This window comes from uncultured Neptuniibacter sp. (assembly GCF_947498015.1).
Classification (GTDB): Bacteria; Pseudomonadota; Gammaproteobacteria; order Pseudomonadales; family Balneatricaceae; genus Neptuniibacter.
The window spans coordinates 57,672-115,342 of the sequence record NZ_CANMIR010000009.1 but is presented as its reverse complement, the minus strand read 5'-3'; the positions used below and the strand labels follow the sequence as shown (position 1 = coordinate 115,342).

48 protein-coding genes and 1 riboswitch (2 of these 49 cut by a window edge) are annotated in these 57,671 nt (G+C 49.5%); of the genes, 20 read left to right on the top strand and 28 right to left on the bottom strand.

Annotated features, from left to right (window positions below; genetic code table 11):
• Both Q0882_RS12335 and Q0882_RS12330 read left to right on the top strand, forming a co-directional pair.
• On the top strand, positions 1-103 hold the 3' end of the coding sequence (locus Q0882_RS12335) for a heme biosynthesis HemY N-terminal domain-containing protein (RefSeq protein WP_299182137.1). Its footprint begins 1,151 nt before the window's first position; only the last 103 of its 1,254 coding nucleotides appear in the window; its start codon lies beyond the left edge, outside the window; it ends in the stop codon at positions 101-103.
• A 176-nt stretch (positions 104-279) separates the two neighbouring features.
• A complete protein-coding gene (locus tag Q0882_RS12330) occupies positions 280-822 on the top strand; it encodes a hypothetical protein (protein WP_299182135.1) in 543 nt (180 codons plus the stop codon).
• A 46-nt stretch (positions 823-868) separates the two neighbouring features.
• Here the strand turns inward: Q0882_RS12330 and Q0882_RS12325 are convergent, their stop codons facing one another.
• The 4 genes from Q0882_RS12325 to trxA all read right to left on the bottom strand — a co-directional run bounded on the left by Q0882_RS12325 (position 869) and on the right by trxA (position 5,267).
• A complete protein-coding gene (locus Q0882_RS12325; protein ID WP_299182133.1) occupies positions 869-1,906 on the bottom strand; it encodes a 2Fe-2S iron-sulfur cluster-binding protein in 1,038 nt (345 codons plus the stop codon).
• A 5-nt stretch (positions 1,907-1,911) separates the two neighbouring features.
• Positions 1,912-3,390 (bottom strand): 4-hydroxy-3-polyprenylbenzoate decarboxylase, encoded by a 1,479-nt coding sequence (gene ubiD, locus Q0882_RS12320; RefSeq protein WP_299182131.1) that lies wholly within the window; start codon positions 3,388-3,390, stop codon positions 1,912-1,914.
• A 63-nt stretch (positions 3,391-3,453) separates the two neighbouring features.
• On the bottom strand, positions 3,454-4,713 hold the full coding sequence (gene rho, locus Q0882_RS12315) for a transcription termination factor Rho (RefSeq protein ID WP_299182129.1): 1,260 nt from the start codon (positions 4,711-4,713) through the stop codon (positions 3,454-3,456).
• Between the two features lie 227 nt (positions 4,714-4,940).
• Positions 4,941-5,267, bottom strand: coding sequence for a thioredoxin TrxA (gene trxA, locus Q0882_RS12310; protein WP_292956973.1), 327 nt, complete (start codon positions 5,265-5,267; stop codon positions 4,941-4,943).
• 256 nt (positions 5,268-5,523) lie between these two features.
• Here trxA and ppx point away from each other — a divergent pair, with 256 nt between their 5' ends.
• From ppx to Q0882_RS12295, 3 genes are all read left to right on the top strand, one after another.
• Positions 5,524-7,038: an exopolyphosphatase gene (ppx, locus tag Q0882_RS12305; protein ID WP_299182126.1), complete on the top strand. Its 1,515-nt coding sequence runs from the start codon at positions 5,524-5,526 to the stop codon at positions 7,036-7,038.
• A gap of 272 nt (positions 7,039-7,310) precedes the next feature.
• On the top strand, positions 7,311-8,339 hold the full coding sequence (locus Q0882_RS12300; RefSeq protein WP_299182124.1) for a substrate-binding domain-containing protein: 1,029 nt from the start codon (positions 7,311-7,313) through the stop codon (positions 8,337-8,339).
• Positions 8,336-11,377, top strand: a complete 3,042-nt coding sequence (locus Q0882_RS12295; protein ID WP_299182122.1) for an EAL domain-containing protein — start codon at positions 8,336-8,338, stop codon at positions 11,375-11,377. The genes Q0882_RS12300 and Q0882_RS12295 overlap by 4 nt, the downstream gene beginning before the upstream one ends.
• A 121-nt stretch (positions 11,378-11,498) precedes the next feature.
• Here Q0882_RS12295 and Q0882_RS12290 read toward each other — a convergent pair whose 3' ends face one another.
• Both Q0882_RS12290 and hslO read right to left on the bottom strand, forming a co-directional pair.
• Positions 11,499-13,046, bottom strand: a complete 1,548-nt coding sequence (locus tag Q0882_RS12290; RefSeq protein WP_299182119.1) for a phosphoenolpyruvate carboxykinase — start codon at positions 13,044-13,046, stop codon at positions 11,499-11,501.
• Positions 13,047-13,212: 166 nt separating this feature from the next.
• Positions 13,213-14,085 carry an Hsp33 family molecular chaperone HslO gene (hslO, locus tag Q0882_RS12285; protein WP_299182116.1) on the bottom strand — a complete coding sequence of 291 codons (873 nt, stop codon included), beginning with the start codon at positions 14,083-14,085 and terminating at the stop codon, positions 13,213-13,215.
• Between the two features lie 109 nt (positions 14,086-14,194).
• Here hslO and Q0882_RS12280 point away from each other — a divergent pair, with 109 nt between their 5' ends.
• Entirely contained in the window at positions 14,195-14,977 is a 783-nt protein-coding gene (locus tag Q0882_RS12280) for a phosphatase PAP2 family protein (protein WP_299182113.1), read from the top strand.
• A 62-nt stretch (positions 14,978-15,039) separates the two neighbouring features.
• Here the strand turns inward: Q0882_RS12280 and hslR are convergent, their stop codons facing one another.
• Positions 15,040-15,450 (bottom strand): ribosome-associated heat shock protein Hsp15, encoded by a 411-nt coding sequence (gene hslR, locus Q0882_RS12275; RefSeq protein ID WP_299182111.1) that lies wholly within the window; start codon positions 15,448-15,450, stop codon positions 15,040-15,042.
• Positions 15,450-16,103, bottom strand: a complete 654-nt coding sequence (yrfG, locus tag Q0882_RS12270; protein ID WP_299182109.1) for a GMP/IMP nucleotidase — start codon at positions 16,101-16,103, stop codon at positions 15,450-15,452. The genes hslR and yrfG overlap by 1 nt, the downstream gene beginning before the upstream one ends.
• A 31-nt stretch (positions 16,104-16,134) precedes the next feature.
• Here yrfG and nudE point away from each other — a divergent pair, with 31 nt between their 5' ends.
• Together nudE and cysQ are read left to right on the top strand one after the other, a co-directional pair.
• Positions 16,135-16,695, top strand: coding sequence for an ADP compounds hydrolase NudE (gene nudE / locus Q0882_RS12265; protein WP_299182106.1), 561 nt, complete (start codon positions 16,135-16,137; stop codon positions 16,693-16,695).
• 51 nt (positions 16,696-16,746) lie between these two features.
• The gene (gene cysQ, locus Q0882_RS12260; protein ID WP_299182103.1) at positions 16,747-17,559 is read left to right on the top strand and encodes a 3'(2'),5'-bisphosphate nucleotidase CysQ; all 813 of its coding nucleotides are present in this window, start codon (positions 16,747-16,749) and stop codon (positions 17,557-17,559) included.
• 54 nt (positions 17,560-17,613) lie between these two features.
• Here the strand turns inward: cysQ and Q0882_RS12255 are convergent, their stop codons facing one another.
• Positions 17,614-17,898 (bottom strand): hypothetical protein, encoded by a 285-nt coding sequence (locus Q0882_RS12255; RefSeq protein ID WP_299182101.1) that lies wholly within the window; start codon positions 17,896-17,898, stop codon positions 17,614-17,616.
• Between the two features lie 289 nt (positions 17,899-18,187).
• On the opposite strand from Q0882_RS12255, the gene Q0882_RS12250 reads away from it, so the two are divergent.
• Entirely contained in the window at positions 18,188-18,769 is a 582-nt protein-coding gene (locus Q0882_RS12250) for a Fe-Mn family superoxide dismutase (protein WP_299182098.1), read from the top strand.
• A gap of 57 nt (positions 18,770-18,826) precedes the next feature.
• Here the strand turns inward: Q0882_RS12250 and Q0882_RS12245 are convergent, their stop codons facing one another.
• Positions 18,827-19,423 (bottom strand): arylesterase, encoded by a 597-nt coding sequence (locus Q0882_RS12245; RefSeq protein WP_299182095.1) that lies wholly within the window; start codon positions 19,421-19,423, stop codon positions 18,827-18,829.
• A gap of 11 nt (positions 19,424-19,434) precedes the next feature.
• Here Q0882_RS12245 and Q0882_RS12240 point away from each other — a divergent pair, with 11 nt between their 5' ends.
• Together Q0882_RS12240 and Q0882_RS12235 are read left to right on the top strand one after the other, a co-directional pair.
• Entirely contained in the window at positions 19,435-20,124 is a 690-nt protein-coding gene (locus Q0882_RS12240) for an ABC transporter ATP-binding protein (RefSeq protein WP_299182092.1), read from the top strand.
• Positions 20,121-22,583, top strand: coding sequence for an FtsX-like permease family protein (locus Q0882_RS12235; RefSeq protein WP_299182089.1), 2,463 nt, complete (start codon positions 20,121-20,123; stop codon positions 22,581-22,583). Before Q0882_RS12240 ends, Q0882_RS12235 begins: the two co-directional genes overlap by 4 nt.
• A gap of 12 nt (positions 22,584-22,595) precedes the next feature.
• Here Q0882_RS12235 and Q0882_RS12230 read toward each other — a convergent pair whose 3' ends face one another.
• From Q0882_RS12230 to Q0882_RS12220, 3 genes are all read right to left on the bottom strand, one after another.
• Positions 22,596-22,844, bottom strand: a complete 249-nt coding sequence (locus tag Q0882_RS12230; RefSeq protein WP_299182086.1) for a hypothetical protein — start codon at positions 22,842-22,844, stop codon at positions 22,596-22,598.
• A 98-nt stretch (positions 22,845-22,942) separates the two neighbouring features.
• A riboswitch (cyclic di-GMP riboswitch) is annotated at positions 22,943-23,017 on the bottom strand.
• 139 nt (positions 23,018-23,156) lie between these two features.
• The gene (locus Q0882_RS12225) at positions 23,157-26,153 is read right to left on the bottom strand and encodes an EAL domain-containing protein (RefSeq protein WP_299182083.1); all 2,997 of its coding nucleotides are present in this window, start codon (positions 26,151-26,153) and stop codon (positions 23,157-23,159) included.
• Between the two features lie 236 nt (positions 26,154-26,389).
• Positions 26,390-28,966 (bottom strand): DUF748 domain-containing protein, encoded by a 2,577-nt coding sequence (locus Q0882_RS12220; protein WP_299182079.1) that lies wholly within the window; start codon positions 28,964-28,966, stop codon positions 26,390-26,392.
• Between the two features lie 620 nt (positions 28,967-29,586).
• Here Q0882_RS12220 and Q0882_RS12215 point away from each other — a divergent pair.
• Positions 29,587-29,985, top strand: a complete 399-nt coding sequence (locus Q0882_RS12215) for a heavy metal-responsive transcriptional regulator (RefSeq protein WP_299182075.1) — start codon at positions 29,587-29,589, stop codon at positions 29,983-29,985.
• An 83-nt stretch (positions 29,986-30,068) separates the two neighbouring features.
• Here Q0882_RS12215 and rpiA read toward each other — a convergent pair whose 3' ends face one another.
• Positions 30,069-30,740 carry a ribose-5-phosphate isomerase RpiA gene (gene rpiA, locus Q0882_RS12210; protein WP_299182072.1) on the bottom strand — a complete coding sequence of 224 codons (672 nt, stop codon included), beginning with the start codon at positions 30,738-30,740 and terminating at the stop codon, positions 30,069-30,071.
• A gap of 169 nt (positions 30,741-30,909) precedes the next feature.
• Between rpiA and ilvA the strand changes: the two genes are divergently transcribed.
• On the top strand, positions 30,910-32,427 hold the full coding sequence (gene ilvA / locus Q0882_RS12205) for a threonine ammonia-lyase, biosynthetic (RefSeq protein ID WP_299182069.1): 1,518 nt from the start codon (positions 30,910-30,912) through the stop codon (positions 32,425-32,427).
• Here ilvA and Q0882_RS12200 read toward each other — a convergent pair.
• The 5 genes from Q0882_RS12200 to Q0882_RS12180 all read right to left on the bottom strand — a co-directional run bounded on the left by Q0882_RS12200 (position 32,413) and on the right by Q0882_RS12180 (position 37,245).
• Complete coding sequence (locus Q0882_RS12200; protein ID WP_299182066.1) at positions 32,413-33,363, bottom strand: RluA family pseudouridine synthase; 951 nt, start codon at positions 33,361-33,363, stop codon at positions 32,413-32,415. The genes ilvA and Q0882_RS12200 overlap by 15 nt on opposite strands.
• A 43-nt stretch (positions 33,364-33,406) precedes the next feature.
• Positions 33,407-33,907 carry a hypothetical protein gene (locus tag Q0882_RS12195; protein ID WP_299182063.1) on the bottom strand — a complete coding sequence of 167 codons (501 nt, stop codon included), beginning with the start codon at positions 33,905-33,907 and terminating at the stop codon, positions 33,407-33,409.
• A gap of 178 nt (positions 33,908-34,085) precedes the next feature.
• Entirely contained in the window at positions 34,086-35,483 is a 1,398-nt protein-coding gene (locus Q0882_RS12190) for a TRAP transporter large permease (RefSeq protein WP_299182060.1), read from the bottom strand.
• The gene (locus Q0882_RS12185; RefSeq protein WP_299182057.1) at positions 35,483-36,082 is read right to left on the bottom strand and encodes a TRAP transporter small permease; all 600 of its coding nucleotides are present in this window, start codon (positions 36,080-36,082) and stop codon (positions 35,483-35,485) included. The genes Q0882_RS12190 and Q0882_RS12185 overlap by 1 nt, the downstream gene beginning before the upstream one ends.
• A 179-nt stretch (positions 36,083-36,261) precedes the next feature.
• A complete protein-coding gene (locus Q0882_RS12180; protein WP_299182054.1) occupies positions 36,262-37,245 on the bottom strand; it encodes a TRAP transporter substrate-binding protein in 984 nt (327 codons plus the stop codon).
• A 427-nt stretch (positions 37,246-37,672) separates the two neighbouring features.
• On the opposite strand from Q0882_RS12180, the gene Q0882_RS12175 reads away from it, so the two are divergent.
• Positions 37,673-39,283 (top strand): methyl-accepting chemotaxis protein, encoded by a 1,611-nt coding sequence (locus Q0882_RS12175; RefSeq protein ID WP_299182051.1) that lies wholly within the window; start codon positions 37,673-37,675, stop codon positions 39,281-39,283.
• 52 nt (positions 39,284-39,335) lie between these two features.
• On the opposite strand, the gene Q0882_RS12170 is transcribed toward Q0882_RS12175, so the two are convergent.
• Both Q0882_RS12170 and Q0882_RS12165 read right to left on the bottom strand, forming a co-directional pair.
• Positions 39,336-40,700 carry a sigma-54 dependent transcriptional regulator gene (locus tag Q0882_RS12170; RefSeq protein WP_299182048.1) on the bottom strand — a complete coding sequence of 455 codons (1,365 nt, stop codon included), beginning with the start codon at positions 40,698-40,700 and terminating at the stop codon, positions 39,336-39,338.
• Positions 40,701-40,718: 18 nt separating this feature from the next.
• The gene (locus Q0882_RS12165) at positions 40,719-42,989 is read right to left on the bottom strand and encodes an ATP-binding protein (protein WP_299182045.1); all 2,271 of its coding nucleotides are present in this window, start codon (positions 42,987-42,989) and stop codon (positions 40,719-40,721) included.
• Positions 42,990-43,131: 142 nt separating this feature from the next.
• Between Q0882_RS12165 and pyk the strand changes: the two genes are divergently transcribed.
• Positions 43,132-44,568, top strand: coding sequence for a pyruvate kinase (pyk, locus tag Q0882_RS12160; protein WP_299182042.1), 1,437 nt, complete (start codon positions 43,132-43,134; stop codon positions 44,566-44,568).
• Positions 44,569-44,724: 156 nt separating this feature from the next.
• Entirely contained in the window at positions 44,725-46,290 is a 1,566-nt protein-coding gene (gshA, locus tag Q0882_RS12155; protein WP_299182039.1) for a glutamate--cysteine ligase, read from the top strand.
• 60 nt (positions 46,291-46,350) lie between these two features.
• Here the strand turns inward: gshA and Q0882_RS12150 are convergent, their stop codons facing one another.
• Positions 46,351-46,755, bottom strand: a complete 405-nt coding sequence (locus tag Q0882_RS12150; protein WP_299182036.1) for a flagellar basal body-associated FliL family protein — start codon at positions 46,753-46,755, stop codon at positions 46,351-46,353.
• Between the two features lie 230 nt (positions 46,756-46,985).
• Between Q0882_RS12150 and rsd the strand changes: the two genes are divergently transcribed.
• Positions 46,986-47,456 (top strand): sigma D regulator, encoded by a 471-nt coding sequence (rsd, locus tag Q0882_RS12145; RefSeq protein ID WP_299182033.1) that lies wholly within the window; start codon positions 46,986-46,988, stop codon positions 47,454-47,456.
• 6 nt (positions 47,457-47,462) lie between these two features.
• Positions 47,463-48,440, top strand: coding sequence for a hypothetical protein (locus tag Q0882_RS12140; RefSeq protein ID WP_299182031.1), 978 nt, complete (start codon positions 47,463-47,465; stop codon positions 48,438-48,440).
• A 65-nt stretch (positions 48,441-48,505) separates the two neighbouring features.
• Here Q0882_RS12140 and Q0882_RS12135 read toward each other — a convergent pair whose 3' ends face one another.
• Both Q0882_RS12135 and Q0882_RS12130 read right to left on the bottom strand, forming a co-directional pair.
• Positions 48,506-49,219, bottom strand: a complete 714-nt coding sequence (locus Q0882_RS12135; RefSeq protein WP_299182028.1) for an FKBP-type peptidyl-prolyl cis-trans isomerase — start codon at positions 49,217-49,219, stop codon at positions 48,506-48,508.
• Positions 49,220-49,332: 113 nt separating this feature from the next.
• Positions 49,333-49,860, bottom strand: coding sequence for a TIGR02444 family protein (locus tag Q0882_RS12130; RefSeq protein WP_299182025.1), 528 nt, complete (start codon positions 49,858-49,860; stop codon positions 49,333-49,335).
• On the opposite strand from Q0882_RS12130, the gene Q0882_RS12125 reads away from it, so the two are divergent.
• Positions 49,859-51,793, top strand: coding sequence for an ATP-binding cassette domain-containing protein (locus Q0882_RS12125; RefSeq protein WP_299182022.1), 1,935 nt, complete (start codon positions 49,859-49,861; stop codon positions 51,791-51,793). The two genes, Q0882_RS12130 and Q0882_RS12125, sit on opposite strands and share 2 nt — an antisense overlap.
• A 53-nt stretch (positions 51,794-51,846) precedes the next feature.
• Here the strand turns inward: Q0882_RS12125 and Q0882_RS12120 are convergent, their stop codons facing one another.
• On the bottom strand, positions 51,847-53,157 hold the full coding sequence (locus Q0882_RS12120) for an HDOD domain-containing protein (RefSeq protein WP_299182020.1): 1,311 nt from the start codon (positions 53,155-53,157) through the stop codon (positions 51,847-51,849).
• A gap of 75 nt (positions 53,158-53,232) precedes the next feature.
• Here Q0882_RS12120 and ggt point away from each other — a divergent pair, with 75 nt between their 5' ends.
• Positions 53,233-55,029 (top strand): gamma-glutamyltransferase, encoded by a 1,797-nt coding sequence (gene ggt, locus Q0882_RS12115; RefSeq protein WP_299182018.1) that lies wholly within the window; start codon positions 53,233-53,235, stop codon positions 55,027-55,029.
• Between the two features lie 17 nt (positions 55,030-55,046).
• Here the strand turns inward: ggt and spoT are convergent, their stop codons facing one another.
• The 3 genes from spoT to gmk all read right to left on the bottom strand — a co-directional run.
• Positions 55,047-57,179, bottom strand: coding sequence for a bifunctional GTP diphosphokinase/guanosine-3',5'-bis pyrophosphate 3'-pyrophosphohydrolase (gene spoT, locus Q0882_RS12110; RefSeq protein WP_299182015.1), 2,133 nt, complete (start codon positions 57,177-57,179; stop codon positions 55,047-55,049).
• 157 nt (positions 57,180-57,336) lie between these two features.
• Positions 57,337-57,549 carry a DNA-directed RNA polymerase subunit omega gene (gene rpoZ, locus Q0882_RS12105; RefSeq protein ID WP_299182013.1) on the bottom strand — a complete coding sequence of 71 codons (213 nt, stop codon included), beginning with the start codon at positions 57,547-57,549 and terminating at the stop codon, positions 57,337-57,339.
• Between the two features lie 60 nt (positions 57,550-57,609).
• Positions 57,610-57,671 carry the final stretch of a guanylate kinase gene (gmk, locus tag Q0882_RS12100; RefSeq protein WP_299182011.1) on the bottom strand. The gene runs 553 nt beyond the window's last position, so the window shows 62 of its 615 coding nt (coding positions 554-615); its start codon lies beyond the right edge, outside the window; it ends in the stop codon at positions 57,610-57,612.

Below are 57,671 nucleotides of genomic sequence, written 5' to 3'. Positions count from 1 at the left end.
TGATGATGAACGTGCCCAGCAACTTCTGCAACAGAACCTGAACCTGGTGTCCTCAGGCCTCCCTGAGTTACCGATGCCACAAAGCGAAAAAGAGATCGCGTAGATCCAGCAAGATCTGACCAGGGGTGATTCTTTCACCCCTTTTTTATCTCCTCGCCAGTATTTATGAACTTTCACTCCATAATCTGAGTCATTAGGTTTATAGCGCCCAGTCAATTAATGCTTATTAAAGTGGGTGTAGCGGTATAAGCACCACGCTTAAGGGCAAGGAGCTTTATCATGAAATTCAAATCAATGACTGCATTGGTCGCCTCTGCAGCGATATCCTGCGCAGTTTATGCTGAACCCATGCCATTTGGAGACCCCGAGTCACTGTCTTATGCAAAAGATCTATGGTCATTTATGGAGCGCAAGCGTCTGGTCGGCATCGATCCAATCATCACCCGTCCCTACAAAGGTATGGCTCCTCACGGTATGATCCTGGAGCTTCTGGAGCTACCGGTAACATTCAAAGGCTCAACCGGAAACCTGGTCGTGAAACGCAACTATGGCGGCGAAGGCCTTACTATTGATGATGTTATTAACAGTCCAGATCAATATCTAAAAGCCGTTACCATCATGTTCCAGAGAGACTCGGGATATGATGAGGAGAACAATAACTGGTACTACGTGAAATATGCCGCCAACGGCACAGTACTCAGTAATCCCAAAGGGGTGAAACTGGCGGGTAGAGTGGCTAAAGGGATGCCAACCGGTTGTATCTCATGCCATGCGGCAGCTGAGGGTGGCGATTATATATTCAACCATGACAGGTATAAATAAGAGCTACTCAGACTCAGAGGAGATACTCCCTCTGAGTCTGAATCCGTTACTTCTTAGGCCGGGGAGCATATGAGAAAACATCGGAATGCATCTTCTCTTCCTTGAAACCTCGCGTTTCACACGCATCTAACAGTGCATACACCATGGCAGGCGATCCGCTGGTGAAGATCTCAACATCATCAAAATCGCTAAAATCCTCAAGAATAGCATCAGGTAACAATCCAGTCCGTCCCTGCCAACCCGGGCTTTTCTCCGGTTCACTCACGACCGGTTCAAAGTGAATATTGGGGTGCTCATTCGCCCACTGCTCAGGCAATTTTTCCAGATACATATCAGCTTCCACTCTCGCCCCCCAGTAGATATGGATCTGATTACCGAACTGATTCGCCAGCAGGTGCTCAATCACACTCTTTATCTGAGCAAAACCTGTACTCGCTGCAGCCATAATTAAGCGGGTATCCGAATCAATCGTATGCGCTTGCAGATAGCATTCGCCCTTTGGCAGCTCGATCTCAACCGCCTCCTGTTTTTTCAAATGCTCAAGTATCGCTGTGGATAACTCACTCTCGGAGATATGCCGAATATGTAACTCAATATCACGCCCACTATCAGGGGGTGAGCCGATTGAAAAAGACGCCTTGGCACCATCCGGAAGATACATATCAAGATATTGCCCTGCATAGAACTCCGCAGACATCGAAGCGGTTGCAGGCATTTTCAAGCGAACACGATAAACATCATGATTGAGTTTTTCGATTGCTGTTACATCACAAAGCAGTTTTTTCACTAATAACTCTCCAGGGCACCTTAGCCCCTCTATACTTACCCGGATATCACTGTCAGGAATGGTGGTACAAGCTAAGACCGTTGCAGCAGGCTGGTTCTCATCGATCGCCAGAATCAGTTCCGGATACCTCTGAACCACTTCACCCTGAATAAGTTTGACCTCACAAATCTCGCAGACACCATTTCGGCAACCCACCCGAAGTCGATAGCCCTGCCTCTGCAGGCATCCGAGAATCGTTTCACCTGCAGCACAGTCGATAACACGCTGCAGGTTAACAATCTCAATACGATATCCCATTTCAATCAGTCCAAAATACCTAACTCATCCCAGATATCATCTACTTTTTTCTGAACATCCGGATCCATCACGATAGGCTCGCCCCACTCCCTGTCTGTCTCACCTTCCCACTTGTTAGTCGCATCCATACCCATCTTAGATCCAAGCCCCGAAACCGGGGAGGCAAAATCCAGATAGTCGATCGGGGTATTATCGATCATGACAGTATCCCGTTGTGGATCCATACGAGTCGTAATTGCCCAGATCACGTCATTCCAGTCACGCGCATTGACGTCGTCATCACAGACAATGACAAACTTGGTGTACATAAACTGCCGCAGAAAAGACCACACCCCTAACATGATCCGCTTCGCATGACCGGGGTACTGTTTCTTCATGGTCACAACAGCCATCCGGTATGAACACCCCTCAGGAGGGAGGTAGAAATCCACGATTTCCGGGAACTGCTTCTGCAGGATCGGTACAAACACCTCATTCAGAGCCACACCTAAGATTGCAGGCTCATCCGGCGGTCTACCTGTATATGTGCTGTGATAGATAGGGTTGCTGCGGTGAGTAATACGCTCCACTGTGAAAACAGGGAAACGATCAACCTCATTGTAGTAACCGGTATGATCCCCGAACGGGCCCTCATCGGCCATCTCGTCAGGATCAATATACCCTTCCAGAATAAACTCGGCACTGGCAGGCACTTGAAGATCACTGCCGATACATTGCGCGACTTCAGTTTTTCCACCACGAAGCAAACCAGCAAATGCATATTCTGAAAGTGTATCCGGTACGGGCGTGACCGCCCCCAGAATAGTGGCCGGATCAGCTCCCAGCGCCACGGCAACAGGAAACATTTCGCCCGGATGCTGCTCTTTCCACTCTCTGAAATCAAGCGCGCCACCACGATGTGCCAACCAGCGCATGATCAGTTTATTACGCCCAATCAGTTGCTGCCGGTAGATCCCCAGGTTTTGCCGCTCTTTATTGGGTCCGCGTGTAATAACCAGTGGCCAGGTTACCAAAGGCCCCGCATCACCAGGCCAGCAGGTCTGAATCGGTAGGGTGTTGAGATCTACCTGATCACCTTCAATGACATGCTTCTGACACGCCGGGGACTTCACAAGTTTCGGCCCCATATGGAGCACCTGTTTGAAGATCGGCAACTTATCCCAGGCGTCCTTCATCCCTTTCGGGGGCTCCGGCTCTTTTAATTGAGAGAGTAAGGTACCCACATCCCTTAACGCCTCAACACTCTCCTCACCCATACCCATCGCAACGCGTTCTGGCGTACCAAACAGGTTCGCCAGCACCGGATAGCTGTAACCCTTAGGATTTTCAAACAGTAGCGCAGGACCACCCGCTTTCAGAGTACGATCACTAATCTCTGTCATCTCCAGATTAGGATCGATCTCCTGTTTGATCCGCTTAAGCTCTCCACGTGCTTCAAGCATCTGTATAAAATCACGCAGATCTTTGTATTTTGGTGTCGCCATCTATCTACCATCCAGATACAAAAAAGGGCAAGCAGATGCTCACCCTTTCATACAAGAAACCCACTACTTCCGTTTCATTGAAAGGAAGAACTCATCGTTGGTTTTAAAATCCTTCAACTTATCAATAACAAACTCTGTCGCAGCGGTATCTTCCATTGGATCCAGAAGCTTACGCAGGATCCACATACGCTGAAGTTCCTCTTCGGAAGTCAGAAGATCTTCACGGCGAGTACCAGAGCGGCGAATATTGATCGCAGGGAATACACGCTTTTCAGCTACTTTACGATCCAGATGCACTTCAGAGTTACCCGTACCTTTGAACTCCTCAAAGATAACTTCGTCCATTTTGGAACCGGTATCGACCAGTGCAGTCGCAATAATTGTCAGGCTTCCACCCTCTTCAATATTACGTGCAGCACCGAAGAAACGTTTAGGGCGTTCCAACGCATGGGCATCAACACCACCAGTCAGTACCTTACCGGAGGATGGAATAACCGTGTTATAAGCCCTGGCCAGTCGAGTGATCGAATCCAGAAGAATCACAACATCCTTCTTATGTTCGGTCAGGCGCTTAGCCTTTTCGATAACCATCTCTGCAACCTGTACATGACGCGCTGGCGGTTCATCGAATGTGGACGCAACGACTTCTCCGCGAACGGTACGCTGCATCTCGGTGACCTCCTCAGGACGCTCATCGATTAGCAGAACAATCAGGTGTGTTTCCGGGTTATTACGCGTAATGCTGTTTGCAATGTTCTGCAGCATCAGGGTCTTACCCGCTTTTGGCGGAGACACAACCAGCGCACGCTGACCTTTACCCATTGGACAAACCAGATCGATAACACGGGCTGTCAGATCTTCTGTACTGCCATTACCGATCTCCATTCGCAGGCGATCCTGAGCGAATAGCGGAGTCAGGTTTTCGAAAAGAATTTTGTTTTTGGCGTTATCTGGCTTGTCGTAGTTAATCTCATTAACTTTTAACAGCGCAAAGTAACGCTCTCCATCCTTAGGCGGACGAATCTTACCGGCAATCGTATCACCGGTACGTAAGTTAAAACGACGGATCTGGCTGGGCGATACATAGATATCATCAGGTCCAGCCAGGTAGGAGGAGTCAGCAGAACGCAGGAAACCAAAGCCATCCTGCAGGATCTCCAGTACACCATTACCATAAATATCTTCACCACTTTTAGCATGGCGTTTCAGGATGGCAAAAATAACATCTTGTTTACGGGAACGGGCCAGATTATCCATTCCCATGCCTTTGGCAATCTCTAAGAGTTCAGGAACGCTTTTTGTTTTCAGTTCGGTAAGATTCATAGTTTGGAGGAAATAAGCACTAGGCTAATTTTTATATATTTGGATGGAATTCGGGAGAATAATGAACGTTGGCAAACAGCTCACGCGCTAACGGTAAAAAGAAGGACAAAGTATTAGCGGGAGGGCCAAACAGGAGACACTATAAAAGGAAGGCAACTCTCTGTCTATAGGCTAAAGGTAAGAAAGTGCAATGTTTTCATCGACACTGCACTAACTTATACACAATCTTACAGATTAGCTTCGATAAACGCTGCTAACTGGGATTTAGATAGTGCACCGACCTTAGTCGCTTCAACATTTCCGCCTTTGAAAAGCATCAAAGTAGGAATGCCACGAATACCAAATTTCGGTGGTGTTTCGCTGTTTTCATCGATGTTCAGTTTACAGATCTTCAACTGGTCACCGTACTCTTTTGCGATCTCTTCCAGAACAGGCGCGATCATTTTACAAGGACCGCACCATTCAGCCCAGTAATCAACCAGCACTGCACTTTCAGCTTTGAGAACATCTTCCTCAAAGGAAGCATCTGTAACATTTACAATGTTTTCACTCATGGGAACTCTTCTCCGCTGCGCCCATTATTTTCAAATAAGACCGCCGATCATAACATTCCCAACATCAGTTGTGTAACTTCTCTATGTTAAAAGAGCTCAGGAATTAAACGATTAATTCGCTATATACTTAAAACCGGATCAGGCACAGCTTTAGTCGAGGGTCGGGAAATATGGCTGAAAAGCACCTGCAGCTAGCGTATTCTTTTGGTAACCTAGCCTCGCCCTTCTAACTACAAGGCCACAGGATTATTTCAGAATGACAGAGCAGTCATCTGCCCCAGAGAACCAAGACGAACAACTACTCGCCGCGATCGATCTGGGCTCCAACAGCTTTCATATTGTCGTCGCTCAACTTGATCAGGGAGAACTTCGAACCATTGATGTTTTATCTGACAAGGTGCAGTTGGCTGCAGGCATTGATGCCAAACGTCATCTGACCGATGAAGCCAAACAGCGTGGTCTCGATTGCCTAAGCCGCTTTGCCCAGCGCGTTAAAGACCTGCCAAGAGATGCGGTTCGCGTTGTCGGAACCAATGCGCTACGGGAAGCGAAAAACAGCAGAGAGTTTATTGAAGAAGCGGAAAAAATTCTGGGCACTCCGTTAGAGATCATTGCCGGCCGTGAAGAAGCACGCCTGATCTATCTTGGGGTTGCCCATACCTTAGCAGATGATCAGGGGTCTCGACTGGTGATCGACATCGGCGGTGGTAGCACTGAGTTTATTATCGGTGAGCGGTTTGAGCCAAAAGTGATGGAAAGCCTGCATATGGGCTGCGTCAGTTTCAGCAAACGATTTTTCAGTGATGGGACACTCTCACATAAAAACTTTAAGCGCGCTCAAACGGCTGCTTTACAGGAACTCCAGTCACTCCGTTCACACTATCTGGAGTTGGGCTGGAGTAGTGCAGTGGGTGCTTCCGGCACGATAAAAGCGGTTAGAAATGCCTGCCACAGTTGTGGTTATAGCAGTGATCGCATCACCCTGAGCGCACTGCATAAATTACGTGATAAAGTGCTCAGTTTTGAACACAGTGATCAGATCGATATCGAGGGGATCAAACCCGAACGTAAGAAAGTACTGCCCGCAGGAATCGCTATTTTGTGCGCCATCTTTGAAGCGCTGGAAATAGATGAGATGAGTTTTTCTGAAGGTGCGTTACGTGAGGGTGTTCTGTATGACATGACCGGTCGCCTCCGTCATGAAGATGTACGTGATCGCACGATCAATGCCCTGATGCAGCGCCATCATGTCGATCAGGAACAAGCTGATCGTGTTGAGCAGACAGCCCTTCTGGCCTGGGCGCAGGTTAAAGAGAGCTGGCAGCTTTCAAGAAAACATTACGATATGTTGAGCTGGGCTGCCCGCACACATGAAATCGGCTTAACCATCGCTCATAGCCAGTTTCATAAACATAGCGCCTACCTATTAACACACTCAGATCTGCCAGGGTTTACCACCCATGAACAGCGTCAATTGGCGGCTCTGGTACGTGGCCACCGCCGCAAGTTCCCTAAAGATGAGTTTAAAGCCCTACCGAAACGTTTACAGGAGCCTTACCGCCGCCTCTGTGTCCTCTTACGGTTAGCGGTTGTTCTGCATCGAAGCCGATCTAAAGATCGTCTTCCTGCGATCAGCTTCGCTACTGAGAATAAAAAACTGCTGGTTGAATTTCCTGAGAACTGGCTTGCTCATCACCCTCTCACACTGGCAGATCTGGAGCAGGAAGCGGAATACCTAGGCCATGCCGACATCAAACTCCGTTTTCAATAATTGCCGGTCAGCCAGCAGCACATGCTGCTGGCGTCCTTAAACCCAATTAATTTTGCCTCAAGCCAAACCCTTACTAATCAAAGTGGTATTGTTCTGATATGATCAGACATCATCGCTAAGAATTTCTTGAAGGACCAAGCATCTTAGAGAAATAACAATGCATTGTCTGAGTCGTAAATATGCATCTGCCATGGCTAAGCTGCTTTTCAGTCTGTCTGCTGGTTTTATTTATATCGCTTCTACCCTCGCATTCCATTGCAGAGAGTAGGTATGTGCGTATCAGTGAGTTCACTCACCTCTTCCCAAAACAGCTCCCTGTCATGGAAAGGTTTGCAGAGACGGTACGCTCTGTGGCCCACCCCATCTCCAAAAAGCAACAGCACCCAGCACGCATCGCCATAATCTATCCGGGTGTACAGAATTCAGATTACTGGCGTCGCAGCCTTAAAGCATTAACCGGACGCCTCAATGATCTCAATATCCGCTATGAGACAAATATATTCCTTTCCAGACCTAGCATTGATAAGGAGCTGCAGGCAGAGCAACTGGCAGAGGCCCTCGCCTGGCAACCTGACTATCTGATTTTCAATTCGGATGCGCTAAGCCACCGCAATACCATCCAAAGAATTCTGTTACAACGTAAACCCAAGCTGATCCTGCAGAACATTACCACTCCGGTCCGTACCTGGCTGAAATATCCGCCGTTCATCTACACAGGCTTTGATCATGCATATGGCACCAATCTTCTTGCAGAGAGGATGATTGCCTCAGGAGCTCATAAATACGGTTTGCTCTACTTTTCTCCCGGTTATGTCTCACAGATGCGTGGAGATACGTTTGCCGCTGCCGCTCAAAACACACCCTCCCTGAGTCAGGCCGCCAGTTTTTATACCGGAGGAAACCGTGGTAAAGCGCGTGCAGCGACAGAGAAACTACTTCGTGATAACCCCGATCTGGATATGATTTTTGCCTGCTCCACTGATATCGCACTGGGAGCCATCGAAGCACTGGATCAGGCCGGTAGACATGAAAAAATCACAGTGAATGGCTGGGGCGGAGGAGCCGCTGAGCTCAACGCCCTATCTAGAGGGAAACTGGATCTGACAGTGATGCGGATGAATGACGATGCGAGCGTAGCCATTGCAGAAGCGATCAAGCTGGATATCGAAGGCCGTTCATCACAAGTGCCTAAGGTCTACTCAGGGGATATTATCCTGATCGATCGTAATACTACTGAGGAAGAGATAACTCAGATCAAACAGAGAGCGTTTCGCTACAGCGGGCAGGAGCAGCTTCATTGAGACAGTTTTCTTACTCATCCGCTATCCTTACCGTTGTATTTACAGCCTTGATCAGTGCTGCAGGGATTCTCCTTTTCCTGGCTCATCAGGGGTCACAAATGGCTCTGCAGGAAGAGATTCGGCTTACCCATAGTAAGGATGCGCACTTACTACAAAGAATGGTAATCGAATACCAATCTGGTATCGAGCGCATCTCCCATGAGATCGCCAGCCGTAATGATATCCGATCCAGCCTTCTAGCAGCTGATTTCATGACTGCAGGCATGGTGCTTGGCGAAAGCCTTCTCTCCAATACAGGGCAGCAGATAGATGCCATGGTGCTTACCACAGCAGAGCATGCGCCCTTACTGATAAAGGGTGCCGCTCTACATAGCCTTGAGCTGCCACTGGATCAAAAGATTGATAACAGCCCCACTCAGCATGGCTGGACAACGGTGGCCGTTAACCATCAGGGTCAAACCTATCACTTCCTGCGGTTAAAGAACCCGGTTATAAGCCCAAATCTGGGCGAGGTGATCGGCTTTATCTACGCGTTTGTATTACTCAATGATAACTTTTGGCTGCTGTCAGAATCACTGGAGATCAGCGGGGCAACCGCTGTCGCGATTATGAGTGATACCCAGCGTATTGGAGCCATAATCCCAACTCAGCTTGATACAGAACAGCTAACAGGCACAGACCTCAGCAATCCCATCGCCCCGATCGCTAACGGCACCCGGCAGATACATCAGATACAGATCGGCGATCAGCTCTTCAATATCCATCTGTTTAAACCGGGAAATTCCAATCAACTGCTCGCGGATACATATAATCAGAACTTATGGCAGGGTGCGCTAATCGTCTCAATTATTGCAATTGCAGCTATGTTGTTGATCAGGGCCATGACCAACCGCTCGCTGGGGCGCCTGACACACTATGCAGAGCAAGCACCGCACGCGCCATCTACCCCCCAATACCCCCAAGATTGTTTTCTGGAGTTTAATCGCCTGGGGAATCAGATCGAGAGCATGCTGCTTGATATTCGGGCACATGAAAAACAGATAGACGCGATCTTCAACCACACCCCCAGCGCCATGTTCCTAAAAACACTAGGCCTGCGTTATGCGATGGTTAATGAAAGATTCAGTGAAATATTCCGACATGGCGAAACAGTGATCGGGAAGGATGATTTCGAAGTATTCCCTGAAGAGGAGGCTCAATTCATTCGCGAAACAGATCGCTATATAATCAGCAGCCGCAGCGCTGAGCAATCCCAATACACACTCACAACCCGACAGGGAAAGCGGACTTTTCTGAGTTCTAAGTTTCCGCTAATTAACGATCAGGGAGAGCTCTACGGCATCGGTGGTATAACCACCGATATCACCGATAAAGTACAAGCCGAACAGGAAGCCCAGATCACCCAAATGGTGTTTGAAGCCGCCGCTGAGGCGATAGTGATCATGCACCCTGAAGGTGAGGTCATCACCAATTCTTCCTTTACGCGCATCACTGGGTATGATGCGCACACGGCCAGGTCATTCGCGTTCTCGCTGCTATCGGATCACCCTGACATTGAGCATGCCCTTAAAAGCAAAGGCTTCTGGCAGGGGGAGCGTATTAAACGCCGAGCCAATGGTGAACCGCTGCCTATCTGGCTCTCCGTCAGTATGATTCAGGAAGACAGTGGATCAAACCGCTACGTGGCTGTTTTCTCCGATATATCCAAGCTGAAAGAAGCGGAACACAAGCTTCAAAAGCTGGCACATTTTGACAATCTGACCTCGCTGCCTAATCGTACGCTGTTTTATGATCGCCTCGAATCAGCACTCAATCGGTCTGAGCGCTTGGAAAAACAGACCGCGCTGCTCTTTGTCGATATCGACCACTTTAAGCATGTAAATGACACCTACGGCCATCAAGCGGGTGATCAGCTGTTGGTGGAGATCGCCCAGCGGATTACAGCCAACATTCGTCCTGAAGATACCGTGTGCCGCCTAGGGGGTGATGAGTTCACCGTTATTTTATCCGATCTGGAAAATACTGATCGTATCGCAGAGATCAGTCGGCGTATCCAATCAGCGATAAATACACCGGTCAGTCTGGGTAATACTGAGATATTTACCTCAGCCAGTATCGGTATTGCGATCTATCCCGATGATGGTAGTAATGCTGAACTTCTGCTCAAACACGCCGACACCGCCATGTACCATGTTAAGGAGCAGGGTAGGAACGACCTCCTGTTTTTCGACAAGAAGCTCAATGCGATAGCCGAAGCCCGAATCCAGCTCGAAGACGAGCTGAAAAGAGCAATCAACACTGAGCAACTCTTTCTGGTTTACCAGCCACGTTTTCATATCTCCGGGGAGCTGATTCTATCTGCTGAAGCCCTCTTAAGATGGAACCACCCAACTAAGGGAATGATCCCCCCTACCGAGTTCATTCCGATTGCTGAGTCATCCGGCCTGATCCTGGAGCTAGGCCGTAGAGTACTACTTCAAGCATGCCTGGCATGCAGCAACTGGAATAAGCACTCTGATCAGCCCGTATCCGTATCCGTCAATCTGTCTGCACGCCAGTTGCATGACCACGGTTTGCTCAATGACATCCGGGAGGCGCTCGCTCAGTCGGAACTGCCCCCCTCACTATTGGAGCTAGAGATTACCGAGACCATGGTAATTAAAGATATGGAGACTGTAATAACCCGGCTCGAAGCGATAAGAGCACTGGGGGTTCAGCTCTCGGTTGACGATTTTGGTACAGGGTATTCATCCCTGATCTACCTGAAGCGATTACCGGTGAGTACTGTGAAGATTGATAAATCGTTTATCGATGATATTCCAGGTACCAGTGATAGCGAGAACCTTATAAAAGCGGTGATCTCGATGTCACACTCCCTCAATCTGAACGTCGTTGCAGAGGGTGTGGAGAGCCATTCACAGCTCAGCTTCCTGAAGGAGCATCAGTGCAATGAGATACAGGGCTATCTATTGGCCAAACCTGATTCTGCCGCACGGTTGCAACAACTGATAACATCGCATGAACAGATGACCCATTGATTACAGATCAAGAACATTCGAAATAACGCTACCGGTTAACTGTAACGAAACAACTCTAAACAATATCGGGACAAAAAAAAGCCCGCGTAGATACGCGGGCTTTTTATCAAAATAAGCGTTCTTAAAGCTGAGGGCCTGCAGAAACGATATCTTCAGAAACACCGTCAAACTTCTTGAAATTCTCAACAAACTGACCGATCAGATCTTTTGCAGATGCATCGTAACCTGCTTTATCAGCCCAGGTTTCGCGTGGATTCAGCAGAGCAGAATCAACACCTTCAACCGATACAGGTACTTCCAGGTTCAGGCCTTCCAGTTTCTGGGTTTCAACGCCGTTCAGGGAACCATTCTGGATAGCAGAGATGATGCCACGTGTTGTAGGAATGCTGAAACGTTCACCCGTTCCGTAAGAACCGCCAGTCCAACCTGTATTAACCAGGTAAACCTTAGAACCAAACTCTTCAATACGCTTCATCAGCAGCTCAGCATAAACATGTGCTGGGCGTGGGAAGAACGGAGCACCAAAGCAGGTGGAGAATGTAGACTTGATGCCACCACCGGAACCCATCTCTGTAGAACCAACCAGGGCGGTGTAGCCCGACAGGAAGTGGTACGCAGCCGCTTCTTTAGTCAGTACAGATACTGGAGGCAGAACACCTGTCAGATCACAGGTCAGGAATACGATTGAATCCGGCTCATCACCCATGTTTGTTTCAGTACGCTTTTCAACGTGCTGAAGTGGGTATGCACAACGACCATTTTCAGTCAGCGATGTATCATCGTAATCAGCCGTACGAGCTTCGTTCAGAGCAACGTTCTCTACGATCGCGCCAAAACGGATAGCATCCCAGATAATTGGTTCGTTTTTCTTGCTCAGGTTGATGGTCTTCGCGTAGCAGCCACCTTCCAGATTAAATACAACACCTTTACCCCAACCGTGCTCGTCATCACCAATCAGGTAACGCTCAGGGTCAGCAGATAATGTTGTTTTACCTGTACCAGACAGACCGAAGAAAAGAGTCGTACTGTTATCTTCGCCCACATTGGCAGAACAGTGCATCGGTAGCACGTCTTTCTCAGGCAGCAGGAAGTTCTGTACCGAGAACATCGCTTTCTTCATTTCACCAGCGTAACGCATGCCAGCCAGCAGCACTTTACGCTTAGCGAAGTTGATGATGACACAGCCATCGCTGTTTGTGCCGTCACGTTCTGGTTCACATTCAAAACCAGCTACGTTCAGAATCTGCCACTCTTCTTTCGCTTTCGGATTGTACTCCGCAGGGCGGATGAACAGGTTCTGACCAAACAGGTTCTGCCATGCAGTCTGTGTAGTCATACGAACAGCAAGATAGTGATTTGGATCGGAACCTACGTGAACATTCGCTACATAGTGTTCTTTGTCCGCCAGGAACTCCTCTACACGAGTCCACAGCGCATCGAATTTATCAGAATCGAATGGGCGGTTGATGTTGCCCCAATCGATAGAATCAGACGTACTTGGTTCTTCAACAATGAAACGGTCCATTGGAGAACGGCCGGTACGTTTACCTGTTGATACGACCAGCGCGCCAGTATCAGCTAGAGTACCCTCGCCATTGGCGACGGCTTTTTCTACCAGCTGAGCCGGGCTTAAATTTTGGTGTGCAATCTTAACAGAATCTTTGGTCATTACTGGTTTCCCTTGGCATAGGCGCCAATAACGTTACCTAAATAAGGCGTAAGGCTATATGTGTCTTAATTATAAGGAGGCGTATTATGCACAAAAATCACACGATACGCCATTATTCAAAGCAATTACGATCTAACCTGCATATTTTTGGATCGGAATAGCCTGATCAGTGCAGCTGATCAGGGTTAGCGGCTGATCCGCCTTCACTAAAAAGGGCCTCAATATCTGTACGATCGAAGGCATAATCAGCGTTACAGAACTGGCAATTAACATTGATAGCGCCATGCTCTTCCAGCACTTCCAGAAGCTCTTTTTTCTCGACCATTTTTAGAGAGGCAGCACTTCGCTCTCGGGAACAGGTACAGCGGAATTGCACAGAATCGGGTTCATAGAGTCGGCAGTTCTCTTCATGAAACAGTCTGTAGAGCAGGGTTTGATTATCCAATTGCAGCAGTTCTGAGCTTTTCAACGTCGATGCAAGGTGGCTGATCCGCTCCCAATCCTCCTCACCAGTGCCGTCAGCAGGCAAAACCTGTAAAAGCATACCCGCAGCACGCTCGCCATCAGACGCCAGATGAACCTGAGTGGGTAACTGTTCAGAACTGATAAAGTAACTCTCCAGGCACTTAGCCAGTGTATCCCCCGTGAGAGGCACAACTCCCTGATAACGATGCCCCTTCTCCGGTTCCACCGTTAACACTACCTGGCCCTGCGGCAGAAGCTCCGTGAAGGAAGCATTCTGAGGAATATCCCCGTCATAACGAGCGATTGCCCGTACATCTCTCTTATGGGTACATTCGGCCATCAGTAGGCGCACATTACCTTGCCCCTGCGCTTGCAAGATCAACCGCCCTTCAAACTTCAGGTTGGAGCTCAGTAAGCTGACTGCCGCCAGCATTTCACCTAACACCTGCTGAATAACCGCAGGATAGTTATGTTTTTCAAAACAATCGGCACAAGTTTGCTGCAGTCCGGAAACTACACCACGAATATCCAGTTCATCAAACAGGATACGCTGAATCTGATCAGGGTTACTCATCTATGTGGGTCTACGATTTATCTGTGGAAATTGGCTACTATGACAGGTATCCAAGTAAAGGCGGGTATTTTATCATACCCGATTAATAATTCGGGATAGTAAATGCACAATGAACGATGTTACGGTTTTTCGCCAAAGATGGAATGTTAAGGCCCTGCTGCTTTCTCACCTGTTCGCTTTCGCCTGGTTTGGTTTCTTTCTGACAGATTATGGGTTCTCGCTATGGCGGAGTATCGATCAGAATATTTTCTTCCTGCTGAACGGCACGCTCTCTGAGGATACCGGTTGGACCCGATTCTGGGCGTGGTCAAATGTCCGTATATTCGACATAATCCCTCTGTGTATTATGTTGGTCAGCCTGACCTTTCCCGGCTTCGGTATTAAACGCGACCGCCTACAGCAAGCCCTGATCGGGTTCATTCTGCTTTTGGTGCTGATGTTCCTAATCCGGGAGTCCGTTTATCAGTATGCCCGCGATATTGGGTTGAGTGGCACCAGTCCATCTCTCACACTACAACCGGCTTTTCTCTTCGCGGATATCGTGCCGGACATTCCGGCTAAAGATCGTGCCATCCACAGTTTCCCTGGGGACCATGCAACGGTTGTCCTGACCTGGGCGGGATTCATGATTCTGAATGCACGTAGCTGGCTTTCCATCTCTGCCCTGGTGTTGGCGCTGGCTTTCATGCTACCCAGAATTGCCGGAGGGGCTCACTGGAGCAGTGATAATCTGGTAGGTGGAGCATTCTCCGCAATGTTGACGCTGAGCTGGGCTTTCAATACGCCCCTTATGCACTGGGTGACCACCTGGAGCCACAGACTATTAAGCCCGCTGATCCGATTATTTGCCAAGATCCCTCTGTTGAACAAGCTACCCATTCTGAGCCAATAGCCAGAAGGGCATGACAAGCCACCTATCGATACACGCCGGGTGGCTGATCTTCCACGGTGCACTTAATCCTTATCGAAGATCCCGCGTTTCCCCTCTTTAAAGGAGTGGATCTGGCGCCGCTCTTTTTTATTCGGACGGTGGCGAGGGTTTAAGCTACTGCCCATCGCTTTGCGCTGGGCAGCATGCTCCTCACGCTTTTTAATACTGGCTTCAGTCTCACGATACAGCTTTTGTGCCTCTGGCGCTCCGCGTCGCTGGTCGGACAACTCAACAACCACAATCTCTTTCTCATCAAATCCCTGACGGATCTCCAAGATAGCCCCAACCTCAACATGCCGGCTGCATTTTGTTCGCTGACCGTTATAGTGGACTTTACCACCATCAATCATCTGTTTTGCAATGGCTCGGGTTTTATAAAAGCGTGCCGCCCAAAGCCATTTATCAAGGCGGACCTTCTCGTCAGAATGGGTCATTACTTCGGTGTAATCTCATTAAAATGTTCAATCGCATTAAACTCTTCAATATCCCGCTTAGGCTGCTGGCTATCTGGCTGATAGATAGATAACAGGTAGTGGATTCCATACTCTCTGGCACTGTTCAAAACCGCCAGACTATCATCCACCAGCAAAGTTTTACCTGGATCAAACGGTTCCACCTCCTGCAGCTTCTGCCAGAAGTTCAGATCCTCTTTGGGCAGGCCAAAGTCATGCGAACAGATCACATGATCCACCAACTGGTCTAGCCCGGTAAGATCAGTTTTCAGCGATAAACTTCCCCTGTGAGCATTAGTCACAATGACACTACGGATATTCTGCTGTTTAAGGGCGGCCAAAAAATCATGCACATGAGGCCGAAAGGCGATCTTATCGGCAACCTCTTTTTTTAGCTCAACAATCGGCACATTTAACGCTTTTGTCCAATAATCAAGGCAGTACCAGTTCAGGGAGCCTTGCTGCTCAATAATGCGTTCGTGCAACCACTGGCGAGCTTCTTCAGGCTGCATCTGGTGGATCTCAGCATAACGAAGGGGTAGATGTTCGAGCCAAAAATAGGTATCAAAGTGTAAATCGAGAAGTGTGCCATCCATATCTAACAGGACGGTATCAATATTCTGCCAGTCAAACATTTTTCAGGCCATTCAAAGAGGAATCCTCAGTATGACGGCTAAACCCGAAATTTTGAAGGTTACAAGCACCGCGCGTAGCCGATTATTTAATGTTGAAGAGGTTGAGCTGCGTTTCTCAAACGGTGCCGAGCGCACTTATGAACGACTCGCTAACCGCGGACGTGGTGCTGTCATGATCATCCCTGTGACTGAGAACAATGAAGTTCTGCTGATCCGTGAGTACGCTGTAGGTTTAGAGGAGTACACCTTGACGCTGCCCAAAGGCCTAGTCGATCCCGGCGAAGATGAACATACAGCTGCAGATCGTGAGCTAAAAGAGGAAGCAGGCTATGGCAGCCGGCGGCTACATACGCTTAAAGTGATGACCTCTGCACCCAATTACATGGGCCATAAAGTCACAGCGATCATCGCACAGGAACTTTACCCCTGCCGCCTCCAAGGCGACGAGCCGGAAGAGATGGAAGTTGTTCGCTGGCCTCTGGATCAATTGGAATCCTTACTGGAAGATGAAGACTTTACCGAAGCGCGAGCCATCGCGGCGCTTTATATGACCAGAGATTTTTTATCACGGAAATATACGAAAAGCAGCTAGATGCTAACCTGAACCGAGCCGGTTAGATAACAATAATAAGGAGCCAATTGGATGGATCAGAAACAATTAATTGAAGCTCTTCTACCGATCTGCCAGCGCGCGAGCGATGCAATATTAGAGGTCTACCAGCGGGATGATCTCTCCGTCGAGACCAAGCAAGATAGCTCCCCGGTCACCGCAGCGGACCTTGCCGCACATCAGATCATACTTCAGGGCTTAACAGATCTGACCCCTGATATACCTCAACTGAGTGAGGAGTCAGTTATACCTAACTCCGAGCGCTTAAGCTGGAATCGATTCTGGTGCATAGACCCACTGGATGGTACCAAAGAGTTTATTCAACGTAACGGTGAGTTCACGATCAACATCGCTCTGATTGAGAACAACCGCCCAATCCTTGGCATTATTTTTATACCCGTCAGTGGCACGGCCTATTGGGGGGGGATCGATACAGGCGCCTGGAAAAAGCTCCCGGAGCATCCCCCGGCACAGATCCGCAGCCGCCCACTCAGCGAAGAGCTGGTTATAGCATCCAGTCGCCGCCACGGGCAGGATAAAAATGCTCGCCTGCTGAAACCTATCCAGCATCAGTTCAGACATATCAAAAACAAGGGGATGGGAAGCTCATTGAAGATGTGCCTGATCGCCGAGGGTGTCGCTGACTTCTACCCTAGACTATTCCCTACTAGCGAATGGGATACTGCGGCAGCGCAGGCTATTGTTGAAGCGGCAGGCGGGCGGTTGGTAGATGCTCGGAGTCTTGCCCCGCTGACATACAACCAGAGGCAATCACTGGAGAATCCTTCTTTTTACGTCTGCGGAGACCCGCAATTTCCGCTGGAGGAGATTCAGCTGAGAAACTAGCAGGAGAAGAACGTAGCTGCTAAAGGTAGCAGCTACGCTTATAGGTGTGAGAGATTACTCCTCAGCAGCACACTGCTGTGAACCCAGCCTGACCACCTCTTCAACTTTATATTTAAAGTCAGGGTCAGTTGCCTGATTAGACATAATCAACTTCACTTCATTATCACTGAAATGTTTGTGTACATATTTTGCCAAACAATCACAACGCTCTTCCGTGGCACCTTCAGCTTTCATACACCCCTCTTTGAATGGGGTGAAAGTACTGGATGATAAAAACTGGGTTTTTACCGTCAATATGGCCAGAGCAACAAATGCGATCCAGATCAGAACTTTATACATCGTATAGCTATCACTTTTTTATAGTTATCAAACGTGCTGGCCATTCTATGGGGAAAGCTCGCCAGATGCAGCAAACTTTAGTCGCAGCCCTTTAAATCACAGATATTGAACCAATATATTGTTATGCATACTTAAAAAGCACACTTTTTGTACCATGAAATGATCCAGCTTGAGTGCTATCATTTCGAGGCTTTTTGTTTTTAATGGGTGTTTGCTGCTCGTGAGCCATACGGAAATGCAAATATCCTCTGACTATCTGTCTTTACGACTGACAAATAAGGTGACACTTATGAGCTTTGAACTTCCGCCGCTGCCTTATGCAAAGGACGCTCTGGAACCACACATCTCTTCAGAAACTCTGGATTTCCACCACGGCAAGCACCACAACACTTACGTTGTTAAGCTGAACGGCCTGGTTCCTGGTACTGAGTACGAAGGTAAAACTCTGGAAGAGATCATCACTTCTGCGCCAGCTGGCGGCGTTTTCAACAACGCAGCTCAGATCTGGAACCACACGTTCTACTGGAACTGCCTGTCTCCAAATGGTGGTGGTGAACCAACAGGTGCTATTGCTGACGCAATCAATGCAAAATGGGGCTCTTTCGCAGCATTCCAGGAAGCACTAAACGACAAAGCGGTTAACAACTTCGGTTCTAGCTGGACATGGTTGGTTAAAAACGCTGACGGCTCTATCGATATCGTTAACACTAGCAACGCTGGCTGCCCTCTGACTGAAGGCCAGACGCCTCTGCTGACTGTTGACCTGTGGGAACACGCTTACTACATCGATTACCGTAACGTTCGTCCTGATTACCTGAAAGGTTTCTGGGCACTGGTTAACTGGGAATTTGTTAACGCTAACTTCGCGTAAGCATACCCTGAATGCTAAAAAGGCACCTCTAGGTGCCTTTTTTGTGCCCAGAATTCATTACAGCAGCGGCTCGAGGTAGGGCCAGACGGTATCCAGCAGATAGGGTTGCCCCTCGGCACTGGGATGGATGCCATCCTCCTGCATCCGAGACTTTTCAAGCGCAACCTGTTCCATAAAGAAAGGCACCAGAGCAACCGCTTCATCCTCGGCCACATCAAGGTAAATTTTGCTAAATTGCTGCGTATAAGCAGCACCATAATTAGCCGGTAACTGCATCCCCAGTATCAACACCTGAGCACCGGTTTCCTGAGACATCCTCACCAACCGTTTCAGATTTCGTTTTATCGCAAAAGGTGGAGTACCACGCAATCCATCATTACCCCCCAATTCAATAATGACGATTTCCGGATCGACCTCTTGCAACAACCTCTCAAGTCGCGCTATACCATTCTGTGTGGTATCCCCGCTCACACTCGCATTCACGACATCCAGAGAGTAACCTTCTGATGCAAGGCGGTTCTCCAGTAGTTGGACCCACCCCTGCTCTGTCCGCATATTATAGGCAGCTGATAAGCTGTCTCCGAGGACAATAAGGGAACCCGCCTGAACCGGAAGGGTCAGAATGACGAATAACAGGGAAAGAACTATACGCACAGGAACTCCCAATGACGCAAACGATGGATACGGTTGTAAGTGCCCAGCATCTCGCAAAACAGTTTCAGACTCAAGCGGGCTCACTGGCCCTCTTCAGTGATATCAACCTTGAGATCGCTCGGGGTGAAAGTATTGCGATCATCGGCCCCTCAGGTACCGGCAAATCAACACTGCTCTCACTGCTGGCAGGTCTGGACCAACCCAGCAGTGGTCAGGTTCGGCTAAACGGCACCGACCTGAATCAACTCTCTGATCGCGCCCGGGCTGAGTTTCGAAACCGCCACATCAGTTTTGTCTTTCAGGCATTCCACCTCCTACCCGATCTTACAGCCGAACAGAATGTGATGCTGCCTCTGCAGATACGAAATCACAAAAATGCGGCCAGAGAAGCTCAGGAGTGGCTTTGCAAAGTCGGCCTCGAACAGCGTATGCATCATAAACCTGCAGAGTTATCGGGTGGTGAGCAACAGCGTGTTGCCATAGCACGTAGCTTTGCAACCTCCCCCTCTCTGCTCTTCGCGGATGAACCTACCGGTAATCTCGATGAACATACGGGTGAACAGATCATTGAGCAGCTGTTTAACCTGAACCAGGAACAGAATACGACCCTGATACTTATCACACACGATGAGACGTTGGCCAGACGCTGCCAGCGAGCCCTGCATCTGCATAACGGCACACTTCGGGAGATCAATGAATGATCAACTCGGTCCCCTTCCGCCTGGCCGTTAAGCAGAGTGTCAGCTGCTTAAAGCTCAGTGAGTGGCGCGCCCTTCTCTTCGCGCTGATGATGGCGATCACGATCTCCGGCCTGATGGCTGCACTGGGTGATCGAATTGAACGCACCCTGATGCGACAAGGTAGCGCTCTACTCGGAGGTGATCTGCTTCTAAGCCATACCCGGCCCTTAGAACACCGCTATCTTTCCACTGCAGACAAGTTAGGACTCCGGCATACCCAGGTTACTCAACTTGCCACAATGGCCAACCATGCCGAAAATTTTCTGCTGGTTACAGTACGCTCATTAACAGCCCCCTACCCCAGCGGACAGATAGAACTGGATAGCCCCAGCCCCTCACCCCTACCCTCCTCAGGAGAGGCCTGGGCTGAGATCGGTGTATATGAACGTCTGGGGCTCCAGCCTGGTGATCAGATACAATTGGGAAACCACTCCTTCACACTCACCCGTATCATCCGCTCAGCACCTGACAGAGGACGCGGGTTTATCAGTTTCAATCCACAGCTAATCATTCCTGAAGGGGCACTGGAAGGGACCGGTTTGCTTGGTCCGGGTGCCCGGATGCAATATCGTCAACTGTTTGCGGGATCACCTGATCAGATCAAGGTCCTGGCGACTGAACTGCAAAAAACCATCCCCTCCGGCGTACAATTAACCGCGCTCAAAAACGACGAAAGCCAGCAAAACAGCGCCTTAACTAAATCATCATCCTATCTACGCCTGAGTGCCCTGTTTGCTTTGCTGATCTCAGCCATGACGATATTCCTGAGTCTTCGTCGATTTACCCAAAGTCAGTTTAAGCGTGCCGCACTGCTGAAAAGCCTCGGGTTGAGTGAACGACAACTCCTGCAGCTCTATATCTCACAATTGGCTATCGCTTGGTTGATCTGCTCGCTCACCGGAATCTCTTTGGCACTGGTATTAGAACGATTGGGGCTGTTTCTTCTGCAGGGACTATTACCGCAACCTATTCCCGATGCATCCTGGTTCGTATATGCAACCGGGGCCATTTTGGGTGGAGCCATACTCTTAGGGATGGGGATACCCGCGCTTTTAGTACTGCAGAAAAGCAACACATCCCAGTTACTTCAAAGCCGTGCTGTCCGATTATCCTGGCGTGGAAGGCTCCCCTACGTTATCGCACTGTTCACCCTGATAGTCTGTAGCGCGCTCTACCTGAACAATCTGACATTGACGCTCAGCCTGATAGCCATCCTATTGATCGCGGGGATTGTTCTGGGCTGGCTCGGTGCTTATATCGCCAGCAGGCTCACTCAAAGGTTAGCTCCCTACCACCGTCTGGGTCATCTCCTGAATAGCCGTGTCATACAGCAACAGCGCTGGTACCGGGTACAGATCCCGGTCATCTGTTTACTCTTTGCATTGCTAAGTACCAATCTGATCGCACTCAATGACCTCTTGGGACGCTGGCAGGCACAACTTCCTGCGGAGACACCTAATCACTTCCTGATCAACATTCAAGAGTGGGAGAGGGCCGAAGTCGAACAGCTGTTACAGCAGAACGGGATCGTTTCCACACTATGGCCGATCTACAGGGGTCGACTCACCAAGGTGAATGGGCAACCACTAGCAGACGTTCTTACCCCGGAGCAGTTGGACCAACCCTCCCTAAAACGTGAACTGAATCTCACAAGCGCAACCGGGATACCTGAGCATAACCGTTTGGTTGCGGGCAGATGGCAGCCACAAGGTGGGGTATCAATCGAACAGAAAGAAGCCGAAGAGCTGGGTCTGGAGATTGGCGACCAGATCAGTTTTGATATTGCCGGCCGCGAAGCAACTGCAGAGATCAGTAGTATCCGCACGGTGCGTTGGGATTCGTTCCAACCCAACTTTTACTTTATTTTTTCCCCTGGTGTGCTTGAGAATTTCACCCCAAGTTACATGACCAGCTTCCACCTCACCGACAACAGTGCAGATGTCAGCCGACAGTTGATCAGCCAGTTCCCAACTCTGACTCTGATCGATGTCCGACAGATATTATCGCAGCTACAACAGCTATTAGAGCGACTGTCACTCCTCTCCACCCTGCTAATGCTCCTGACCTCTTCTGCAGGACTCGTTCTCCTCTATGTCACGCTGACACAGGAGCTGGAGCAAAGACGATATGAAAATGCGCTTTTACAAACACTCGGCGCCAGCCAACATCAGTGTCGGCAGCTTGATCAACTGGAGATGGGGTTGATAGGTGGATTGAGTGGCTTATTAGCCGTTGTGATCACAGAGCTAAGCCTCTGGTCTGTTCATCAACAGCTATTGAAACTTGAACCCGCATTGCACCCGTACCTGTGGGTAAGTTTGCCACTGATCGGCTGTGGCTTGTTTATCGCAGTCAGTCAGCTCAGCCATCGCCAGCAAAACCTAAATCACAGTTATCAGACCCTGATTAACAGGATATAGCTAAATTCAGCACTAACGGTTCTTTAACGCCATCAACAGCGCCATATAAAACCGGCTTTTTTTATCCTGATGCAGCGTTATCGATTTGGAATCGAGCTGTTCGCGCTCCCGCCAGATAAGCGCCGTAAGATCCAAAACCGGGGAGAAATCGCTGCTGGCCCTGTTCTCAAACAGAGATAGCTTTTGGGAAACCAAAGAGATTTGTGGCGGGTTAACTAGACCCGATTGAGCGGTCGCTAACGTAGCAGAGCACGCTAACACTAGGTAAATAAATCCTCTGAAACAGCAACGCATACAGACCTCCGCATATTGGACTATGCGAGATCCTCACGAACGAAGTTCCATGGGTTTAACTCTCCTGTGGTGGTCCGGCTATCCCTGAGGGACCCGTGACTTTGCGTCATCCGATTGCTCGGATTTTGCCTTTTCGAGAAAGGATCTCTGGCGTCAACGCCGTTTAATACGAGCGTTTGTTTAGAAAAGATAGCACATAATTGAACATTTTTTGTGCAGACTGAGTAAATTGAACAACCGTTTATCTGATGCAAGCAGAGAAGGGACTAGCGGAATAGGTTACCTCAGCATACTGGTAAGCCCTTGCAGAAAGGCTTTAAAACTCGCATCAAACTGTTTCAACACATAGGTGTAGTTCTCGCCATCATGCGCTTTGTGGAGCAGCTCATCTGCAATCCGGTGTACCTCGTCATGCAGACTTCTCAACTGTCGAAGATCCAGTTGATCTTCATAACGGCTATAATCGATCTTCGCAATCCATCGACCAAACTGGCATGAATGTCGTACCTCAGACCGCTTCCCGATCTGACTGAGGCTATCCTTTACCCGGTTATACCAGGTGCGATGTTCAACAATGGCAAACAGTAAGGGTAATTCATCACGGCTGATCGGGTTGCGTCCTCTCCAACTCTGCGGGAGAGTCCAGTTAGCCAGCCATCCGGGCACAGAAGCTGGTGACATCGGCTTTGCGATCACATAGCCCTGGGCAAGCTCACACCCCATCATTAATAGCATCTCACCCTGTTCGACTGACTCCACCCCCTCTGCAATCGTTTCGCATCGGAAAGCATTTGCCAGCCCAAGCACCCCTTCGAGAATCGATAGGTCTTCCATATCCTCTAACATATCCCGGACAAAGCTCTGATCTATTTTCAAAAGGTTCGCCGGTAACTGTTTCAGATAGGTCAGGGAGGAGTATCCCGTACCAAAATCATCTAAGGCAAAACTGATCCCTATCTCACGGCAGGCATTAATAATGCCGGAGACACGGGAGATATCATTTAAGGCACTACTTTCAAGCACCTCAAGCTCCAGATCGCCAGGTAAGACTCTGGGATGCTGAGCCAGTAACCGCCTGATCCTGTCAACAAAGTCGGGCACCTGCAGGTGCAAAGCATCCACATTGACGCTAATTGGCAGATCAATTCCCTCACCGCGCCAACGCTCAATCTGCGTCAGCGCTTGCTCAATCACCCATTCACCCACGGTGATGACCAGCTCCTGATTCCCTTCGATAATCGGTAAGAATTCCGCGGGTGAAAGCAGACCAGATTCAGGGTGCTGCCAGCGAATCAGAGCCTCAACCCCGATCACATCACCACTGCGCATATTCACTTTAGGTTGATAGACAAGCACAAACTCATTGGCCTCTAAAGCATCCTGTATACGCTGTAGCTTATCGTGCTTACCTCGAATAGAACGGTCCTGCTCAGCATCAAAAATATGATAACGGTTCTTGCCACTCTGCTTGGCAATATACATCGCCTGATCGGCCTGCCTGACCAACTGATCTGCATCGATCTCTTCCATCTGAGGGAAATAGGTCAAGCCAAAGCTTGCTGAGACGCGATGCTGGTGATTTTGAATCTGCACGGGGGTGGCAATCATCTGCATCAATCGTTCGACGATCAGCAGTGCAGCCTCATGGCTTTCCAGATCCTGTAACACAACAACGAACTCATCCCCTCCCAATCGGGCCAGGCTGTCGCCTTCCCGCAGGGCAGATTCACTGCGCGATGCGATCTTGACCAGTAAACGATCCCCAATACTGTGGCCGAAGTTATCATTCACCGCCTTGAAGCCATCAAGGTCAAAGAATACCACCGCAATTAACGTCTCAAACCGTCGTGCTCGAGCAATAGCCTGGTGCAATCTGTCAGAGAGCAATACCCGGTTAGGCAGCCCGGTCAGCGCATCAAAATGTGCTATCTTTTCCAGCTTATTCTGTTGCTCTTTCAACGCCGTGATATCAGAAAACAGTGAAACGTAACGCAGGACATTTCCAGCATCGTCCTTGACCGCACTGACCGTCTGCATTGCGGCAAACACCTCACCTGACTTACGCCGGTTCCATACCTCATTGGTCCACGAGCCCTTCTCCTGAAGCGTTTGCCACATCTCCTCAAAATAGTCGGCATCATGATACCCGGAGCTAAGTATTCGAGGGTTTTTACCCACAACCTCGCCCCGCTCATACCCTGTGATCTTACTAAAGGCATGATTGGCATTCTGAATGATGCCCTCAGGATCCGTAATCATGATCCCTTCGTTTGCATATTCAAAAACGCTGGCAGCCTGGCGTAATCCCTCTTCAGCGGCTTTGCGTTTACTGATATCAAAATGGGTCCCTGAAACCAGCAGCGGTTTGCCCTCATCCGTCCACTCGACAACCTTGCCTCGGTCCTGCACCCAAACCCAGTGTCCCTGCTTATGACGCAGTCGTACTTCACACTGATAGGCATCGGTCTCTCCGGTGAAGTGCTCCAAAAGATACTCTTTCGATCGTTCAACATCGTCAGGGTGAACAAAATCCCACCAGGTATGAATGCTGATGCACCCTAACTCCTCCAGTGAATAACCGATTGTTTGAGCCCAGCGCTCATTCAGAGTCGCTTCACCAGAGATAACATTCCACTCCCAGGTACCGACATCGGTCCCCCAGATAATATTGGCGAGACTTTTTCTTTGCTCGGCCAGTGCTCGCTGCAATCTGCGTCGCCGTTGTATATTCACCACTAAGAGCGCAATTACGAAACTCTGAACACCTAAACCACCCCACATCATCCAGAGTTGCTGCTCACGCACATGCTCAATCTCATTCACTTTCAGCTCAACCATCTCCTCCAGTTTCTGCTGGTAGTGCCACATCGCCTGGGCATCATGCCGGCCCGGCGTAATGTCATGGATGACAGAGAGTAAGAGTGTCTGCTTATTCATCATGAAAGGATGGGAATTTACAGAGACGGTCCGTACCGACTGATCTGCCAACCGGTGGCGAAAGATAAAGTAGTTTCTCCCCTCAGACTCAGCAATCAACCGCTCCTCCTTGACCTGCTCGGAGGTGAGCGTGTTGATCTGCTGGATAAACATTCCGCGTAAGCTATGTTGCGAGTATCCGTAGAATTTGGCGGCCGCTGGGTTGGCATCAATAATATGGCCACTTGCAGGATCGATCAGCAACATGACTGAACTGTGCGTTTCAAAGACCTGTTGGAAGGCCGGAGCTTCCTTGAAGGGCGATGCAGAAAGGGGAAGGCTGAATATTAGAAGCAGCAAAAAACCGAGCCCTTTAAGGGATACCTTAAAGAGGGTAAGACAATCCTGTCCGAGTGATATTCCTCGATTAAAATAGAGAGGATACTGCATGATTTGGGAGGATCCAGTGGATGATTTGTCAATTACTCAGCCAATAACCCTCCAGATTCTATAGTTATTTGTATCAACCGAACAGAGTCTCGACTCCAATTGCACAATAGCCATAGCTTATGGTGATTTATATCAAGAATGCAGATTCAAATACCTAAACGCACCTGCGGTTCCTCTTTGGAGTCCAGGTCAACTTTTGGGTAGCAACTGAACAACCTTTCGACATCAATTCCCTCTGCTGACAGGTAGCCCTTCACGGCACTACTTCGCGCTTCGGCCAACTGCTGAAGACGGGGATTCAGCTCAGCTTTCAGCGCCTCTTCTGCTAACGGTTCCTTCCGTTTTTTATTCTCCTCGAGTAATAACGGCCAGATAGCTGCCTGGTCGGAGGCAACCGCACTCCCGCAGATATTAAGCCGCATCGCCTTACGCTCCAACATCATCTGCTTAAGCTTCTGCATATAGGCCTTATTGTCTGCATTAAGCACACTATCAGCCGGCTCGAATTTGACGGGCTGCAACGTAATAAATGAGCCTTTATCCTGTGCGTCCATCACCATCTGCCCGATCGAGATCAAAGCACCAAAAGGTTGTAACGCCTTAGTCAGATAACCCATTGCTGCACTTTTCAGTCCTTTGCCAGCAAGTTTATTGATCACCGTTTGATACCCAAACTGAGGGTCATCAAGTGAGCCATCGAGCGGGATCTGAAGATCGATATTATCGTCGTTATCCTGTAACACCATAATCGCAGTACCCAGAGGCATTGAAACCTTTTGATCAAACTCCCCACTACGCTCATTCTGTGCTTCAACTTGCAGTTTGTTCAGCCTGATATCAGTATCACCATCCAGTTTGCGTTTTTTAATCGTCCCTTTTGTGGTTAAGCTCAACTGACCACTTTGCAAGTAATAACCGGTATATTCCAGTGAGTAAGGACTCACATTAGGCAGTTCCAACCCCTTAATTGCAGCATCCCAGTGTCCCCCGTAGTTTCCACTGAACAGCTCTATCGCACCTTTCGCTTTGAGGGTAGCAAATGCAGATTTTCCAAGCAGATCAAAAGCCGTTTTACCTTTAGAGCCCGTGTCTACCTGGCTGAGTTTTAAACGCTCAATATTCAGATCGGTCTTGAAAGCGGGCTTAACCCCGCGATCCACCACATTGATCTGGTTACGGCCGTTAACCAGTAACTGCTTCAGCTGGAATCGGAAAGGTGCCGAATTGTCAGACGGCGTATCAGGTTTAACTTTTGAGGGTTGCTGATCAGACTCAAGGTGAGCCAGCAACCAGTTAAGATCGGTCAGTTCACGCTTCGGGGAGAGCGAAACCCGGCTTTTACTATCACCCAACTGCAGCTGACCAATCGAAAGATGCGCCAGATCCTTAAACTCAATCTCCGAGGCATCGATACGCTGCCACTGGGTGAAAATGCCCCCATCTCCCTGCACAACCAGCTGTTTAAGTCCAAGCGTGTTCAATGCGATACGATCCAGATGTTCAACGGTGCCACCGGTGATCTCAGCAGCGGCTAATGACACCAGCTCACTGCCTTTGCCTTCAAGGCTGAAGCGAGATAACGCTACCCGATCAAGGCCGGCCTGCCATATTTTCAGATCATCACTTTTAGCCTCAGCAGCAATCGCCAATTGATCCGCAACCAGGGTGTTAGCCGCTTGCTTTACAACCAACTGATTTGCATCCAGCTTCAACCCCCTTAATTTAACGGCATCCATCCCCTGTAGTTCAACCTGAGAGGCGAGTGTCGCCGCGCCGAGATCAACCTGAGTATCCCCCTGCTTCAGCTGCATATTTTTGAGCGCAACCTGGCTATTTGTCGTCAGCCCTTTTATCAAACTCCCTGCCAGTCTCAGATTCAAATCACCCTGCCAACGGATCTGACGTTGAGCTATATCCAGTTGCTCACGGGAATACGCCAGATCGTTCAGTGTGATCACACCACTCTGCGACAGCTCCGTCACCTGCGTCACTGCATTTGTATGAGCATTAATACGCAGATCCAGATCAACATGAGCTCTAAGCCCTGGAACAAACAGCAGCGTGACACTGTGAACAGGGAAATTCTTCAGTTGAATATTAAGTTCGGAACTTTTCTCATCGGGCAGTGGCCTGGAGCTGGACACTAATTTGATTGGTGCCCCATTGATCTGACCATCCAGATCGATTGATACCCGCTGCTGCTGATCCCAAAGATAAAAGTCAGCCAGGCGCGCGCTGCTCAATTGCAAACGATGGGACTGTCCCGCGACCGCTGCCTGCCAGTGAATATCATTCAGCTGAAATTGAGCCACACCGAAGCTCCAGTCTGACTCTTCGGTTGCTTCCTGACTCTCATCATCCGCTGCGGAGAACTGATTGAGATCCAGTGGGCCCAGCCACAGATGCTCCTTCTCCTCCAGGACGCCTATCGCAACACCACTGAGCGAAGCATCTGTAATCACAGCGCGTTTCGCCGTTAATTGTTCATAATCCAGATCGAGTATCAGCTGCCCTACTCTCAGTGGCGGTTTACCCTCTGCAGTAGCACTTAACCGATCAACGGACACTTTTCCGTTAAACCAGTCGACATTAATAGATTTCAATTCCGCTTTTTCTGCACCATTGTTCAGCAGCCAAATCACGACCTGGTCACGGACCAACAGAGGCAGGTTATGTAACAGCAGGGCAATAACTACAACAAAAACAAGAAGAAAACGCAGCATGATCCATTCGCTCAATTAATAGATAGCAATCACTTAATAATAATGCAGTTTGATGAACAGTAGGCAAATTCGTTCGCAAATTTAATTCTTTCTCCCCGTTCCGCAGCTCAACATTGAGCTACCTATGGCTATCTGGCAATCACACAACGGCATTATTGAAAGAGCACACAATAACCACACAGAAAACAATGATACTTAATGACTATCAAAGACCGGCCTCACAATTTAATTTGACTATAAAAAAACCAGAAACCCTGCTAGAATCCCGCGCCGAAAGAGGCCTTTAAGGCTGAAAGCAAGACAGTTCTATGCACACTAACCTAAGCTCGATCGGAAACATCACGACCCTCTTACTAAGAAGCACAGAAGTGCTCAATCATGAGGCGAAGTAACCTGCTGTATTACTTCATTGATGATTCACAAAGAGCTTGCCTGAAAAAAGGGTGACTTTGATGGCTGATAACGAAAACTTCCGCGACTCTTCCGGCTTCTCCTGGATCATTATTAACCTGGCTGCAATTGCCTGGATTACGATGCCAGCAAGCATTGCACTGAGCCGCGTGACTCTGTAATCACGGCTTTCCGTTGAGCTGTTTTATACCTTGTGCTAAACAATCGGTATGAAACAGCTCAAAATTGGACAGGTCGCCAAACAATCTGACCTCAGCGTTGAAACCATCCGCTACTATGAAAAGCGCGGACTGATACCAACCCCTGACCGCCTCGATTCTGGCTATCGGGTCTACCCCGAATCTATTCTTAGCCGCCTTAATTTTATCAATCGATGTAAATCTCTGGGCTTCTCACTGCAGGAGATCTCCGAACTACTTGCTATCCAGCTTCACCCCAATACCAGTTCGGCCCGTGTCAAAGCTCAGGTAGAGCTGAAAATCTCTCTGATTCAGACCAAAATTGAGGAGTTGGAAAAGCTGCGGGGATCGCTGGAGCAACTGTCTGCATTGTGTTGTGGAACAGCCAGAGTCTCAGAGTGTCCAATCATAGAGTTCCTGAAGCATTAGCACTCCTTTGGGGCAGCTTAGATACAAAAAACCCTGCAATAAGCAGGGCCCTTGATCATGGGAAAACGCGGGTTAGGCGGGCTTCAGAGAGTGATTGTTTCCACACCGTCCGGAGTCCCCATCAGTACCACATCCGCACCACGGTTAGCGAACAGGCCGTTGGTAACAACACCAACAATGTTATTAAGCTGAGTTTCCAGCTCTTTCGCATGCATGATCTCCATATCATGGACATCCAGAATCACATTACCGTTATCAGTCGTGAAGCCTTCACGCCAAACTGGCATTCCATCCAATTTCACCAGCTCACGGGCAACCTGTGAACGCGCCATCGGGATCACCTCAACCGGAAGAGGGAATTCACCCAGCAGATCGACCTTTTTCGTGCTATCAACGATACAGACAAACTCTTTTGCAACCGCTGCTACAATCTTCTCGCGTGTGAGCGCTCCGCCCCCACCTTTAATCAGGTTAAGACCGGAATCAAACTCATCCGCACCGTCGACGTAAACCTCCATCTCCGCTACAGAGTTCATATCAAACACCTGAATGCCGTGGTTTTTAAGTCGCTCAGCCGTCGCTTCAGAGCTGGCAACAGCACCATCAAATGTATGCTTGATCTCAGCCAGCGCATCGATGAAGAAGTTGGCGGTAGAGCCGGTACCCACACCTACAATGCTCTCTTTACCGAGTTTGGGTTTTATATACTCCACTGCGGCTTGAGCCACGGCTTTCTTCATCTCGTCCTGGGTCATGATAGGCACCTGTGCTTCATGGCTCTGTAAATTGGCCACTTTTACTGATAATTGTAAGAATTAGCGCAAATTATACGCAGCTTTATCGCCCTATTGTAGACGTAAGAGGGGCTTTAGCTTTACCATTTCCGGCTTACTTTTATTCAGACGAAAATTTAGGCGAATAACCATGCCAGATCGATATATAAAGAAAATCCTCGAAGCACGGGTTTATGACGTAGCGATCGAGACTCCACTGGATGAAGCTAAAGGTCTTTCTGAGCGTCTGAATAACCGAATTCTACTGAAGCGTGAAGATGAACAGCCGGTTTTCTCTTTCAAGCTTCGCGGCGCCTATAACAAGCTATCTCAGCTGACTGCAGAGGAGAAGGCTTGTGGTGTGGTGGCAGCATCAGCCGGAAACCACGCTCAGGGACTGGCAATGTCTGCCAAAAAGCTGGGAGTTAAAGCCACGATCGTCATGCCGAAAACCACCCCTGACGTTAAGGTCAACAATGTCAAACGCTTGGGAGGCAAAGTTGTTCTGCATGGGGATGCTTATGACGATGCGGCGAGCTTTGCCAAAAAGCTGGTCGAAGAGAAGGGGATGACCTACGTCCACCCATTCGATGATCCGGATGTGATTGCAGGACAAGGTACCGTTGCGATGGAGATCCTGCGACAGGAATCTGGCCCCATTGAAGCGATCTTCGTTCCAGTCGGTGGCGGTGGTTTAGTGGCGGGTATTGCAGCATACGTGAAGTACCTGCGCCCCCAAACCAAAGTGATCGGAGTTGAATCGGAAGATTCTGCCTGCCTGAAAGCAGCTCTGGACGCAGGTGAGCGTGTCACACTGGATCAGGTAGGAATCTTTGCCGATGGTGTCGCTGTGGCGCTGGTTGGTGAGAACACCTTTGAAGTAGCCAAAAAATACGTTGATGAAGTGATCACAGTATCCACCGATGAGATCTGTGCTGCGATTAAAGATATCTACGACGATACTCGCTCTATCTGCGAGCCAGCCGGAGCATTAGGCGTTGCCGGCATGAAAAAATTTGTAGAGCGAGAACTGTGTAGCGACAAAACGCTGATCGCAATCGATTCAGGCGCTAACGTAAACTTTGACCGGTTACGACATATCGCTGAACGCTCGGAGTTAGGCGAAAAGCGTGAAGCGATCATCGCAGCCCGGATTCCGGAAAAACCTGGCAGCTTTAAAAAGTTCTGTTCAGCTTTGGGCAAACGCAATATCACCGAGTTCAACTATCGCTACAGTGACGATAGTAACGCAGTCGTCTTTGCCGGGATCCAGCTGAAGGCCGGAGGTGATGGTCGTGAAGAGCTGGTCAGCCAGCTTCGGAGCAACGAATATGAGGTTGAAGACCTGAGTGACAATGAGATCGCCAAGATCCACGTTCGCTATATGGTCGGCGGGCATGCGCCGGTTAACCTTGAAAACGAAGTCATCTATCGCTTTGAGTTTCCGGAACGCCCTGGCGCGCTGATGAACTTCCTCAGCAAACTTGGCGGAAAATGGAACATTTCAATGTTCCATTACCGTAATCATGGCGCTGCGTATGGCCGTGTACTGGTAGGCATGCAGGTGCCGGTTGATGAGCGTGATCAGGTAGGTACTTTCCTTGAAGAGATCGGCTATAACTACTGGGAAGAAACGGATAACACCGCCTACCAGTTATTCCTCGGATAAATCCCTTATCACCGGAGCACTCGTCAATTGGAGTGCTCCTTCCTGCAGAGACAGCTCCAACTCTGTGGCTTCCAGCTGATGATAGGCAGAGCCTAAGCGCTGTAGATCCTCATCCGTGAGCGGAGTATCCAGGCGTCGAAGGTAATATCGCCCCTGATGTGAATAGATCTTATCACCAATGATCGGATATCCCAGATGGGCCAGATGAGCGCGTATCTGATGCTTTCTTCCAGTGAAAATTTCACATCTGAGCTGCGAACGTCCCTGCTCCCGTTTGATCACAGTGAAAATTGAACGACTGAATTTGGGTTTGGGGTATAGCGCCCGCTCATTTGGGTCAACCACATACATCTGACTGCGTATGGGACTTTCTAATCGCTCTGATAACTCGCATTCAACCGTTTTCTGTTCCCACTCCGGCTCACCTGTCACCCAGGCATGATAGACCTTCTTTGCAATAAGCTGGTCAAGATTAGGTTTCCAGCGCTTATCCGCCGCCCGGTCTTTGGCGAGTAGAATAATCCCTGCTGTTTCGCTGTCTAACCGATGAAGCAGACGGGCATCAGCATAGGGCGTTTCCCGGCGAACCAGTGAGATGAGCGTATGATACAGGTTACGTGTTGTACGGCTGACGGGTAAAAGATGGGGTTTATAGACCGCCATCAGCTCTGCATCTTCCCAGAGTAACCGCCAATTAAGATCGGCATCCTCTTCACGATGCTGATCCAGAGTCACCTCAACTATCTGTTCCGGGCACAGCGATTGTTCAGCAGTCCCTAAGCGACCGTCGACCCGCACCTTCCCTTCACCAAACAGGTCATTGAGTTGGGTACGATGGGAACCTGCAAGACGGGACCGCAGAAAGCCAGCCAAACTGCTGTTTATTTGGGTGAATACCTTGAAGCTAAGTAGAAATGGCAAGCCCTGCTGGTTCATCAGTGATTGTTCTCCAACTGACAAACGTTGTCGGCAAGGGTCTTCAGGGCATCTCCGGAGAGTGCTCAAAACGCTGACCGAAAAATGCCTGCAGTGTAAATAACAGTAGAGAGGTCAGACCCCACACCAGTCCGGTAACCACCCCCAGGTCAACAATCCCCCGCCAGGGCTGATCCAGTTGGTGAACTAACAGAACCATGCCGACAATCCCCAGCGTCAGGCAGTAGGTCACGATCATCCGCCTGCGCACGATCGAGAAAAACCCCATACAGAAAAGTGGAGCGAAGATAAAACGTAGTGGTGACACATTCTGAGAGAGATAGAGAACTCTCGCTGCTACTCGCGGAGACCAGGCCTGCTGGAACCCCCGATACCCCTCAGCAAACCCCATAAACGCGATGCTGACTACCAGAGCCACCCAGTGATACCAGGAGAGATCATAACTAAACGTCTGCCAACCAATAGCACTCAGCCGATACACCGCACTGCCCAATAATAGACAGATACCTGTAATACCCCACAACGCAGCAATGTAACCGAACACTCGCACTCTCAACTATTCATGTCTTAACGAAAGGTAAATTATACCCGCTCTGTATCGTCTCGCCCAAGCTTCAGACAAAAAAAACCACCGCAAGCGGTGGTTAAAGCATTAATCAACGGATTAAGGCGGGAGGGTATAGAGGACACCCTCCGACTTTCGGGTTGATAAGGTAACGGGTTTAATACCCTTTCAACTGATCGATATACTCCGGCAGGAACAGTGAGATCTGCGGTATATAGGTGATCAGCATCAGGAAGCCTAACAACAGACAGAGCCACGGCAGGCAGGCTTTGATAACCCAGACCATGTTCTGCCCGGTGATCCCGGCGGTTACAAAGAGGTTAAGCCCCACAGGCGGGGTCAACATCCCGATCTCCATGTTCACCACCATGATGATACCCAGATGGATCGGATCGATACCCAGCTGCATTGCGATTGGGAACAGAATCGGTGCCATGATCAACAGGATCGCAGATGGCTCCATAAAGTTACCCGCGATCAACAGCAGGATGTTCACAACAATCAGGAAGCCCCAGGCCGGGAGTCCCCAATCCATGATCGCACCCGCAATCGTGTGAGGGATACGCTCAGTTGTCAGTACGTGAGCAAACAGCATCGCATTGGCGATGATAAACAACAGCATCATGGATACTTTAGAAGCATCCATCAGTACCTTACGAACTTCGGGGTCACGAATGGATTTCGGAATCGCCATCAGCATAAGGAAGCTGTTACGCACTGCCGCTGAGACAACGTTTTCGCCATCTTTCTGCCATGGAATCCCCTTCATCGGGCCGATATCACGGTAACCCATCACTGCAATAAAGTAGCCATATACTGCCGCTACCGCAGCCGCTTCGGTTGGAGAGGCGATACCACCGTAGATAGAGCCCAATACGATGATGATCAACATCAGGCCACCCAGCGCAATCAGGCCAGACTTAGCCAGCGCCCGGAACCCTGGGAACGGTTGTGAAGGCAGCCCCTTAACACGCGCAACGATGTAGATGGCGATCATCAGGATCAGACCCATCATCAGACCGGGGATAAAACCCGCCATAAACATACGGGATGCAGATACTTCAGTCGCAGCCGCATAAACCAGCATTACGATAGAGGGAGGGATCAGAATACCCAGCGTCCCTGCGTTGGCAATGACGCCTGCCGCAAACGACTGTGGATAACCTGAGCGCACCATACCCGCGATACAGATAGTACCTATGGCAGCCACTGTAGCAGGTGATGAACCTGACACTGCAGCAAATAGCATACACGCCATCACGGACGCCATCGCCAGACCACCACGGATATGTCCAACCGTATCAACCGCAAAGTTGATCAGACGCTTAGCCACACCACCGGTAGAGAGGAATGCAGACGACAGGATGAAAAACGGAATCGCCAACAGCGTGTAATGTTCAGAGGTTGCCTCAAAGAGCTTCAGGGCAATAGATGCCAGCGAGTCGTTTGAGAACAGCAGAATTGTAGTGACAGATGATAATCCTAAGGCTACGGCGATCGGCATTCCGATAATCATGCAGCCAAACAGAGTGATAAACAGTACCGCGATAGTCATTATTTATCCTCCTGCTTTGTTTGCTTGGATTGATTCGGGTCTTGGTTAAGATCATCGCTACCCAGAGCTGTCTCTTGCAGCTCCTTAGCGATCTCCATTGACTCTTCAGCCTCATCTGCAAAATGGAAACCCTCTGCCTCATCCTTAATAACTTTCCAACCCAACTGCAGGAAACGCACAATCAGGAGTACAAAGCCGATCACCAGGATGCTCATCGGTATCCATTTAGGGACAGGAAGATCTTCAAGTTCGATGCCGATCATCTTCATCTTGCTGAGATAGATCCAGGAACCGTAGAGGAATAGTCCGCAGTACACCAAACACAGGGCAATGGCCACCAAGGTGATAAAACGGTGGGTGTTATGTGGAAACATTTTCACAAATACATCCACACCGATATGTGCACCCACTTTCACGCCGTAAGAAGCGCCAAAAAGAACAAACCAGGCCGCCAGCAGAAGCGTTACTTCCTGCGCCCAGTGGATACCGGCATTGAAACCGAAGCGGGCTACCACTTCAGCAAATACCAGTAAGGTCATTGAAACCAGAAGAATGGAGAGAAACCCCTCTTCAAGTTTTGTTATCAGATTACGTACCATAACGGCCCCCGTAGCGACTCACGTCGTTATTATTGTCGTTTACCTACATTCACAGGAGAGCTCCCGATGAACAGCTCGGGAATACTGTGTAGCTCTCCTCTGAATGTTCGGGAGAGTTTAAAAACCGGGCGGGAGGAGCGATCGCCTGCCCGGTTGCTTGCCTCAACTAATTCAATGAATTAGTTGTTAGACGCTTCAGCCGCTTTGATCAGATCAGCACCTACCTGATCTTCAAACTGCTTCCAAACCGGCTTCATCGCTTCAACCCACTGAGCACGTTCAGCATCTGTCAGCGTCAGCACTTCAGAGCGCTTAGAATCGATGATTTTCTGTTTATCAGAGCTAGCTTTCTCAGCAGCAATCGCATTGCCGTGTTTAATCGCTTCATCCAGTGCTTTTTGGATCTCAACTTTCAGATCATCATCCAGCCCCATCCAGAACTCAGCAGAGGTTACAACCAGGTAATCCAGTACACCGTGGTTGGACTCAGTGATGTACGGTTGAACTTCGAAGAATTTCTTGGAGAAGATGTTAGACCAGGTATTTTCCTGACCGTCGATCGCTTTAGTCTGTAGCAGAGTGAAGACTTCAGAGAATGGCTTTTTCAGAGGAACCGCATCAACCGCTTCAAACTGAGCCTGAAGCACATCAGAGGTCATAATACGGAATTTTTTACCTTCAGCATCCGCTGGCACCTTAAGTGGATCACTGGCAGAAAGCTGTTTCATACCGTTGTGAAGGTAACCCAGGCCTACCAGACCTTTCTTCTGCAGAGAGTTCAGCAGCTCCCGACCTTCAGGGCCATTCTGGAACTTCTCTACCGCAGCCATATCTTTAAACAGGAAGGGTAGATCGAAGATCTGTAGTTTCTTGGTGTATTTCTGGAACTTAGACAGTGATGGAGCCGCCATCTGCACATCACCAAGCAGCATCGCTTCCAGAACTTTGTTATCGCCAAACAGCTGTGAGTTAGGGAATACTTTAACTTCAACTTTACCCGCCAGGCGCTCATCTACCAATTCTTTGAACTTAGTAGCCATCTGGCCTTTAGGCGTATTTTCAGCAACAACATGGGAAAATTTAATCTCAACCGGGGCAGCAACAGCAGCCTGTGCTCCCAGAGTCAGAGCCATCGTTGTTATAGCAGCAGTCAGTAAACGCATTGTGCATCTCCTGTTTATTGGACGTTGTTTATCGTTGTTTTGTTTGAAATTCAGCACACTCAGTTAAGCAGCAACAGAGTTTTCTGAATCTCTACCCCTAATAGAGCAAGAAGGAGACCAACTTTAAAAAACAGCAATCCAATACCGCTGACGCGCCCTATATATAAGGCCTTGCTATTATTTCGTAGATTTTTTTACCCACTATCACCTCATTAATATTCGGCGGTTTCCCACACATTTTTCGTATTCACAAAGAGGGATTCCCACCCATTTCGATCACCTCAACAGCCCTGACCGACCAGTTAACCGTTTTATTGATCTACGTCTCATTCAGGAAATAACTAAAGGTATACGAATCACACCGATACCCTTATTATTGGTCGGATACTCTAAAAATAACGACGTTACGCTGATCGGGAGTTACGTAGTGAAACTGGACGGCTTATCAATACAGACCAAAGTTAATCTGTCACTGGCAGCGGTTTTCCTCATCATTCTGGTAAGTTCACTTACCGCGATATACCGCAGTGAATCCAGCTTAGTGTCTGAAGTGGTGACCAAAAACACCACAGCTACCGCAGACTCATATTTCGACAGTATCAATATACTGATGCTCAGCGGCGCCATGAGTAACCGCCAGTCTCTTCAGGAGAAAATTCTGGCCAACCCGGAAGTCACTGAGGCCCGCATCATCCGCGGGGACCTGGTTGCTAATGTTTACGGACCGGGAACCGCAGATTCTAAAATCATGGATGAGCTTGATCGTCGGGCAATGAGTGGTGAGCAGATCATTCAGGAATTGGATGATGATCAGGGCCACCGTCTGACCGTTATCACCCCGATGAAAGCGCTATCCGATTACAAAGGCACCAACTGTTTACTCTGTCACCAGACAAATGAAGGTGACGTACTGGGTGCAGTCCGTGTAACCTACTCCTTTGAGAACCTCGATAACACCGTCCGCAGCAACCTGCTCAGCGTCGCTATTACCGAGCTTGTGCTCTTTATCGGTGGCCTGGCCCTTGTTGGCTTCCTGCTGGGCCGACTGGTGGTTCGTCCCGTAAAACAGATGGGCAAGACCATCAACACTATCCACGCGAACTCCGATCTAAAACTGCGTATCGATGTCACGTCTAAAGACGAGATTGGCGCTATGTCCAACTCGCTGAATACGATGCTGGATGATTTCCATGGAAGCCTCAGCAAGGTCAGCGCTACAGTCCACCAGCTAAGCACCTCAAGCACATCGATCAATGAGATAGCAGATATGGCTAACAGTGCTGTAAATAGCCAGCAGATGCAGACCAGTGCGGTCGCCTCAGCGATGGAGCAGATGGAAGCCGCAACTAAAAGCGTCGAAGCGAGTGCGGAAAACACCGTATCCGCTTCCGATCTGGCTTTGGAACAGAGTCAGGAAGGGACAGTCATTACGGATCAGGCGATCAACGCGATCGAAGAGCTGAAAAACAATATCGACAGCGCTCTCACTGTCATCAATAAACTGGATGAACAGAGCCAGAGCGTTGGCACCGTACTTGAGGTAATCCAGAAGATCGCCGAGCAGACGAACCTTTTGGCCCTGAATGCTGCCATTGAGGCCGCACGAGCAGGCGAGCAGGGACGTGGGTTTGCCGTTGTAGCGGATGAGGTGAGAACACTTGCCAGTAAAACCCGGAACTCAACTGAAGAGATCAATGCTATTATCGAAAAACTGCAACATGATGCCCGTGATGCTGTATCGGTTATGGATCATGCCCATAGTAGTGCCGAAGCCGGGGTACTAAAAGTTCAGGAAACCTCAGACGCTTTGACTAAGATTGCAGAAGAGGTACGTGTCATCAATGATATGAACCATATGGTCTCCTCCTCTGTTAAGGAGCAGACCGAGATGGCCAGTAGTGTTGAAGCCAGCGTTCATGAGATTGCGCAGACAGCGGAACATACCTCCTCCCGAGCAGGCAAGCTGAATCAGGTTGCTAACGAACTCAATACTCTGGCTGGGCAGCTAGAAGTGATGGTACAGAGATTCAAGCTGTAGCAAGTACAGAGATAAAAAAGGCCGCTTATGCGGCCTTTTTTATAGTTCCTAACTACTTATAGTCCTTTTTATCCAGACCATATTTCTTCATCTTGTCGTAGAGTGTTTTCCGCGGCAATCCCAGACTGCTCAACGTCTCTTTAATTGAGCCGGCACAGCGAGACAGTTCAGCCTGTATCAACATACTTTCAAACTGATCCACCTTTTCAGGCAGTGTCATCTCACTGCTGCCATTAATCTCAGTGATCGGACGGTTTTCAAAATCAAAGGTACAACTTTCACCCAAAAGCACATAGCGCTCTGCCAGATTCCGCAGCTCCCTGACATTTCCCGGCCAGTCGTGCGTCATCAGGCTATGCATCCGTTCTGCTGACAGCAGCGGTACTTCCCGCCCATATTGCGAGGAGGCGATCAACGCAAAGTGCTGAAACAGCAAACTGATATCCTCACGTCGCTCACGTAATGCGGGGATATCGATGCGGACGACATTCAAACGATAATAGAGATCCTCCCGAAACGATCCCTCTTCAGCCGCTTCCCGCAGATCCACTTTGGTAGCGGCGATGACCCGTATATCGATCGGTATCACCTCATTAGCACCTAAACGCTCAATAGCCCTCTCTTCCAGTACCCGCAGCAGCTTGATCTGCAGCGTCATCGGCATACTTTCGATCTCATCCAGAAACAGAGTACCGCCATCGGCATGCTCAAACTTACCTATACGGCGGGCTTTCGCATCCGTAAACGCCCCCTTCTCGTGACCAAACAGTTCAGATTCGATCAGGTTTTCAGGTACAGCACCGCAGTTGATCGCTACGAAATTTTTATCCCGCCGATTACTGTGCTCATGGATATATCGAGCCATCAGATCCTTACCTGTCCCAGTCTCTCCCAGAATCAGGATATCTGCCGGTGTATCTGCGATGGTATGCACCAACCCTCTCAGCTGAGCGATGACAGCGGTATTACCAATGATACGAGGCCCCGGTGCACTCTGAGCTTGCAGCTCCTGTTTCAAGCGCAGGTTTTCACTGACCAATGCGCGTTTTTCAACGGCCCTGCGTACAACATCCAGCATTAACTCAGAGGAAAATGGTTTTTCGATGAAATCATAAGCACCATCACGCATCGCCCCGACGGCCATCGAGATATCACCATGCCCGGTAATCAGAATAACCGGCATACCCGGGTCCTGAGTGACGATCCGTTTCATCAGCTCTAATCCATTAATACCAGGCAGGTTAATATCCGTGATCGTGATACCCGGCCAGCCCTCATTGATGATATCCAGCGCCTGCTCCGCGGTTTCGACCGTTGTTACATCGTAACCGCCTAACTCCAATGCCTGACCTGCCGCCAGGCGAATATGTTCTTCATCATCGACCAGCAGGATAGGCAACAAGGTGCTATCACTCATACAGGATTCCATCTTCAATTAACCGATTGTTTTACCTGAAACATTATCAGGTGCCTGGGCACTGGGTAAACTGATCTCGAACACGGCTCCCACTTCAGCATGATTTGAGACCGATAAACGCCCCCCCATGCTTTCAATGATTCTATGGGAGATCGAGAGGCCCAAGCCCAGACCTTGCCCCGCTTTCTTGGTGGTATAGAAAGGCTCAAATACTCGGTTCAGATCCTGTTCCGGCACACCCGGACCGTAATCACGAACCTGAAGCCCAATCCAATCTGACTGAGCAACCACACAGATATCCACCTGCTGTCGGGGCTCATTTTCCATCGCCTGCAACGCATTACTGATCAGGTTGACCAATACCTGCTCCAATCGAACGGTATCACCCATCACATAGACCTGATCCAGACCTTGAGGCCAATTAATCTCAGCATCGGTCTTACTTAATCGTCCATACATCACTGACATCGCGCCATCATGTACCGTTTTAAGACAAACCGGTTCAGGTCGTCCTGAGGTCTTGCGTGAGAACTCTTTCAGGGGATGGATAATTTTAGCCATCCGCTCCGTTAGCAAGCTGATCTCATTGAGATTTTTTTCAGCGGTCTCCACCTTACCCCGATCAATAAACGCGCGTGCATTATCGGCATAGGTTCTGATCGCTGTCAGAGGCTGATTCAATTCATGGTTAATACCTGCCGACATCTGTCCGAGTACCGCGAGTTTGGCGGTTTGAATCAGCTCATTCTGCGTATGTTTATGGTTTTCAACCTCCTCGGTGAGACGCAGGTTGGCATCAGTCAGATCAGCAGTTCGCTCCACAACTCGGTGCTCTAGAAGATCACGGGCATGCTGCAGCTCCTCTTCATAAAGCTTACGCTGAGTAATATCGTGGATGGTGACGATAAACCGCTTAATCGAACCGTAGTCCATATGTCCAATGATAAGCTCGATCGGAAAGGCTGAACCATCGCAGCGTAATCCACTGGCTTCGGTAAACAGTTCATCCAAGCGATCCTGATCAGAAGCGGTTAGGTGCTGCCAGCAGAGCGCTCTGTCAGCTTGAGAAAGGAGTTTACTAAAATACTGAAACCGGATGCTCTCCTCTGAATAACCAAACAGCTTTTCAGCCATGATATTCATACTTTCAATACGGCCCTGCGCATCAAGGGTGATCAAACCTGCCTGGGTATTATCGATAATAGCGCGGACGCGCTTCTCGTTTTCCTCCAGAGCCTGCGTTTCCAGTAATTTAAAGCGGGCACGTTCACGTGTGATACGCTGTCGCGTTGAGAGAAACAGTACCAACAGGACCATCGCCACAAAGATAAAACCGGTAGTCAGCGCAGAGTAGAACATCCGCAGCTTAACCGGCTGAGTACTGGCTAACACCACAACGGTCAGGCCGCTGTCTTCAAGCTCCCGGCTCTGCTGGAGAAATTCACGCGTTTTGATTCCGTCTAGCGCCTTATTATTGATCCGCGTTCCATCCACCAGAGTGATCAGCGTCCCTCCCTTTTCCCGCGGGCGTTGCGAGATAATATCCAGTGCTGTCAGTTGGTGATCGCCATAACGTAAGCTTTCAGCGATACGTTGAATATCCCCCTGCGAGAGAGGTTGCAGGGTACGGAACTTCCAGTCTTCACGCGTTGAGATAAAAATAACACCATCTTCATCTGTAACCAGGATATCCAGATCGGGATCAGTCCAGTCCGACTCGATCTCATTCAGATCGATCTTCACCACCACAACACCGATGATCTGACTACGTTCATACACAGGGTAAGAGAAGTAATAACCCCGTCGTTTCGAAACGGTTCCCAGGGCAAAGTAGCGGCCTGATTTTCCCTGGATCGCATCCTTAAAATAGGGTCGGAAGCCGTAGTTCTTACCCACAAAGGAGCGAGCCTCAGCCCAGTTACTCGCGGCAATAGCAGTTCCCTCTCGATTCATGATGTAGACATCGGCCGCATTAATTGAGTTGTTCACATGCTCCAGATACACACTGGCCTGCCCTTTTAGAAACTCATCTTCCGGTTTCTGCAACGCGTTAATCAGTATGGAATGGGAGGAGAGCAGTGCGGGCAGATCCTTATAGCGATCAAGCTTCTGCTGCAGGCTAAGCAGATAACGGTTAAGGTCAGCACCGGAGCGTTGCTGCAGTTGGTCGTAACCCTGGCTTCGACTGATAAGCGTTGTCTGCCCAACGACCAAAAGAAAGGCGAGCGCTAACACAATAAAAAATATCAGCCGGTACCGACGCCAGCTGCTGGCTTTTGGGAGAGGCATATCTAGGGCCTGTTTACTCAGGAAGATCCACCCCTGAGATCATTTTTTTACGTCAACCCGACGAAACACTTAATTTATTAAACCGAGTCGCTCTATACTAAGGTACTATCGAGCAATCTCAAATACGGGGCAAGTTTTTCTCATGCTAAAACGAACTAAAATTGTTGCCACTCTCGGTCCTTCGACTGATCAGCCAGGCGTACTGGAAGATATTCTGCGCAATGGCGTCAACACGGTGCGACTGAATTTTTCTCACGGGAGTGCCGATGATCACCGCCGCCGGGCGAGTGAAGTTCGTCAGACAGCTCGCAGGCTTGGTCTTTCTGTCGCCGTTCTGGGAGATCTGCAGGGGCCGAAAATCCGCATCGCCCGTTTCACACAGGACAAAATCCAGCTCAGTGAAGGAGACCGGTTCACGCTGGATTCTGAGCTGGGTAATAATGATGGCGACCAAACTCAAGTAGGGATCGATTACAAAGCCCTGCCGGGTGACAGTTCACCAGGTGATATTTTGCTGCTGGATGATGGCCGGGTTCAGCTCAAAGTTGTCAATGTTGAAGGAAACCGTATTGAGACAGAGGTCATCATTGGCGGTCCTCTCTCCAATAACAAAGGTATCAACCGCCAGGGCGGTGGCCTTTCTGCAGCAGCACTCACCGATAAAGATCGACGTGATATCAAAGTTGCTGCCGATATCGACATGGATTATATCGCTGTTTCCTTCCCACGCAGTGCCGCAGACCTCAAAGAAGCCAGAGAACTACTCAACAGTGCAGGCTCACGGGCAGAGATCGTTGCCAAAGTTGAGCGGGCAGAAACCGTTGCAAACAATGAAGCACTGGACGAGATCATTCTGGCGTGTGACGGCATTATGGTTGCGCGTGGCGATCTGGGAGTTGAGATCGGTGATGCCGAGCTGATCGGCGTGCAGAAACATATCATCCGGCGCTCTCGGGAGCTCAACCGATTTGTTATTACAGCAACGCAGATGATGGAAACGATGATCGAAAACCCGATGCCAACCCGCGCAGAGGTTTTTGACGTAGCCAATGCCATTCTGGATGGAACCGATGCGGTGATGCTCTCAGCAGAAACAGCTGCGGGTAAGCATCCTGTAGAGGTGGTCAAGTCGATGACCTCAATCTGCCAGGGAGCGGAAAAGCATCAGCTTTCGCGACCAGCCCCCACCAATATCACCCATAAACTGGAACGTTTTGATGAAACCATCGCTCGTTCTGCGATGTATACCGCAAACCAGCTCGCGGGGGTGAAAGCGATCATCTGCCTCACCGAATCTGGCTCCACCCCGCTGTGGATGTCCCGTATTCGTTCTGGCTTGCCGATATATGCTCTGACACGCAATGAGAGAACGATGCGTCGAACTGCGCTCTATCGAGGTGTCGAACCGATCTTCTTCGATTCCACCCAGGTTGGTAATGATAAGCTCAACACCGAGGTTCTGGCCGGTTTGAAAGCCAGAAACCTGCTGCAAACAGGAGATCTGGTCATCCTTACGCGCGGCGCTTCGCTGGGTGAAGATGGTGGCACCAATTCAATGCAGGTTCTGACAGTTCAATAACACTCAAACTAAAACAGGAGGCTCCGCCTCCTGTTTATTGAATCATTACAGGACCTCGGTGTCGAAAATTCGAACGCACTGTTTCATTGCAGCATTTTCAATCGGCCTCAATTATAATGAGCGCCTTCTACCGAGTGATGAATAAGGACTATCTTTTTGGCTTCCATATTAGAGCAAAAGCTAAACTGGCTGAAAGATGAAGGTCAGGCGGCACTGCTAACCCAACTCCAGCATGGATTAGAAAAAGAAGGCTTACGTGTTGATCCACAACGCCGACTGGCTCAGACCCCTCACCCTGAAAGCTTAGGATCTGCCCTGACTCACGGTAGTATCACCACTGATTACTCGGAAGCACTGCTGGAGTTTATCACTCCGGTGTTTGCATCCTCCTCAGAAGCCCTGAATCACCTTGCAGATCTGCATCGTTACACCTATCAGCAGCTGGATAATGAGCAGATATGGCCCGCCAGCATGCCATGTGTCCTGCCTGAAGAGTCGGAGATACCGATCGCACGTTACGGCAGTTCCAATGTGGGTCAGATGAAATACATCTACCGCGTCGGACTGGATAACCGCTACGGTAAAGTGATGCAGACCATTGCAGGTATTCACTATAATTTTTCACTCCCGGAAGCATTCTGGCCCCTCTACCAAAAATTCTCTGGTCATAACGGGTCACTGCAGGAGTTTCGCTCTGCCGCCTACTTCAGTCTGATCCGAAACTTCCGACGTTACTCCTGGTTATTGATGTATCTGTTTGGAGCATCTCCAGCCCTGTGCAGTTCATTTCTGAAGGGTAAACCGCATCAGTTGGAGGAGTTCTGTGAGGGAACACTCTACCTACCCTACGCGACCTCACTCCGGATGAGTGACTTGGGCTATTCCAACAAAGCGCAGGCCAGTCTGAACATCTGTTTCAACCACCTAAATACCTATGCCAGCTCACTGGATCGTGCAATCCGTACCCCGTATGAGCCCTATGAGAAGATCGGTATTAAGGTCGACGGGAAATATCGTCAGCTCAACACCAATGTGCTGCAGATTGAAAATGAGTATTACAGCGATATTCGCCCCAAGCGTGTCACACAATCAGGGGAGAAACCTATTCATGCTCTGATGGCACGAGGGGTTGAGTATATTGAGGTCCGTAATACCGATATTAATCCATTCCTGCCTCTGGGAATCGATCAGACTCAGTCTGATTTCCTTGATCTGTTTCTGGTTACCTGCCTGCTTCAGGAAGAGCGGGAGATCAGCCAGGAGGAGTGCGATCAGATCAGTGAAAACCATCAGCGCGTTGTCACACGCGGTCGGGAGCCTGGCCTGACACTGATCCGTGATGATCAGGAGGTCTCTCTACAATCCTGGGCTGCAGAACTGATGGCTGAGATGGAGCAAACCGCTTCACTGATGGATGACGCTGCCAATAGCCAGCTATACACTCAGGCCGTAGCCGCCCAAACAGCAAAACTGGCCAACCCTGAGCTGACCCCCTCGGCCCAAATTCTGGCCGCGATGCGCGCTGGAAACCTCAACCATGGTGAATTTATTATGCAGCAGGCTGAACGTCATAAAGAGACTCTGCTAAGTCAGCCCCTGTGTCCGGAAAGGTTCGCTGAACTTGAGCGTATCAGTGCAGAATCACTGCAGGAGCAGCGCGAAATTGAAGCCTCAGACAAAGTCGATTTTGATACTTATCTGGCAGATTACATGGCGAACTAAGTAGTGTTCAGATATAAAAAAAGCAGGTATCTACCTGCTTTTTTTATATCTAAGTCTGCCCTATTGCACGACAAAGCTGGTGAAGAAAAGGTCTGAGACAAACCCTTCACCCTCCTCCTCTACCAGAATATTCTGAACTTTTTTGAGTGCTTTTTTAGACAACGCCTGCTGTAGCTCTACCGTGCCAACATCATCATCTGTCTGAGCACTCAGCAGAAAAACAATATCATTCCTGATATGCGCCATATGATGGTTAACCGCATGGTGAGCCGCTTCGCTGGACACCTGTATGGTCACTTCACATTTGAGGAAGCGTGTTTTACCGACACCACCAAAATTTGTCACAAATGGTTTCAGTTCAATGTAATTGACATAGTCTTCCGTTGTTTTATTTTCATCACCTTCAGCCCAGGCTAACTGAACAGACAATGTCATAAAAATTAGTAAAACCAGTCGCTTAAGCATTTTTCGCCTCAGTGTTCGCTATACAATTGTTTGAGTATAACCCGCTATTCCTACGCTCAACAGGGCCCATATGGAAAAAGTCACCCTCCCATGACGAAAGTTCATTTTTTACCCGCCTTGCAGTTGCACCCTGAAACAGCTTAGGAATATTATGAACTTAAACCTAACAACAACGGTTGTTAAACGGGAGAGACCAATCTCTACCTGAATTGGCAGCTAAGGAGCGCAAAATGTTAGAGAAATGTAGGAGCGCTAAAGAACGCTGGGGTGGTGTCAGTGAGATCATCGACACATGGTTAGAAGAGCGCCAAACATTGATCAGTATCTTTGTTCATCTACCAGAGCAGCACATCAATGAGGAGCTGAATAACAAAGTCCAAAGTTTCTGTCAGGTACTTATGGACTACCTCTCCTCAGGTCATTTCGAAGTGTATGAACAACTCTTGCGCGAAGGCAGCGACTTTGATGATGGCAGTCTGGAAGAGGGCCAGTCACTGTTACCAAAAATTCAGGTTAGTACCGATATCGCACTGGATTTTAATGATGACTTCTCTAACCTGCTTAATCCCACGGTACAGCAGATACGGGAATTTTCCCTGAGCCTCTCCAAACTGGGCGAAGCCCTTGAGGAACGCTTTGAGCTAGAGGATCAGATGATTGCAGTACTACACACCTCCCATAAAGAGTTAGTAGAAGGATAACCATACATGCGCTACGGGTGCTATAAGCTGCTGCTGGCAGGCAGTTTGCTTAGCCTGGCTGGATGTAATGGGGGCGATGCCCCAGCCTCATGGAAAGAGTACGCCCTGACCGGGACGTACTCTGCGTCACTGTCTGAAAGTGCGCAGTACAGCGTGATCGGTTCCTATAACCACGGCGGGAGCCTGTGGAAAACCAGTAATCACGAAAGGCTGTATAACTGGAATCACAAAGATAAACAGTTCTCCATTATCGCTGCAACAGCCTTTTCGCCAGATGAAAACTATGCGGCCACCGCCAACCAACAGGATCTGGTACTGTGGGATACCCGAACCGGTAAACCCGAATGGTTCTGGAGCTCACCGGCCGAGATTATGCAGATGGATCTCGCTCCCAACGGCGATTTTGCCCTGCTGGGTCTGGCAGATCATACAGCCGTCTACTTTGATGTTAAAAACGGAGGGGTAAAACGTACCTTCCGCCATGATGCCCGCGTTCGTAGCGTCGATCTCAGTAGTGACGGTACTCTCGCTTTAACCGGCTCTGACGCTTACAAAGCAAAGCTTTGGAGTGTTCAAACCGGCGAACTGTTAAAAGAGGTGAGCTTTGGTAATGTTGTCGATACCGTCGCACTGTCACCCAACGGTCAACATGCTTTTAGCTCCAGTAGTCTCGATAAAGCGATCATCTGGGACCTGAACAGCGGCAAAGAGATACATTCGCTCAGCAACATTGCCGACTTTTTTCAGAAGCGCGTCAGCTATTTAAGCGCACGGTTCTCCCCTGACAGTCGCCAGCTACTCACAGGCACCGCGGCGGGCCTGATCCAGTTATGGGATGTAAATAGTGGCAAAGAGCTACGTCGTTGGCGGATCCACCGCAGAGACCCATATGGACCGGTGCACGCGGGTGTTTACGCTGTCGCTTTTGGTGAGGGGAAATACTATGCTCTCAGCTCTAATGGCATTATGAACGAACTGAAATAGTCATATGCACCCACTAAAAAGGCCGGTAAAAACCGGCCTTTTTTAGTAAGAAACTAAAATCTCGCTTACTTCTCAGCTTTGGCCGCTTCGTCGGCACCCGGATTAACTTCCAGTAGTTCAACTTCAAAGACCAGCGTTTCATTAGGGCCAATCGCATTACCCATTCCACCCGGGCCGTAAGCCAGATCAGACGGGATCACCAAACGTGCTTTGCCGCCCTCTTTGATCATCTGTAAGCCTTCAGTCCAGCCAGGAATTACGCCGTTCAGCGGGAAAGATACCGGCTCATTGCGTGCATAGGAACTATCGAACTCTGTACCGTCGATAAGTGTGCCACGGTAGTGGACCTTAACGGTGTCTTCAGCAGTAGGGCTTTTGCCTTTGCCCGCTTGTAACTCTTCGTACTGCAGACCCGATTCGGTCGTTTTAACACCGGATTTTTTACCGTTTTCTGTCAGGTATTTTTTACCTTTTTCGAGGTTATTCGCGCTCAGCTCTTCCATTTTTTTCTTCTGCGCTTCCATCTGCTTCTGCTGGAAGGCGGTCATCACTTCGCGCACCTGTTCAGGTGTCATTTTCGGTTCTTTACCTTCGTAAGTAGTCTTTGCCGCTTCAATAAACGCATCAAAATCCACATCAGGTAAACTTTTTAGCTGCTCCCCTACCATCAGGCCAACACTGTAGCTAACTTTCTGCTCTTCGGTTTTCAGCTCCACTGCGGAAACTGTTGGAGATACCAGCGCGGCACCCAGAGCAACCGCCAGCAACGTTTGTTTCATGCTAAATATCCTTGTTTGTTATTCTGTGGAGTTCGCCTGCCAACAATGGCGGCCTTCCTCATTACAAAAGTATTAGTGCTCGATTAAACCCCAAAGTTCACTACCAAACCACCCTATTCATCAGGATTCGTACCTAAGTAGGCAATTACTGCGTTCAACAAGGGCTTAAATGCTAACTCAATCTCTGTAGATATAGGCAGTTTCATCGATTTCAAATAGCAAACCATGTTTTCTTCTGCCAACCGGACCGATGCTGAACCGTCCTGCCAGGATTCACTCATCTCAAAGAGCAGAGCCAACTCCACCTGCTCACATTTAAGCTCCGCTTGACGTAACGCTTGATAACATTCATCCAGCTGAGGGTTAGCCGATCGCTCTTTTCGCACCTGATAACGAACCTTTCTCAACGGGTGAGTCACTTCAGCCTGCCAAGCATCTGCTGCAGAGTTCAATCGTTCCGGAGTCAATCGAATTCCGCGAACACCGCTCCAACAAGCAAAGATCAACCGGTTGACGCTGAGTCCGAAGTGGTTCTGGAGCATCAGGCAGTTTGCTTCAACTTGGGGTTGTTGATAAAAATTAAGGGCAAAGACCCATAGATCATTTTTCAATTGCATCTGTGTGATAAAATCCGCCGCCATGATTCAATTTCAGCAAGTCAGCTTACAACGCGGCCACAACATATTGCTAGAGCAAGCCGATCTTACCCTCCACTCTGGATGGAAAGTGGGCTTGGTCGGAGCTAATGGTGCCGGTAAATCCTCCCTGTTCAAACTTCTGATGGGCGAACTCCACTGTGACAGTGGTGATATGGAGCTCCCCGGCGGGCTTCGCATCGCGCATATGGCACAGGAGGTTCCTACGTCAGAACGTTCAGCGCTGGAATATGTGCTGGATGGTGACCATCGACTGCGGCAGATCCAAGGGGATATTGCGGCAGCAGAAGCCAGTCATGATATGCATCGTTTAGGTGAACTCCATGCAGAGCTGGATAATCATGATGGCTACAGTGCTGAATCCAGAGCCGCTCAACTGCTGGCCGGACTGGGATTCAGTCACAATGATATTAGCCGCTCGGTTAAGGAGTTCTCCGGGGGTTGGCGTATACGCCTCAATCTGGCTCAGGCCTTGATGTGCCCATCCGACCTATTGCTCCTGGACGAGCCCACGAACCATCTGGACCTGGATGCCACAATCTGGCTGGAGCAGTGGTTACGGCAATACCCCGGCATGTTGATCCTGATCTCTCATGACCGCGACTTTCTGGATAATGTTGTCACCCATATCACACACATAGAGCATAAACGTCTGAATCTCTATAAAGGGGGTTACTCCGCCTTTGAAATTCAGCGTGCAGACCGCCTGTCTCAACAGCAATCCGCTTTTGAGAAACAACAACAGCGTATAAGTGAGATCGAAAATTTTGTACGCCGTTTCCGGGCCAAGGCGACCAAAGCCAAGCAGGCACAGAGCCGAATAAAAGAGCTCGAGCGGATGGAAAAAATCGCTCCGGCGCATATCGATAGCCCATTCAGTTTTAGATTCTGCGCTTCCGATAAGCTCTCATCCCCCCTACTGACTATGGCGGATGCCGCTTGCGGATACAACGATACCGCGGTGCTCAACAACACCTCACTCACATTGACCCCCGGAACCCGTATCGGACTACTTGGCCCAAATGGCGCAGGTAAATCGACACTGGTGAAGTCGCTTGTGGGTGATCTACCCCTCTGTGGAGGGGAGCGTCATGAAAGCGAGAACCTACAGATCGGGTATTTTGCTCAGCATCAGCTGGAAGCACTGGATATGGCAGCATCACCATTGCTGCACATTAAAAGGATCAGCCCGAAAGCCTCTGAGCAGGAGATCCGCGATTTTCTAGGCTCCTTCGGCTTTATCGGTGATCGGGCTCTGGAACCTGTGGATAACTTCTCAGGAGGGGAGAAAGCGCGCGTAGCCCTATCGATGATCGCCTGGCAGAAACCAAACCTCCTGCTGATGGATGAACCCACCAACCACCTGGACCTTGAGGTGCGCCACGCCTTAACGCTGGCACTTCAATCATTCGAAGGCGTGCTGATCCTAGTTTCCCATGATCGTCATCTGTTACGAAACACCGTTGATGAGTTTCTGCTGGTCGCCAATGGCAACGTCGAGGCGTTTAAAGGAGACCTGGATGATTATCAGAAGTGGCTGCTCGATCAGCGTCGGGAAGCTCAGAAAGCGGAAGCAGAAGCGTTCTCTCACACAGATAAACCTGAGAAAAAATCACTTTCAGCAGCGGAGCGTAAGGAGCAGAAGCGACTCGCAGCTGAACGACGCAACCAGTTAAGACCGGTAAAAAAACAGCTGGAAAAATTGGAAACAGAGATGGAGCAGATCCATGAACAGCTCCAAGCGCTAGAACTTTCTCTGGCAGAGCCTGATATCTATAGCGATGAAAACAAAGAGCAGCTGAAGCGTTTACTGCAGCAACAAACTGACTTAAAGCAGCGCGCCGAGACAACAGAAGAGGCCTGGATGGAGCAGCAGGAGATGCTTGAGTCGCTTGAAGCAGAGATCGCCCAGGCATAAGCTTTCAAAGCTAAAAAAAACCGCCATCATCTGGCGGTTTTTTTATGAGAAGTTCAAGCGTCTCCAAGTAACGCGGTTAACTCTCGGATATCCTCATCATTTTGCATCAGGCTACGGACCATTTTTGCCACATCCTCCTCCCTCAAGCCCAACTCTGCATAGAGTTCAGACGGGATCTCTTCCAGTGGCCCATCACTGAGTTTCTGCTGACGCAATAAACGGTTTGCCATATACAGCACCTTGATATAGCCAGAATGCGCTCCAGAATAATCAGGTTCATTCTGATGGCGTATCGCGGTAGAAACTTCCTCAGGCAGGTCCCAACTGGAGAGCAGCCAGCTGCCTATCTGTTCTCGTGTAACGCTCAACACCTGCTGTTCAACTGAATCCAGTGGGAAATGAGGGTTAGCTTCAATATAACGTGAGAGCAATGCAAAATGCGGGGGAAACAGGTGTGCTAACACCAAGTAGCCAAAATTGTGTAGCAGTGCCGCCAGATAAACCAGTCCTGGCAGAGGGCGCTCTTCACTCTCCGGCATCGCACGACAGAGCTTTTCCGCCAACGCCGCGTTGTAGACACACTGTAACCAGTAAGGGGTGCCTCCTCGCGGTCCCTCCTCTGGTACTTTCAGCATTTTGCCCATCGCAGTACCGAGTGCCATGTTAATGACCAGATCGAAACCCAGTACCCGGATCACCGCATCATCGATCGAGCTGACATGCCCCGGAGCCGCATAATAAGGAGAGGCAGCCCAGCTCATCACCTGAGCGGAGAGACTGGGGTCGATACGTACCACAGGCACCAGATCATTTACGCCCGCTTCTGGATCAGAACGTAACTCGACAATCTTCTTCAGAGTAGGCGATAACGAAGGCAGTCCCAGTGTATCTTCAAGACGTTGTTTAACTCGCAGTGCCGTGAACCGCTCTACCGCTTTTGTGATTACGGTAACATCATCACCGGACGGTTGTACCGCGGAGATCTCCTCAGCAGTCAAAGCTAGATTACAGTTTTTCCCTGCCTTCAGTTGCTCCGCTATGACATTGAAGCTCAGCCCTGAGTGAGGCTCCACCAGCTCCAGTTGTGGATGCTGTTGCGCATCGGGGGAGAGTAACAGTTTCAACGACAGCAGCTTCGCCTGCCCTTCGGGGTATTTGAGCGCATCCTGACTGAAGTAACGAACCGCATCTTCACCACGTATCGGTTGTAACTGACGCCCGGTTTCCTTCCAAATGGCAACCAAATTAAGCAGTGATGTAGCCGGTAAAAGTGCCAGTACTTTGCCAGCAGCATCATGCAGTAACACCAGCCGATACTGTGGTAGTTCACCACTGTTTTCCAGAACTCTAACGCCTACAGACAATTTACTCTCTCCACACCTAGTCTTGGGTCAATGTAAATAGTAGATTATTAGCAACACTTAGGGAAAGCAAAGCTCTTGATCAAATATTCACTATTTAAATCGTTTATCACTGAAATTCACTCGAAATTTCAAGCAATCTCTTGTCTTTTTCTGATCACTTACGCCTGCTCAGCTATCCCTGCCTATGCAGTTGACGAAGATCTTGCCCCGGAAAGCGCTACAGGCTTACAGAATGACCGGAATGTTGTATCTCAAAAGTCACTCGTGGTTACCGCCCACCCGCTGGCAACCGAAGCGGGCCTTAATATTCTGAAACGCGGAGGCAGCGCCGCTGATGCCGCGGTTGCGATCCAGGCGATGCTTACCCTGGTTGAACCCCAGTCTTCTGGCATTGGTGGTGGAGCTTTTATGCTCTACTGGGATCAACAACAGAAAAAGCTGCACGCCTATGATGGTAGAGAAACAGCTCCAATAAACGCCGACCATCAGCTTTTCTATGAAGAGCAACAGCCGATGCCCTGGATAAAAGCGTTGGTTGGTGGACGCTCAGTAGGTACCCCCGGGGTCCTGAAAATGCTGGAGCTAACACACTCTCACCATGGGAGATTGCCATGGGAGGTGCTGTATGAGAAGAGTATTGAACGATCTCAACAGGGATTCAGAGTGGGTCCGCGGCTACATAAACTGATTGCCAGCGGCATTAATCCGGGGTTGAACCGCTACCCTGAAGCCCGTCGCTATTTCTACCTTGAGGATGGCTCCCCTCTACCTGTTGGATTTAATCGTACTAACCCTGAACTGGCTTCAACGTTTAAACAGATTGCTGATCAGGGAGGTGACGCTTTTTATCAGGGGCCCTTGGCGCAGCAGATCGCCACACATGTACAATCCGTGGCTGATAACCCTGGCCTCCTGAATCAAACTGATCTGCAACAATACCAGGCCAAAGAGCGCTCCCCCCTTTGCCTCCCTTATAAAACGTTCAGGGTGTGTGGATTCCCTCCGCCAACATCCGGGGGGGTGACTGTTCTCCAAATAATAAAACTGCTGGAGGGTTACCCTCTGGAGACGTTAGACCCGGCTGGCGTTCATTTTAATCACCTGTTTACTCAAGCCTCTCGCCTAGCCTACGCAGATAGAGCTCGTTATCTGGCTGATCGTGATTTCGTCCCCGTTCCTGTGGAGGGCTTGCTGGAACCAGGTTACCTCGAAGCCCGTGCGGCACTGATCAGAACAGATATCGATATCGGTACGGCAAAACCGGGGGTGCCTGCGTATATCTCCACTCATCAGGCCGATGATCAATCACCGGAGCTACCCTCCACCAGCCATTTCACTGTGGTCGATCAGTGGGGTAATGCTGTTTCAATGACCACCAGTATTGAGATGGCTTTTGGCTCCACTCTGATGGTCGGGGGCTTTTTACTGAATAATCAGCTGACCGATTTTTCCTTCAAGGCGATCAGTAAAGGGCGCATCATCGCCAACAGGGTTCAACCGGGTAAGAGACCCCGCAGTTCGATGTCCCCCTTTATGATTTTCGATTCAGAGGGAAAACTTCACGCTACGATCGGTTCCCCCGGTGGCAGTCGGATCATCAACTACGTAGCCCAAAGTATTCTACTCATGCTGAACAGCGACCTTCCGCTTCAACAGGTCGTCAACCAAGCACATATCAGTAACAGAAATGGACTGACAGAGCTGGAAGTGGGAACAACCGCCGAGCAGCTCAAAGCCCCCTTAGAGGCACTGGGTCATACGATTAAAGTCAGGGATCTGAATAGCGGTTTACACGGCGTTAGGCGATTACCTGCCGGTGGTTGGGAAAGTGCGGTGGATAACCGTCGGGAAGGCCTCGCACTCGGTGAATAGGTCCGTTTCCTGCGGTGCTAATCTCGGGTAATCCGGTTAACACTTTTCAAACGGCGCAGTTTTTTCATCACACGGGCCAGATGAATCCGATCCTCAACGGTAACCTCCATATGCACATGCGCCAATTGGCCCTCATGTTCACTGATATCGATCGAGACCACATCCGCCCCAACGCTTGAAGCGGTGGTCGCCAGCTCCGCAATAATGCCGCGATGTGACTCCACTTCGGTACTGAGGTTTACGCTGAACTCTTCATCCTGATTATCCGACCACTCCAGATAGATACACTTCTCCGGATCATCACGCAGATAGCCGATATTTCGACACTCCGTCTGGTGAATCACCAATCCACGTCCTGTACTGATATGACCGATAATCTTATCGCCCGGGATTGGCAGGCAACACTTCGCATAGTGGAGCACCATACCTTCAGTGCCTTTAATCGACAGAGGCTTCTGGCGACTCAGGCGATCCTGATCCTCAGTTTTCTCCATATCTTCATCGGGTCGTAATCGGCGTGCCACCACATAGGCCATGCGGTTGCCCAGACCAATATCTTCCAGCAGATCTTCCAGTGAGTTCAGCTCAGCTTCCTGCAACAGCTCACGTAGTTTGAATGGGTCGATATCGTTGAGTGTTGCGCCATAATTTGCCAGGAACTGATTCAGCAGGCGCTGCCCCAGTTCAACCGATTCATGGCGTTGCTGATTTTTCAGATAGTGGCGAATAGCTGTTCGCGCTTTACCGGTCACGACAAAATTTAGCCACGCCATATTGGGTTGCGCACTGGGGGTGGTAATAATCTCGACAGTCTGGCCATTCTCCAGCGGCTGAGAAAGTGGTGCTAACCGGCGATTGATACGGCAGGAGACACAGGAGTTACCGACATCGGTGTGTACCGCATAAGCAAAGTCCACAGCGGTTGCGCCACTGGGCAGCTCCATAATTTTTCCTAGCGGTGTAAAGACATATACCTCATCAGGGAATAGATCCGTTTTAACACTGTCGATAAATTCCATCGAGTTACCAGCACTCTGATGCATCTCCAACAGGCCCTGAACCCATTTACGCGCACGTTTGTAACTCCCCAGCGCGCTCTCGGAACGGTCTTCCTCGTCGTCATTTTTATAGTGACTGTGTTCCGCGATCCCCTGACTGGCTACAGCATCCATCTCATGGGTACGGATCTGAACCTCAATCGTAATATCACGCGCACCAAACAGATCCGTGTGCAGGGATTGGTAACCGTTTGCTTTGGGAATCGCGATATAGTCTTTAAACCGGCCATGAACCGGCTTGTAGAGATTATGGACGGCACCCAGAGTTCGGTAGCAATCATCGACTGAATCAACTACGACCCGAAAGGCAAAGACATCCATAATTTCTGAAAACGACTTACGCTGCGCTTTCATCTTCGAGTAGATGCTGTAAAGGTGCTTTTCACGACCAGAGACCTGTCCGTTCAGCCCCTCTTTCTGAAGACGTTTTTCAATTGTCTCCTGAATAGAGCTGATCACATCTTTACGCTGCCCTCGCGCCTGAACAACCGCACGGCGGATATGCTTTGCACGCATCGGGAAATGCGCCTGAAACGCCAGATCTTCCAGTTCGACCTGAACATCCCTCATCCCCAGTCTCGCTGCTATTGGGGCATAGATATCCAATGTTTCACGAGCGATACGGCGCTGTTTATGCGGAGGCATCGCCCCCAGGGTGCGCATATTGTGTAACCGGTCCGCCAGTTTCACCAGAATCACCCGGATATCCTCAGCCATTGCCAACACCATCTTCTGGAAGTTGCTGGCCTGGGCCTCAGCTTTGGTTTCAAATTCAAGGTGAGTTAGCTTGGATACCCCATCCACTATATCCGCTACGGATTTGCCAAACTGGGATTCAATCCCTTCGTAGTTGATCTCGGTGTCTTCAATCACGTCATGCAGCATCGCGGCCATCAGGCTTTGATGGTCCATCCGCAGCTCAGCGAGAATATTCGCTGCTGCCAGAGGGTGTGTTACGTAGGGCTCACCACTTTTACGTTTCTGTCCATCATGGGCCTGTTCAGCATAAAAATAGGAACGACGCACCTGCTGAATCTGCATGGGATCCAGGTAATCATCTAATCGTTGAGAAAGTGCGTCTATGGTTGGCATTGCCCCTCCGGTACTACAAGACAGTATATGCGCTCTACCCCTGATGATGCCGCATTCCGGCGGGTAGGAAAAGATCTAATCGGGTATTAATACCATGGATTAAAAGCAAAACGCCCCGCTGGATAGCGAGGCGTTTGCAGTAAAACGATCGGGACGCTTAATCGTGTTCGATTTCGTCCAGTACAGTACGGTCAGTGTGACCCTCTGCAATTTCACGTAGAGCAACAACAGTAGGCTTATCGTTTTCCCACTCTACTTTTGCTTCTTTACCGCCAGTAGCCAGCTGACGTGCGCGCTTAGCAGCAACCATAACCAGCTGGAAACGGTTATCTACGTTCTCCAGGCAATCTTCAACGGTAACTCGTGCCATGGGCAAACCTCGGAAATTTTGGGGTATTGAAAGACCGCGCAGTGTACCTTTAAGCCAACCTTATGACAAGAGGCCAGCTAACAGCTTTTGGCAACGTTCCTGCTGTTTTGAGATCTGCATCC

Excerpts from the sequence above, each read along its gene's own strand:
- Q0882_RS12125 (WP_299182022.1), top strand. The coding sequence starts at position 49,859 with ATGATTCAATTTCAGCAAGTCAGCTTACAACGCGGCCACAACATATTG.
- Q0882_RS12240 (WP_299182092.1), top strand. The coding sequence starts at position 19,435 with ATGACGCAAACGATGGATACGGTTGTAAGTGCCCAGCATCTCGCAAAA.
- trxA (WP_292956973.1), bottom strand. The coding sequence starts at position 5,267 with ATGAGTGAAAACATTGTAAATGTTACAGATGCTTCCTTTGAGGAAGAT.
- Q0882_RS12185 (WP_299182057.1), bottom strand. The coding sequence starts at position 36,082 with ATGGTACGTAATCTGATAACAAAACTTGAAGAGGGGTTTCTCTCCATT.
- ubiD (WP_299182131.1), bottom strand. The coding sequence starts at position 3,390 with ATGGCGACACCAAAATACAAAGATCTGCGTGATTTTATACAGATGCTT.
- Q0882_RS12255 (WP_299182101.1), bottom strand. The coding sequence starts at position 17,898 with ATGTATAAAGTTCTGATCTGGATCGCATTTGTTGCTCTGGCCATATTG.
- hslO (WP_299182116.1), bottom strand. The coding sequence starts at position 14,085 with ATGAGTAACCCTGATCAGATTCAGCGTATCCTGTTTGATGAACTGGAT.
- rpoZ (WP_299182013.1), bottom strand. The coding sequence starts at position 57,549 with ATGGCACGAGTTACCGTTGAAGATTGCCTGGAGAACGTAGATAACCGT.
- Q0882_RS12215 (WP_299182075.1), top strand. The coding sequence starts at position 29,587 with ATGAAACAGCTCAAAATTGGACAGGTCGCCAAACAATCTGACCTCAGC.
- rho (WP_299182129.1), bottom strand. The coding sequence starts at position 4,713 with ATGAATCTTACCGAACTGAAAACAAAAAGCGTTCCTGAACTCTTAGAG.
- Q0882_RS12330 (WP_299182135.1), top strand. The coding sequence starts at position 280 with ATGAAATTCAAATCAATGACTGCATTGGTCGCCTCTGCAGCGATATCC.
- nudE (WP_299182106.1), top strand. The coding sequence starts at position 16,135 with ATGACGGCTAAACCCGAAATTTTGAAGGTTACAAGCACCGCGCGTAGC.
- rsd (WP_299182033.1), top strand. The coding sequence starts at position 46,986 with ATGTTAGAGAAATGTAGGAGCGCTAAAGAACGCTGGGGTGGTGTCAGT.
- spoT (WP_299182015.1), bottom strand. The coding sequence starts at position 57,179 with ATGCCAACCATAGACGCACTTTCTCAACGATTAGATGATTACCTGGAT.
- Q0882_RS12165 (WP_299182045.1), bottom strand. The coding sequence starts at position 42,989 with ATGCCTCTCCCAAAAGCCAGCAGCTGGCGTCGGTACCGGCTGATATTT.
- Q0882_RS12140 (WP_299182031.1), top strand. The coding sequence starts at position 47,463 with ATGCGCTACGGGTGCTATAAGCTGCTGCTGGCAGGCAGTTTGCTTAGC.
- Q0882_RS12135 (WP_299182028.1), bottom strand. The coding sequence starts at position 49,219 with ATGAAACAAACGTTGCTGGCGGTTGCTCTGGGTGCCGCGCTGGTATCT.
- rpiA (WP_299182072.1), bottom strand. The coding sequence starts at position 30,740 with ATGACCCAGGACGAGATGAAGAAAGCCGTGGCTCAAGCCGCAGTGGAG.
- ilvA (WP_299182069.1), top strand. The coding sequence starts at position 30,910 with ATGCCAGATCGATATATAAAGAAAATCCTCGAAGCACGGGTTTATGAC.
- hslR (WP_299182111.1), bottom strand. The coding sequence starts at position 15,450 with ATGACCCATTCTGACGAGAAGGTCCGCCTTGATAAATGGCTTTGGGCG.
- ppx (WP_299182126.1), top strand. The coding sequence starts at position 5,524 with ATGACAGAGCAGTCATCTGCCCCAGAGAACCAAGACGAACAACTACTC.
- Q0882_RS12280 (WP_299182113.1), top strand. The coding sequence starts at position 14,195 with ATGAACGATGTTACGGTTTTTCGCCAAAGATGGAATGTTAAGGCCCTG.
- Q0882_RS12180 (WP_299182054.1), bottom strand. The coding sequence starts at position 37,245 with ATGCGTTTACTGACTGCTGCTATAACAACGATGGCTCTGACTCTGGGA.
- Q0882_RS12200 (WP_299182066.1), bottom strand. The coding sequence starts at position 33,363 with ATGAACCAGCAGGGCTTGCCATTTCTACTTAGCTTCAAGGTATTCACC.
- Q0882_RS12220 (WP_299182079.1), bottom strand. The coding sequence starts at position 28,966 with ATGCTGCGTTTTCTTCTTGTTTTTGTTGTAGTTATTGCCCTGCTGTTA.
- Q0882_RS12170 (WP_299182048.1), bottom strand. The coding sequence starts at position 40,700 with ATGAGTGATAGCACCTTGTTGCCTATCCTGCTGGTCGATGATGAAGAA.
- Q0882_RS12250 (WP_299182098.1), top strand. The coding sequence starts at position 18,188 with ATGAGCTTTGAACTTCCGCCGCTGCCTTATGCAAAGGACGCTCTGGAA.
- cysQ (WP_299182103.1), top strand. The coding sequence starts at position 16,747 with ATGGATCAGAAACAATTAATTGAAGCTCTTCTACCGATCTGCCAGCGC.
- Q0882_RS12235 (WP_299182089.1), top strand. The coding sequence starts at position 20,121 with ATGATCAACTCGGTCCCCTTCCGCCTGGCCGTTAAGCAGAGTGTCAGC.
- Q0882_RS12130 (WP_299182025.1), bottom strand. The coding sequence starts at position 49,860 with ATGGCGGCGGATTTTATCACACAGATGCAATTGAAAAATGATCTATGG.
- Q0882_RS12150 (WP_299182036.1), bottom strand. The coding sequence starts at position 46,755 with ATGCTTAAGCGACTGGTTTTACTAATTTTTATGACATTGTCTGTTCAG.
- Q0882_RS12290 (WP_299182119.1), bottom strand. The coding sequence starts at position 13,046 with ATGACCAAAGATTCTGTTAAGATTGCACACCAAAATTTAAGCCCGGCT.
- Q0882_RS12190 (WP_299182060.1), bottom strand. The coding sequence starts at position 35,483 with ATGACTATCGCGGTACTGTTTATCACTCTGTTTGGCTGCATGATTATC.
- pyk (WP_299182042.1), top strand. The coding sequence starts at position 43,132 with ATGCTAAAACGAACTAAAATTGTTGCCACTCTCGGTCCTTCGACTGAT.
- yrfG (WP_299182109.1), bottom strand. The coding sequence starts at position 16,103 with ATGTTTGACTGGCAGAATATTGATACCGTCCTGTTAGATATGGATGGC.
- Q0882_RS12325 (WP_299182133.1), bottom strand. The coding sequence starts at position 1,906 with ATGGGATATCGTATTGAGATTGTTAACCTGCAGCGTGTTATCGACTGT.